The sequence below is a fragment of the Shewanella subflava genome (assembly GCF_025971955.1).
Lineage (GTDB): Bacteria > Pseudomonadota > Gammaproteobacteria > Enterobacterales > Shewanellaceae > Shewanella > Shewanella subflava.
Genome location: NZ_JAPDMX010000025.1, coordinates 103,428 through 160,951 on the forward strand (window position 1 = coordinate 103,428; position 57,524 = coordinate 160,951).

The window sequence follows — 57,524 nt, forward strand, 5'->3', positions numbered from 1 at the left end:
ATGCGGGAATGGTGAAATTGGTAGACACGCCAGATTTAGGTTCTGGTGCCGCAAGGTGTGAGAGTTCAAGTCTCTCTTCCCGTACCATCAAATACTTCTGTAAAGCAATTCCTCTCGAAATAAAAATTAATTGGGGTATCGCCAAGTGGTAAGGCACCGGGTTTTGATCTCGGCATTCCTAGGTTCGAATCCTAGTACCCCAGCCATATCATCTTTATTGCAACTCTCATATCTTGTTTAAAACTCATTTAAAATATTTATGATAATGCTGAGTACTTTACTGTACCCTGTTGTCATGCTTTATTCTCATTCAGTTTTTTGTTTTAGAACGTTTGACCGGCTTATTTAAGATCGGCGAGGGGGATAAGTATGTGCCGCAATGCAGTATTCAACGATAAAGCCCAAAGATATCGATAATAGCCACCTTGATGCTGCCCATGCAGTGTAATGAGTGTAAAACTAGACTGACATGCAAATAAAAATAAAACACATTACCACTGAAACGGTGAGCTGCTCCAGTTGCAAGGCATGTTGTTGCCGTTTAGAAGTGATGATTATTTCTGAAACCGGCGTCCCTAAGAAATACATCTCATTTGATAAGTGGGGCGGGGAAACCATGCTGCGTTTATCTGATGGTTGGTGCGCTGCATTAGATAGAGAAACCATGATGTGTACGATTTATGAAAATCGCCCCTGGATTTGCCGTGAATTTGAAATGGGCTCCTATGAGTGTGTCACCCAAAGAGCCGAAGTGAATTGAGGTTACTTAACCTCAGCTCGGGATAATAAACACTTACCAAACAGCCATTTGTCTTGCTAACTACGTTTCATAAACGTGAAATAGGCCAGTTATTGACGTATTAATGCGCCTTGTTTTCAAAACAAATGACAAGTTTGCTACAAAATAAGCTCAATCTGTTGAATCTGCACCTTCTGAAGAAGGTGGCTTTGATATCACTCCCTAAAAGGGCGCTTTCCTACCGTGCGTGACAAGACGCCGTAAATATATCCCTAGAGGCTCTACTAAATCATCCCTGGTTTAGAAGCTTGTACCGCATCATTAGCAAAGCACGTATTACTTGAGTTAATCAGCTATTGAACGTACTTCAGGCAGAGCCTAATTGATGATAGCCCCCTACTGAAGTAGGTGGTTTAGGGGCGAAAAATAAAAAATGCCGCTAATATTAGCGGCATTGTCATTTTAATGAAGGTTAATTTAAACCACGGCGCTTAAGTAGTGCATCTGTAGTCGGCGCTTGTCCTCTAAAAGATTGGTAAGCTTCCATTGGTGGCACGCTATTGCCAACTTCTCGGATCGTTTTACGATACTTCATGCCTATTTCACGATTTAGACCGCCCTGAGTTTGTACATAGGCAAAGGCATCAGCAGCTAAGATCTCACTCCACATATAAGCATAGTAACTGGCTGAATATCCCCCCGGGAATGAATGGGCAAAGAAGCTTGATTTATAACGAGGTGGTACCGCAGTTATGTCAACGCCATGTTTTTTCAGTGCAGCCGCTTCAAAGGTTGCCACATCTTGTAGCGGCGCATCTGCGGGCAATGAATGCCATTCTAAGTCCAATAGTGCTGCGGCCATATATTCCAAGGTATCGAACCCCTGGTTAAAGCTTCGTGAGTTAAGTAACTTTTGCAGAAGCGCGTCTGGGATCACTTCGCCAGTTTGGTAATGTTTAGCGTAATTGGCTAACACTTCAGGATGGGCGGCCCAGTCTTCTTCAAATGTAGATGGAAATTCAACAAAATCGCGTGATACAGAGGTTCCCGCTAAGCTTGGGTATTTAACTTTGGAGAACATTCCATGCGTGCCATGCCCCATTTCATGGAACATAGTGGTGACTTCATCGTAGCTGACAAATGTAGGCTCACCCTCAGGGGCTTTTTTAATGTTCATCACATTAACTACCACAGGCTTAGTGTCTAGTAATGTGGATTGACCAACGAATGAACTCATCCATGCGCCACCACGCTTCCCTTCACGCGCAAAGTAGTCTGCGTAGAAAATGGCCATTGAACTGCCATCAACATCAAACATTTCATAAGCTTTGACATCTTCATGATAAACAGGCAAATCTGGACGAGGCTTGAGAGTCACACCATAAAGTTTTTCAAGGGTGAAAAATACCCCGTCTTGTAATACACGTTCAAATTCGAAATACGGCTTAATTGAGCCAGAATCTAAATCAAATTTATCTTGGCGTACCTTTTCTGCGTAAAACTCCCAATCCCACGGTGCGAGCGTAAAGTTACCACCGGTTTTGGTTATCATCGCTTGAATATCGGCAGCTTCTTTCTCGGTATTTGCCACAACGGCTGGCACCATAGAGCCAAACATGCTGTAAACTGCTTCAGGCGTTTTTGCCATTTGTGGCGCTAATTGATAATCAGCCCAACTTTTAAAACCGAGTAATTCTGCACGCTCGGCGCGAAGTTGTGCTAAACGTGAGACTAAGGATGCGGTTTCATTTTCGCCACTTAAACCACGGTTAGCTGAAGCGAGCCAAATACGCTCGCGCAGTTGGCGGTTTTCAAGTTTGGCTAATATAGGTTGGCGGGTCGTATTGGTGATATTAATGACGTATTTGCCCGCATGACCTTGCGCCTCAGCATCCATTTTTGCTGCACGTATTTCACTGTCTGATAATCCAGCCAACTCATCAACAGAATCAACCACTACCGCATTTTGCTTGGTTAATGTAAGTAAGCGTTGACTAAACTCATTGGTTAAAGTTGATTGCTCTTCGTTTAATAAACGGATTTGCGCTTTTTGCTGGTCGGTTAGCTTGGCACCCGCCAGTACAAAACGTTGATGATACACTTCAATTAAACGCACCTCTTCGGCGGTTAAATTGAGCGAGTCGCGTTGCTGATAAAGACTATCAACACGCTTGAACAAAGCACTATTAAGATGAATATTGTCTGAATGAGCGGCCATAATAGGCGCCATTTCACCTTGGATTTTAAGCAATGTTGGATTGCTATTTGAGCCTGTTAGATTGTAGAAAATTTGCGAAGTGCGGGTGAGTAATTCTCCACTGGTCTCCATCGCAACAATTGTGTTGTTAAAGGTTGGCGCTTGGCTATTGTTGGCAATAGCGAGAATTTGCTGATAATGCTCTTGAATGCCCTGCGTCAATGCGGGTTGGAAATGGGCATCTTTAATGATGCTAAAGTCAGGCGCTTGATACTGTAAAGTACTAGGTGTTAATAATGGATTTTGCATCTGCACATTTGGTGCGAGTGGGGTTTGAGTTGTTGATGCGTTATTGCCGATTGAGCAACCTGTCGCCATTAACGATGCGGCTATTGATACTGCCAGTAATGCCTTGTGCATATAAGTAAACCTTCAATAAATTGTGTCTATTATTTTTGTGCTGACAAGGTATCAATCCTATCTTAAAAGCGTCTTAATCCAGTGGGGAAAAACGATATTGATGAAATGGGGCTATAAAAAATGCCGTTTGTAGTCTTACAAACGGCATTAATAAACGGGATCAATAAGTGTTTACTGTATCTTGTTTTTAGTGACGGAACATTGCAGAGATAGACTCTTCATTGCTGACACGACGAATAGCTTCAGCTAGTACAGCCGACATAGTGAGCTGTGATACTTTACCGACTTTAAGCATTTCAGGGCTTAACGGTACAGTATCCGTTACGATCACTTCATCAATCACTGAGTTGGCGATGTTTTGGGCGGCATTACCAGAAAATACTGGGTGAGTTGCATAAGCAAACACGCGGTTAGCGCCGTGTTCTTTTAGGGCTTCTGCCGCTTTACATAAGGTGCCACCAGTATCAATCATGTCGTCAACAATAATACAGTCACGGCCTTGAACATCACCGATGATATGCATGACTTGAGCAACGTTTGCTTGAGGACGGCGCTTATCGATGATGGCAAGATCTGAATCATCGAGTAATTTAGCAACAGCACGTGCGCGAACAACGCCACCGATGTCGGGTGACACTACAACTGGGTTGTCTAATTTCTTCGCTAACATATCTTCTAATAACACAGGGCTACCAAAAACGTTATCGACAGGCACATCAAAGAAACCTTGAATTTGCTCAGCGTGTAGATCGCAAGTTAATACACGGTCAACACCCACACTTGATAAGAAGTCGGCAACCACTTTAGCGGTAATAGGTACACGAGCACTGCGTACACGACGATCTTGACGAGCATAACCGAAGTAAGGAATTACTGCAGTAATACGGCCAGCAGAAGCACGACGAAGTGCATCAACCATCACGATTAATTCCATTAGGTTATCGTTAGTTGGTGCACAAGTAGATTGGATGATAAATACATCTGCACCACGTACGTTTTCGTTAATTTGAACACTGATTTCACCGTCGCTGAAACGGCCTACAACTGCGTCTCCAAGTTTGCAAAATAAACGGTCGGCAATCTTGGCGGCTAGATTTGGGGTAGCGTTACCAGCAAAGAGCTTGATGTCGGGCACTTTATGAACCTCAGGTGTTTGCTTAAAATTAGTGGCTAAATCAATTTTATGTGTTCGCACTCAAAATTGACTCAGAAGAATATTAATCGAGCTTACTTAATCTCGCTAATAGCGGAGAAGTATTGAGCCCTTTTGCTACAAAGCCTTTCATCTCAGGCGGTAATTGCGCTAAAACGTCAAATGCTTGTAGCGAATGTTCGAATTCCCCAAACACACATGCGCCTGTTCCGGTCATTCTCGACGGCGCATATTCTACCAGCCAGCTTAAGGCATTGGCAACTTGAGGGTGTTCTTTGGTAACTAAATTTTGACAATCATTTGTCCATTTATTGGACATTAATGTGTCCATGTGAAGTTTTGGAGTACAACGGGGTAAATCGGGATGTTGAAAAATACTGCGGGTACAAATATGTGTATCAGGCGTGATTACTAAGTACCAAAGTTCTGGTGGGGTAACGTTTTGAAGTTTTTCACCTACCCCCTCAGCAAAAGCCGCTAAACCATTAATAAACACTGGTACATCAGCACCTAGCGCTAATCCTAGTTCTGCCAGTTTTGCATTTGGCAGGCGTGTATTCCACAGCGCATTTAACGCGACTAATGTGGTTGCTGCATCCGATGAGCCGCCACCAAGACCGCCACCCATTGGCAGTAATTTATCCAACCAAATGTCTGCGCCGCCATAATATCCTGTGTAATTTTTTAACGATTTTGCAGCCTTAAGAATTAAGTTATCGCTGTCAGGGACAGAATCAGACATATTTGAATGCAGGCGAATTTCCGGTGTTTCAGTGATATGAAAATCAAGATAGTCACAATGATCGATAAATTGAAACAGAGTCTGCAGTTCGTGATAGCCATCTTCACGTTGACCAGTAATGTGTAAAAATAAATTTAATTTTGCAGGCGCGGGCCAGCTTTTGGATATTGGGAGAGTGGTTTTCAATTTTTTATCCTATTTATTTTATTCACATTTTAATTTTTACTTTGGCATTAATGCCTGCCACAAATTGGTTTGAATTTTAATCTGAACATCATTACGTTCTATCTTTAACTGTCTAGGTAGTAATGCGCCGCTTTGATGTTGCCAGTTAATAAAACTGACTTTCCAGTCGGATTGGGCATCAGGACTAGTAAATTGCTGAATTTGACCAGCAGAATTATAGCTGATGACTTTATCGTTGGCGCCAATTCTACCCGTGAGCCATAACGGAATATCACTAAAAGGGATAGTTATCCCACTGACTCCTTCTAACAATGCTTGGGCATTATTATCATGGTAGGTTTTACCATCAACCTCTAATGTAGCCAGACCTTGAACATTTTGTAATGTCAGTACATTAGTGCCCAATGGCGTAGTTAAACGAAGTTCGTTACCTTGAAGATGATGAAACCAATATAGGTTAGTGCTAAATTTATCGGTTGCAGACTTGAATGCAATTTTGCCTTGAAGCTCCCAATTATTGGCTTCTTGGGTATTTGCAACATCAATGGGTTGATATTCTTGAGTCGGTAATGTGCTACACGCACTTAACAGCAGCAAAGCCGTGACTATGGCAAAATAGTATAATTTGAAAAAACGTGGCAAAAGACGCTCGTATACAAAACTGAGGATGCCTCTATAATACTGCTCATTAGCAAAGTTGTAAAAATGCTTTTGCAATTCAAATTAAGATATTGTTACCAGAAAGAAAAAATTAGACATATATTCGGTTTTGTTAACCCTATTGTGTTTTTAATCGGGCTGATTAAGTAGAATAGCCTAATTAACGATACCGAGAAGAACTTAGAACGAGCAGATGAGCCTAGTAGCAATCGGGATAAACCATAAAACCGCCACGGTAGATTTGCGTGAAAAGGTCGCTTTTTCGCCAGACAGAATACACGATGCGATGAAAAGCTTGGCCAGCCGCACCACAACGGGTGAAGCTGTGATCGTGTCTACCTGTAACCGTACTGAACTTTATTGTAATAACGCCAGCGAAACTGACATTATCGAATGGCTGCAGGATTATCATGGTTTAAGCCATGAAGAATTAATGCCGTGCATTTATGCCTACAAAGAGCAAGTTGCAGTAAAACATTTGATGCGGGTATCTTCAGGCTTAGATTCTTTAGTTTTAGGTGAGCCGCAAATTCTAGGGCAGGTAAAACAAGCCTTTGCCAAAGCCAAAGAAGCGGGTACAACCGCAATCACCATCGACAGATTATTTCAAAATACCTTCTCAGTGGCAAAAAAAGTCCGTACAGAAACCGAAATTGGTGCAGCTGCGGTATCGGTAGCATTTGCTGCAGTGAGTATGGCCAAACATATTTTCTCTAGTTTAAGCCGCACAAAAGTATTGTTGATTGGCGCTGGTGAAACCATTGAGCTTGTGGCTAAACATTTACAAGATAATGAAGTGGCTTCCATTGTTGTCGCAAATCGAACCATCGAACGCGCACAAGCTATGTGTGAAGAGTTCAATGCAACAGCAATTACACTTCAACAAATTCCTGATTACCTTGCTAAGGCTGATATTGTGATATCCTCTACCGCCAGTCCATTGCCTATTTTAGGCAAAGGTATGGTCGAAAAGGCACTTAAACAACGTCGTCATCAACCTATGTTGCTGGTTGATATTGCCGTGCCAAGAGATATTGAAGCGGAAGTCGGTGAGTTAGACGACGCTTTCCTTTATACTGTGGACGATTTACATAGTATCATTGAACAGAACATGGCTTCCCGAAAGGAAGCGGCCGAGCAAGCTGAATTAATCACTGAAGAACAATCCCATATATTTATGGAATGGGTGCGTTCTTTAGAGTCTGTTGACAGTATTCGTGAGTATCGCAGCCAAAGTGTGGCAATTAAAGACGAGTTAGTTGAGCGTGCCTTGAACAAATTGGCTCAAGGTGGCGATGGCGAGCAAGTATTATTGGAATTAGCGAATAGATTAACCAATCGCCTGATCCACGCACCCACACAAGCGTTAACGGCAGCAAGCCGTCAAGGCGATTTGAATACGTTAGGACAATTAAGAATAGCGCTCGGACTCGATAAAAATTAAGGTTAGCGAGCTAAATGAAAGAATCCGTTATCCGCAAGCTTGAAGGCTTGCTTGAGCGAAATGAAGAAGTACTGGCTTTATTATCTGATGCTGGCGTGATTGCCGATCAAGAGCGTTTTCGCGCACTATCAAAAGAATACTCTCAACTTGAAGATGTCGTTAAAGGTTTCAAAGATTTTCAACAAGCCCAATTAGACCTAGAGTCTGCAAAGGAAATGCTTGAAGAAGATGACGCTGAAATGCGTGAAATGGCCCAAGAAGAAATCAAGCAAGCTAAAGTAGAATTAGCCCGCTTAGAAGATGAGTTACAAATTCTGTTACTGCCTAAAGATCCAAACGATGATACCAATGCGTTTATGGAAATTCGTGCTGGAGCAGGTGGTGACGAAGCGGCTATTTTTGCTGGCGACTTATATCGTATGTATAGCAAGTATGCTGAAGCAAATCGTTGGCAGATGGAAATCATGAGCGTCAACGAAGGCGAACACGGTGGCTTTAAAGAGATTATCGTTAAAGTCAGTGGTGAAAGCGTTTATGGCCGCTTGAAATATGAATCAGGTGGACACCGTGTACAGCGTGTTCCTGAAACCGAATCTCAGGGACGTGTGCACACCTCTGCATGCACCGTGGTGGTTATGCATGAAGTGCCTGAAGCTGAAGCGATTTCAATCAACCCAGCCGATTTAAAAGTCGATACGTTCCGTGCATCTGGTGCCGGTGGGCAGCACGTGAACAAAACTGACTCCGCCATTCGTATTACCCATATTCCATCGGGAATTATTGTTGAGTGTCAGGATCAACGTTCGCAACATAAAAACCGTGCGCAAGCGATGAGTGTTTTAGCGGCTCGAATTCAAGCCGTTGAAGATGAAAAACGTCGCAGTGAAGAAGAATCGACGCGTCGTAGCCTAGTGGCAAGTGGCGATCGTTCTGAACGTATTAGAACTTACAATTACCCACAAGGTCGAGTCAGTGATCATCGCATCAACCTAACGCTTTATCGCTTAGGTGAAGTAATGGAAGGTGATTTGAACGCATTGCTCGATCCGATTATGCAAGAGCATCAAGCGGATTTACTTGCAGCCTTGTCTGGCGACTAAGGACATCTTTTGCCGCAGTCATCTTATTCAACCATAGTCGAAGCCCAACAATGGGCTTTTTCTCAACTCGCCTCTACCTCTGAATCTGCCCACGTAGATGCAGAGGCATTGCTGGTGCATTGTCTCAATAAATCGCGTAGTTTTTTATATACTTGGCCTGAAAAAACATTGACGGTCGAGCAATTTAAAAACTTTCAGCAAATGGTCAAAAAACGTCAACAAGGCATGCCTGTCGCGCATATTATAGGCGAGCGTGAATTTTGGTCGTTACCTTTTATTGTGAATGAGTCGACACTCATTCCGCGCCCAGATACTGAAATTTTAGTTGAAACAGCACTTAATCTTGATGTGCGTTTTAATGCAAGAGTGCTGGATTTAGGCACTGGGACGGGGGCAATAGCATTATCCATTGCCCATGAAAGACCTAAATGGCGTATTACTGCGATTGATAAAGTACCTGAAGCGGTAGCGCTTGCCAAAGCCAATCGCGCCAATCTTAACCTTGAACAAGTTGAGATTTTACAATCAGATTGGTTTAGTGCGGTCAAAGATAGAGACTTTGATTTGATTGTCTCTAACCCGCCTTATATTGACGAGCAAGACGAGCATTTGCACATGGGCGATGTTCGCTTTGAACCGCAAAGTGCCTTGACTGCTGCGGATGAAGGCTTTGCCGATCTATATCATATTGCCGATAAAGCACGTGAGCATTTATTGCCTGGCGGTTTCTTGTTGCTTGAACATGGTTATCAGCAAGCGATGAAAGTGAGACAGAAATTGATTGATTTAGGTTACATAGACGTGGCGACAGTGCGCGACTTTGGCAGTAACGATCGCTGCACCATAGGAACATGGACTGATTAGCGATCGTACCCAATGCTATTGGAAAGCGGTTAGTTTATCGAGTAAACTAGCCGCTATTTTATTTATGCCCAACTGAGAACAACAATAATGGAAACATTTTACAGTTTATATCCAGCGGTAAAACATACTCATTTAATGTTTATTGCTTTGAGCGTCGCATTTTTTATTTTGCGCTTTGTACTGCATATTCGCCAATCACCGCTGATGGACAGAAAATTTCTTAAAGTGGCACCACATGTAATTGATACTTTCTTATTAGTGTCAGGCTTTACCCTTTGCTTTATGATCAAGCAGTATCCTTTTGTGGATCCATGGATGACCGAAAAAATCATCTGTGTTGTGGCATACATTGTATTAGGGATCATGGCACTTAAATCTAACCGAAATAAACTGTTCAAGTTTTTTGCCTTTATTGGTGCAATCGGTTGGTTAGTGTTAGCGGCCAAGCTGGCTCATTTTAAACAAGTCGTATTAATGGGTTAATTGATTTTTAATGGCAAAACTTCAACTTGATGATGCAGTTTCTATACCTGAAACTGCATTTGAGCTTTCTGAACATTTAGGTTTTTCTCGCGCTCAACCTGCCTTATGGGCATGGTATGAAATGGCTGGCTCCGTATTGAGCCATTATGTTGTTGATCAAAACACGCGCTTACAAAGACTATTTAATTGGTTTTATAATGATTTAGGTTTTCAAGCACGGGAAGATTACTTTAGCGTGGAAGCCGCTGATCTGTGTTTTTGTGTGTTGAAAAGGCAGGGTAACAGTACAACGCTTGCAACTTTATTGGTGCTTTTGGCAAAGCAGCTAGATTTACCTTTAGATGCGGTGTTACTGCCTGGGCAAACGGTATTACGTAGTTTGTTAAATGATAAAATTCGCTATTTTGATCCATTAACGGGCAAAGAGTTAACTCGACATCAGTTACACTCTTTAGTGCGTGGTGAGCTTGGTAATGCTGCTAAATTAAAACCAAGTCATATTAAACCCGCCACACTTAAGCGCTTAATTAGTCGCATGCTCCATGAATTAAAAGCGGGTTGTATTGTGAGTCAAAAGTTTGAGCAAGCGATGGAGTGCTGTAATTTATTGTTGCAATGGCATCCTGACGACGTGCATCTTAATCGTGAGCGTGCTTTTATTGCTCAGCAATTAGGGTGCATAAAAGTGGCGATGTCTGATTTGCAGCACTTCATTGATAATAGCCCCCATGATCCTGTCATTGAGTTGGTTAAAATGCAGTTGAAGGAACTTAGCCAGCACTCCCAAATTTATCATTAACAAATCAGGCTCTTTTGAGCCTGATTTGTTATGATACGCCCGTTCAATATACAAATGAGTAAATCCTCTGTATTTGAATAAAATAAACAATAAAAATAACAAATAATTTAAGCGAAAATCGCTTTTACACTGCATTTGCAAGGGAGAAAATTGCATGACAACGTCTGCACTGGTCACGAATGACGCTACCGCATTGGGTTTACTCGCAGCCATTTTAGGTTTTGTATTTTACACCAGCTCTTCACCACATCCTTTTTGGCAAAAATTCTATAAGTTTATACCTGCACTGTTATTGTGCTACTTCTTGCCCTCGCTATTGAACACGTTTGGGGTTGTTGATGGTCATGCATCGCAATTGTATTTTGTGGCTTCACGGTATCTTCTGCCTGCATGTTTAGTTTTGTTGATTCTCAGTGTTGATTTAAAGGCTATTTTGGGCTTAGGGCCAAAAGCGGTAATCATGTTTTTCACTGGCACAGTCGGTATTGTTATTGGTGGGCCAATAGCTTTATTACTGGTTTCATTTATCGACCCATCGCTGATTGGCAACAATGGTCCAGATGCGGTTTGGCGAGGGATGACAACACTTGCGGGTAGCTGGATTGGAGGCGGGGCTAACCAAGCCGCCATGAAAGAGATTTATGATGTTGGAGGGGAAATATTTTCTGTCATGGTCACCGTTGATGTGATTGTCGCCAATATTTGGATGGCAGTGTTATTATTTATGGCATCTAAAGCCAAAGAGATTGATGCTAAAACGGGGGCTGATACCCGAGCCATTGAAGTACTTAAAGCTAAAGTTGAAAAGTATCATGCAGAAAATGCTCGCATTCCTAGTCAGCGTGATTTAATGATGATTGTTGCTGTTGGTTTTAGTATTACCGGTTTCGCCCATTTGGCTGCTGACTTTTTAGGGCCATTTTTTGAAACCCATTATCCTTGGACAGCCGATTACAGTTTGACGTCAAAGTTTTTTTGGTTAGTCGTGATTGTGACGACGATTGGTTTAGCGATGTCGTTCACTCCCGTTAGACACTTAGAAGCCGCTGGAGCATCTAAAGTGGCGACCGCATTTTTATATGTCCTAGTCGCGACGATTGGTTTACATATGGATGTAACCAAAATAATGGATACCCCCATTTACTTTTTAGTGGGTATTGTGTGGATGCTGGTTCACGCAGGATTTATGCTATTAGTGGCGAAATTAATTAAAGCGCCGTTATTTTATATGGCGGTAGGCAGTCAAGCTAACGTGGGTGGGGCAGCTTCTGCACCCGTCGTGGCTGCAGCGTTCCATCCAGCTCTTGCTCCGGTTGGCGTGTTGCTGGCTGTATTAGGTTATGCATTAGGTACTTACATGGCTTGGCTATGTGGTCAGTTTTTACAAATTATTGGCGCGTAAATCGCTAAGAGGGTCAAATGAATCAGAAAATCATTGAATTAGCAAATGGCATTGAAGTTGCCAACGATAAACCCTTCGTATTGTTTGGTGGCATGAATGTGCTTGAGTCGCGTGATTTAGCGATGTCGATAGCAGAACACTATGTTGAAGTCACTCAAAAGTTGGGTATTCCCTATGTGTTTAAAGCCTCTTTTGATAAAGCCAACCGTTCATCGGTTCATTCATACCGCGGTCCAGGTATGGAAGAAGGCTTAAAAATCTTTGAAGAAATTAAGCGTACCTTTAATGTTCCTATTATTACTGACGTGCATGAAGTGTATCAATGTCAGCCTGTTGCCGAAGTGGTTGATGTTATCCAATTGCCTGCTTTTTTAGCCCGTCAAACTGACTTAGTCGTGGCAATGGCCAAAACGGGTGCCATTATTAATGTGAAAAAACCGCAATTTTTAGCCCCACATGAAATGCGTCATATCGTTAACAAGTTTAACGAAGCAGGTAATGATAATATTTTATTGTGTGAGCGTGGCAGCTGCTTTGGTTACAACAACCTAGTCGTTGATATGCTGGGTATGGACGAAATGAAACAGTCTGGTTATCCAGTCATTTTTGATGCAACACATGCGCTGCAGCGCCCTGGGGGACGAACTGATTCCGCGGGTGGACGAAGGGCTCAAGCTACCGAGCTTGCTAGAAGTGGCATGGCGTTAGGTATTGCGGGGTTATTTATTGAGGCACATCCTGATCCTGACAACGCTAAATGCGATGGCCCATGTGCTTTACCTTTACATCAGCTAGAAAATTATCTCACCCAAATGAAAGCGGTTGATGATTTAGTTAAATCGTTTGATTATATTGATACCAGTAAGTAATTTTTAAAGCCCTGAACCTTCAGGGCTTTTTTATAGATAAATGGTAAAGGGTTAATAGATAATGTGGATAGCGTTTACGGTACTTGCTGCTTTTATGCAGGCTTGGCGCAATGCGTTTCAAAGCCAATTAAGCCAAGAGGTGAATATTGCTGGCGTCACGTTAGCGCGCTTTATTTGGGCGGGTCCTATCGCACTTGTTTACCTATTGAGTTTGTACCAGTGGCAGCCCGCAGAGATCCCCCATTTTAGTATTGCTTTTACTCAATTTGTTGTTGGCGCATCTTTGATGCAAATTTTGGCTACAGGCTTAATGGTTAAGCTGTTTAAAATGCAAAATTTTGCAGTCGGTGCTGGGCTGGCAAAAAGTGAGGCATTGGTTGCAGCCATTTTGGGGATGTTATTCTTTGGTACTCAACTCAGTGCGCTAGGTTGGCTGGGAGTGGTTATCGGTGGCATTGCCATTATGCTATTAAGTGCTAAGCAAGGCTTTAAACAGTTATCTATAAAAACGGTATTACTAGGTTTAGCCTGTGGTAGCGCTTTTGCGTTGACGTCGCTGTGGGTGCGAGAAGCTAGCTTACAACTGGATGCACCTTTCCCCCATGGTGCAGCTTGGGTGCTGCTGGCAGTGATAGGTTTGCAAACGATTTTATTGGTCAGTTATTTAATGGTTTATGATAAATCGACCTTATCAGATTTATTCAAAAGACCTAAATTAACATTACTGATCAGCATCACCAGCTGTATTGGTTCAATAGGTTGGTTTACAGCAATGTCCTTACAGGCTGTACCCTATGTCAAAACGCTTGGGCAAATAGAGGTGTTTTTCATGATGCTGATTGCCAGTTTTTGGCTGAAGCAAAAAGTGAAAGTAAACGATATGCTTGGGTTATTATTAATTGCCGTTGCGGCAATTTTGGTTATGTGGAATTAGCTTAATGACTGATTTGCGCCTCAAGGCTTTTGATACGCTCAAGATTGATATTATTGGCCTTCACGGCAATCTGATGGTGCCTACCTCGAGCAACAATGTAACCGCTAATATAGTCAATTTCAGTTTGGCGCTGATGATAAATGTCCTGGTACATTGATGACAGGTTATTACTGGTCAAAGCTATCACTTTATAGACAAGCTCATGGCATGCCAACATCTCTAGTTCAACGTTATCAGCTGCAGCGACGTTAATACACTCTGCAATAATCTGTTTAATTTCCGCTTTATATTCATCGTTTGCTAACTGACCATTTCTGCATTGGTAAAATGCTGTCAGCGGGTTAATGGCGCAATTGATGACGAGTTTTTGCCATAAAGCACTAAGAATCTGATCATGCCAACTGGCATTAGGGATCGCCTTTAATAGTATATTTTTAAGCGGTTGTTTAAGTGTTATCCCTGAATAATGACCTATGATTGTTTGCCCTATACCCGTATGAGCAATGTGCCATTTTGCCGAGCGAAGCGCTCCTTGGGAAGTTGTCGCAAGGCTTAAGCCCATTTGTGGATAAGCTAATAGTTTTTGCGCTAAATGAATATGTGGTCCCATACCATTATGCAGCAGAATGATATGGCAGTTTGGCGCCAAATTTGGCAGTAATTCATTGATAAGAGCTTCAACTTGGTAGGCTTTAACGCACACTATGATCACATCAAGCTTAGCGATTTCAGGGCTGTGTACACCTAGCACATCGACCACTTCGTGTTGTTGCTGTTGATTGATATCCGTAAAGCGCAAAGTTTGCGGCACAGACTCAGGTTCACGGCTAATTAGCTGAACCAAAAGGCGTTGAGAAAGCCTAGGCTTACTTGTTGATATTTGTTGAAATATTAATTGCCCAATAGCGCCAGCACCAATAATGCCAATTCTATAGATTGTCATTATTGACACCGATTATTCAGCTTGACTAGGCTTAGCTTTGAGCTTTTTATATTGCACAAAGCTGAAGTTAAGTAAGTAAAACAACACGATGCCAGCTAAATCAGCGATAACGTCACCAATAGATGCACTGCGGTAAGGTAATCTTGATTGAACAAGTTCAATTAAAATCGCATAGCCAGCTAATACCCCAAACAAATAATACCATTTGGGTTTAAATGCATAATGCGCAAGGAACGCTAAGCCGAAGAAGCTACCTAAGTGGCCAACTTTATCCATATGCTGGAAGGTTTGCGGATAGTTAGGTTTTGAGAATACCAAGTAGCTGGTTACCACAACCGCTACCAATAGCGCTAACTTAAAAAAATTCCGATAATTGATCACAAGTGTTACATCTGCCTTGGGGCTTAGTAAAAATTTGCCCCATCATAAGAAAACTCGTGCTTAAAGTCATCTATATTCCGTGTCTATCTCGCCTAAAAGCCCCTTATTGCGTTAAAATGAATTAAATTCTCTTAGTTTTAGTAAAGGTTTCTTATGCCATCAATGGATATCGTGTCTGAAGTTAAAAAAGAAGAAGTACGCAACGCAGTCGATAATACTAAACGTGAATTAGACACCCGCTTTGATTTTCGTGGTAAAAATGCCAATGTTGAGCTTAAAGATTTAGTGGTGACATTATCTGCTGAAGATGACTTTCAGTGTAATCAACTCGTTGATATGTTACGCATGCAATTAAGTAAACGTGATGTTGATCCTGCCTCAATGGAGGTGGATGAAAAAGCGGTTCACAGTGGTAAAACTTTTTCGTTAAAAGTGAAGTTTAAAGAAGGCATTGAAGCATTAACGGCTAAAAAATTGGTTAAGCTGATTAAAGATAGCAAACTGAAAGTACAGGCGGCTATTCAGGGGGACAGTATTCGAGTCACAGGTAAGAAGCGTGACGACCTGCAAGCGGTTATGCGCATTGCCCGTGAATCTGAATTAGACCAACCTTTTCAGTTTAAAAATTTTAAAGACTAACAGGCACCATATTAAACAAAAAACGACATCCTATGTGTCGGTTTTTCATTTACTGTCTAGGGCGTTTAAGCCTAGCCGTTTCAATCATCGCTATCCCTGTTCGCTGTCTTGTTCACTGTTAATTTTAGCTTGAATGCGTTTGTTTTCTTTGATGGTTGCTTTATTCAGTAAACTAATTAATAACAATACCGGAAAGCCGATTAAACTGGCGGCGATAAAGAAGTTTACGTAACCAAACGCATTCACGTACTCCCCTGAAAAACCAGCGATAAATTTAGGGAATAAAATCATAATCGATGACAACAAGGCATATTGCGTTGCGCTATAACCGCTACTGGTTAATTTTGATAAGTAAGCAATAAAGGCTGCGGTTGCAATGCCAGCACTAAAGTTGTCGACCGAAATCGCGAAAGTTAAAAATGACACGTCGTAGCCAATATGGGCTTGCCAGGCAAATAATAAATTGGTCAAGGCGACTAACAATGCGCCTAAAAATAGAATTCGCATCGTGCCGTATTTCATTACTAAAATTCCCCCAGCACCGGCACCAAGCAAGGTCATGATTAATCCGTACACTTTGCTTAAAAAAGCGATTTCTTCTTTGCTAAAACCCATATCCACATAAAAGACATTGGCCATCACGCCCATGACAATGTCGGAAATACGATAGCAAGAGATCAGCAATAATATCAGAATAGCCGTTTTGCCATAACGTTTAAAAAAGTCACTGAATGGCAATACACTGGCGCAATATATCCATGCGAAAGCTTTAGCAACTTTATCTGGATAACGCTCAGCGAAGCGCATTTGTAATTGGCGCTCTTCTTCATCGGCCTCTTTGGTATCAACAAGCGGTTCTTTAGCAAACAATGCCGTAATAAGGCCTACGCTCATTAACAGCGCCATAATGAAATACGCCGTTTGCCAAGACGCAAGATTATATTCTAGATTATCTGGCGATACCCAAGCTGCAATGGTCAGCGCGCCTGCTGTGGCGACGATCATGGCGCTGCGATAACCGACTTGGTATGCCGCGGCTAGCGCTGCTTGCATTTTCTCAGGGGCTGAATCAATCCTAAATGCATCAATGACAATATCTTGGGTTGCAGAAGCAAACGCCAATAGTAAGGCGCAAAGCGCAAGACGTTCGAGATCTTCTAGCGGATCACTTGTCGACATCCCGATGATAGAACCAATTAAGCACAGCTGGGCGAAGATCATCCAACCGCGACGTCTACCAAAAAAAGCTGTGAATATGGGTAAAGACATGCGGTCAACTAACGGTGACCAAGCCCATTTAAAGGCGTATGTTAGCGCTATCCAGCTAAAGTAACCTATGGCAGCACGATCAACTCCCGCTTCTCGTAACCAAAAGCTTAGGGTTGAAAAAACGAGCATTAACGGCAAGCCCGCTGAAAACCCAAGCAATAATAAAATAAGTACCCGTTTATGGTAATAAACGGCAACGAGATCACGACAACGACTTAATATATCCGACATGAATTCAAGACTAAGGAGGCAATGTGGCTAGCTTACGGGGTGTGATTGAATGGTTCAAGCCATTGGTTATCAATTTAACCTCAGCTTAGGATAAAAATGCAGATTAAACTATTTTTCTCATCCTTATCCGCGTTGAATTGACTTGCAATAGCCCCCGGAAGGGGGGCAAAGTGAGGCGTAACCAAAGCCGAGATCCACTATTGAGGTTTAGCTCCGCCTGTTATCAGGGCAAATTTAAAAGATAACGGTAACCGTTTGAATCTAAGGTTTAAATCTTGTTAATTCAACTTTTAACCCGATTAGAGGTTCATTTTGCTTAAGTCAATGGCGTTGAGTGGCGAGTGAGTATCAACCGTTGTTGTATTTTGTGTGTCACAGGGCGAGGGGGCGAACACCGACGCAACTTTGTGGCAAGGTTCCACCTATGTTGATGTAATCGCAGCATTCATCCACTTGGCTGCGCAGTAATTGATTGCCGCGCAGTGCCCAATCAGGCCACTTATCGAAGCAATGTAATAGATACCAAAATACGGTTTCGGTGTCAGTTTGTGGACACTCCATCGTTGGGGTCATTTCTGTTAAATGTTGCCACTCTTCAAGCACATCCCACATATAAAGTTGTATTTCTTGGTATTCTAGTTGGTTGTCCAAAAAAGCTTTGCCGTAAAAAGCCAGTTGGGGGGCTTTAGTTTCAATAAAATCATTAGCTGTCATATAAACGTCCTTGAAATGAATGCGTGAAGAAAAAACAGAACAGTGTGTAAGCTACTTTTTAGAGTATAGACGTAAAAGCGTAAGGCGATAGTAAAGAGTTGAAAAATTAATGTTTGTTAAAATTAATAAATTAACAAATTGATTGAATGACTTACGAATAAATAGTGGGTTAACACTGTCCATACAACAAAAATAAGATTCAAAAAACCAAGGGTTTTGCCGATAGCGCATTTTAAAGGATAAAATGCGCTATCGTTTTACCTACAGCGCATTTATTTGGGGGGCGATCTCTTGCTATTGAGGTGATGATTTATCGAGCTAACAATGTCGCTTTGTTTAAAATAACCTGATTAACGGGCACATCAGGCCAATTTAACGTTTTATTGTGCTCCGTTGGCACTAAAGATATGGCCTCTAAAACATCCATACCTTCTACAACTTCACCAAATACCGCATATCCCCAGCGACGTTTTGAGGGATCCAGCTTTTTGTTATCACCCACATTGAAATAAAATTGACGAGTAGCTGAATGTGGGTCGTTATCTCGTGCCATCGCAATTGTGCCTATGCCATTTGATAAACCATTTCCAGATTCATTCACTACAGCATCGCTGGAAGGCAACTCTTCTAACCCCGGCGTTAATCCACCACCTTGTACAACAAATTCAGCAATGACGCGGTGAAAAAGGGTGTTGTTATATTCACCTTTGACCACATAAGTTAGAAAGTTATCTACCGTTTTTGGGGCTCTGGTACGGTCTAGCTCTACAACAATTTTACCCATAGAGGTGTCCAATGCCACTTTGGGATAAAGCGTATCAGGTTGAATATCTACGGCGGCGTGAGCATGACTGATGCTGATTAGCACCAGTGCAAAAGCTGCGATAATGGCATTAAATCTAGCAAACATGGATGTCCCTTTTGTTAGTTATTTATGTCAGCGTTTAGCGATTAAATGTAAAACGATTAATTGTTCAAGAATTGATGCAGCTCATCGTCATTGAGGATTTCTGTGGTTAATTTATCTATTAACTTATTAATGTCTAATTCGAGTGTTGCGAAGTCAGGACTAAATGCGCCTTTTAGGTAGCCATTACCACTAAAGCTTTTGGTAAACTCTTGACGTGAATTTGTCGCTTTCACATTGATAACTAGACGTGTTTTAGCCTCATAATTCATTGTGTTATCAGTGACATCCGTCAGCAAATATTCCAGCTGGAATTGCACTTGCTTACTTGCAGCAGGATCTATTACATAACCAGCTTTGCGCATACCTGCACGAAACAGGGCATCAAGTTGTACTCGAACAGGCTCACTGGCGCTGACTAATCTTGGTGGTTTTGGTGCTTGATCAAATTGAACAATAAAGTTTTTAGATCGAGTATCAACCATTTCAAAACTGATAGCGGTGTCATTATTGGTGTGTAAACTCACGGCTCCCAGTGTGGGATTTAATGCAATGTGAGTGGGCTCGTTGCTAGCACAAGCGCTTAATAACAGAATGCTCAGTACAGTTGGAATTATTTTTTTCATAGTGACGTTTATAAATCATTGTGTTAACAAAATACAGATAGCTAAAGGATACCAGAAATCTTTCTTTTTAACAGAGTCGGTATTGTCATTAGATTGGCGATTCATGTTGATTGACAATCCGTATTGTTCAGGTCAAGTTAACAGTAATAACGATGTTAACTCTATGGATGTATTATGCAGCTTGTGCAACCGCAACTGGCTCCGGTAAATTTAATTGGTCCTGATGGTCAACCTATTTTTGGTTTATTTGATGGCAGTGTTGAAAACCTCAATCTAAAGGCATTTAAGTACCATAACGAAATGGACAGAACCGCATCGTTTATGGCCAAACATTTTGATTTTAAACAGTTTCAATTTGTCAGTATTGTTACTCAACGATATATTTTAGGTTTAGCCATTGCGGATATTCGATATGCTGCATCAAGCTTTTGTTATCTTTATGACATTAAATCGAATCGTTTAGTGCAGTCTGAGTGGTTAAGGCCATTTGGTGTAGGTTGCCGTTTAAGTGCATCCCCGCAAAAGGGGACTGCTAGGGTAGGTAGTAAACAGCATCATTTCGAGTTTGATATTAAAGAGGGGCATTGGCACGTCAATATTATTCTAACCAATATTCAAGCTAAGCTAACCTTGACTGCGCCGCCATTGAGTTTACCCCTGAGTTTATCAACCCCAACGGGCTATAACGGCTGGACCTATACTCAAAAACATAATGCACTGGCTGTCACAGGGGAACTGACCATTTTTAGTGAGCCGCAACCATTACAACATGCTTTGGCAAGTTATGATTTTTCAGCAGGTTATATGCGGGCTAAAACGGCCTGGCGCTGGGCTTCGATTAATGCTTTGACGCCGCAAGGCACCATAGGTTTAAATTTGGCTGCAGGGGTAAATGAAACGGGAAATACTGAGAATGTGATGTGGGTAAATGGCCAGCGACACTTTTTAGGTGCCGCTAACTTTCTGTTTAACCGTCATACCAGTGATGATTTTTGGCAAATAACCACAAATGATGGGCAAGTCGATTTAACGTTTAGGGCACTCAATTGTCGCAAAGAGAAACTAAATCTTGGTTTTATCAAAAATAACTTTCGCCAATATATAGGCTATTACAGTGGGGTGTTGGTTGATAATGAAGGTAAAAAGTATCAACTCCACAATCAACTTGGGTTAGCTGAAGATCATTTTGCGAAATGGTAATGATGTTTTGCTTTATGGAAGAAGAACGGAAAACGAAATGAATTTTGATTGGCTGATATCCCATCCGGAACTATTACTGCTAGTGCTCGCACCGCTATTTTTTGTGTGTATTTTACTTGAATGGCTTGCTAGAAAACGTTTGCCTGCGAGTGCTCAGTATCGTGGCGTTGAAGTTATGTGTAATTTAGCACTTGCGACTATGCATCAACTTGCCGATTTGCTCAGTGGATTATTGATTGCCAAAGTGTATTTGTGGCTGTTTGGCTGGCGCTTATTTGATATTCAAATGACACTGGTGAGTTTCATCGTTTTGCTGGTTGCTCAAGATTTTTGTTATTACTGGTTTCACCGTGCCAGTCATCGTATTCGTTGGATGTGGGCTGCACATGTTGTACATCATAGCTCAGAAAATATGAATTTTAGTACTGCGTTTAGGCAAAGCCTAATGTATCCATTAGCGGGGATGTGGCTATTTTGGCTACCACTTGTTGTCATAGGCTTTGACCCAAACTGGGTTGTGTTCGCGGTGTTGCTTAATTTAGGTTTGCAATTTTTTGTGCATACTCAGGCTGTAAAAACACTTGGTTTCATTGAGTATATTTTTAATACGCCATCCCATCATAGGGTGCACCATGGGCGTAATCCGCAATATATAGATAAAAATTACGCCGGTGTATTAATTATTTGGGATAAGATATTTGGCACGTTTGAGCCAGAAGTTGCCACGGTTGAATATGGCATCACTAAGCCAGTAAACAGTGTTAATCCGATTACGGTAACATTTGCAGAATGGCGAGATTTATTGAAAGACCTTGGCGCGCCTAACTTAACAGCCTGGCAAAAAGTTAAACTGTTGTTTTCACCACCACAAACCGCGCATTCACCCAATCATGACCCCGTTGATAGAGAGCAATAGCGATAAAAAATCTTCACCAGTGCAGGGGAGCCGCTTATTGCTTAATCGCCTGTAAAATAACGAACTTACCGTTTGATGCTATCGTGGTGCAATTTTTAAAAATACGTTTTATTTTTACGTGATAGGCTAAATGGCGATTACCCACTATGTGTAATACGCCGCCTGACGCGAGTTTACGATAGGCATCTAAGAACATCTGCCAGGCAATATGATCCGTTATCGCTTCTCCTTGATGAAAAGGAGGATTACATAACACCAGGTCAGGTGTCTCATCACCAAGATTTGTTAAGCAATCATCCCAATGAAATTCTGCTTTGGCTTGAAGCTGATTCGCTTGATAGTTAATCCGACTTGATTCGACTGCCATTTCAGAGTCATCTACAAAATGAATTGTTGCATTAGGGTGTTGCTGTGCAGCACGTAAACCTAAGATGCCATTACCACAGCCTAAATCAATAATATTACGGTATTCACCTTGAGGCATATTATCGAGCATAAATCGTGCGCCAATATCGAGCTTGTTAGCCGCAAACACGTTAGTGAGGTTATTAATTGTTAAGTTTAACTCTTTGACATCCCAGCTAATATTTTTAGGCAGTTCGCGCTCAAATCCATCACTAATACAGCTAATAATACGTGTTTTCTTCCAAGTTAAACTCGCTGACGCATGGCCTAAATTTTTGGTGATCAACTCAATGATTGCTTTGTTAATTGATTTGGCTTTAGCGCTAATTAACACCTGTACTCCCTTTGGTAATACATGGGACAGGCGCTGTAATTGATGAGCGAAGTAGCTTAAATTTTTAGGTAACTTCATTAACACCAGCTGAATATTGTCGGGCAGTAACTCTCGGCTATTAAAGTTGCTGATATGATCCATGCTGAGTTGATTAACCAGTAAGTTTTGTTGTGCCCCTAATAAACTGGTTTTAGCATCCGTTTCAACCATTAATGGCCAATTGGGGTTAATAGTGGTTAATGCACACTGAAGGGCGCCGAAGCTGTCATTAATAATCGCAGTATTGACAGGCTCAAGTTGATGTTCAAGTAGATATTTGACTAGGTGTTCATCACCAGCATCCCATGCCTGTAGATTAGATTCTTGCTGTTTAGGGTAGCGCAATAGTGTAAGTTCGATACCTTGGCAGGAGAATTGGCTAGCGGTCATGTTTTTACCCAGATTTTTGTTGCACTAAAGCTGCTAATTATCTCAGCTCAGGCCTAAGAATGAAATCAATTAATGTGATATGCACACGGTTAAATATTATATTGAGGGGGATTTTGACAGGCAAATGCAGTATGTCGTTTTATGCTCATTTCCCCAAGCTACAGAACAACATATTGCTTACATTAAAAGATTAATCACAGGCTACATGATAAAAGCTAGCGAATAGATCGTGAAACTAAGCATTATGAGATTTAATCGACACGCTCAAATGGCATAAATATCGCGCAGCAAAGTAGTAAAACAGGCCTTAACAAGGTTAATCATTAATAGGCTAGGGCGTTTTATGTTTGTTGATAAATTATGCAATGGGCTATTTGCCAGTTAATGTAGGTTATGCGTATGATAAACAGATAAATACAGCTAAAAAAAAGGAATGTTATGAAGGGCGCTGGTGGAACATCGGGGGGAATTGGAGCGTTTTTGACTGGCTTGGTTATGATGTGTGGCGGTTTTTATATGCTGTTAAACGCCATCAAAGTAACTAGCTCATTTGGTTTTAGCCAAAGTCTGTATTACGTTGGCGGCATGAGTCTAACCAGTGGGATGATAATGATCCCTTTTATGTTTGGTGTAGGGCTGATGTTTTATAATGCGAAAAATGTGTTGGGTTGGATCCTGACTTTTGGGTCTTTAGTTGCACTTGTATTTGGGGTTATTAGCTCAATTAATTTTCGTTTTACCCATATGAGTGCATTCGATTTGATTGTTATTTTAATCTTGAGTGTGGGTGGCTTAGGGATATTTTTGCGATCTTTGAAAGCCTTCGACAAAAACATCCCTGATACATAACCATAGTAATATGTTGTTAATCAAAATAAATGGCTTAATAATTTTTTACTAACATCCAGTTGTGACCACATTAATAATTGGCCGCTGATTGATTGAGGTGGCTTGACGATAACGCAAGTAACACGCAGCGGTGCCTGCATCTTCAGTGATAAAGCCATGCCAATAGATCCAAGCACCAGGAAATATACTCGCGCGTTTATTCCAGTCTCCATCCACATCCGGAACATTCATCAATAAATCAATACCGGCAGCGGTGCCATCTGGATAACCGAAAGCTAAATTAACATCAATACCATCAATGTTAAGGGTGCTGCTTGATAGTTTTTCCACTCCTGCAATAGCCGCTTTCGAATAAGTGAGGCTGGCCGCTGTTTGCATAGCGCTTTCCATTCCATCCATTGTGGATATGATGGCATCACGACGTAAATCAATAAATTTACTCGACGCAACGATAGCTAATATCGCTAATATGATAATAACCACAACTAACTCTATTAATGTAAAGCCCTGTGAGTGTGATAAAAATTTATTTTTCGAATTATTCATATTCATTCAATTAAAGACATTAAGTTAACTATCGCCTAGATATTGAAATCCATTGTAACAGCAATTGTTAATATTTTGCTTCATTTTTGGTTTGATAATACATCTACAATAATGGGTTTTGTTGTTACTATCTGGTTAACTTAGTTTTTAGCGGATTATTACATTGACTCTTACTACCTTGAAGGCCCCGTCGGTTGACGCTTCTTCACACACTTCATCTTATCGTGTTCTCCCTTGGATTATGAGTTTCCTGCGTCCTTATAAAGTGAAAGTTTTTGCGGCAATTGTATTTTTATTTATCGGTTCGCTTGCCTGGTTGTCGCTGGGGCAAGGGGTAAAGTTGATGGTTGATGAGGGATTTATTGCTAACAATAGCGACAGATTAAATGAAATCATTTTGTTGATTGTTGCCATTACAATTGTCAGTGCCTCTGCAGTGTTTTGTCGATTCTATTTGATGACCTGGTTGGGAGAGCGCGTTAGCGCTGATATTCGATTAAAAGTGTATTCACACTTACTGACTTTATCACCGTCTTTTTTTGCCTCTCAACGTACGGGAGAAGTCATTTCTCGTTTTACCGCTGATACAACATTGCTGCAAAGTGTCGTTGGCTCAAGTTTATCGATGGCCTTACGGTCGTCTGTTACTGTGTTGGGGGGCATTATTATGATGGGATTTACCTCGGTAAAACTCACCGGATTAGTTTTGCTGGCCGTGCCACTAGTATTAGGCCCCGTGGCATTTTTTGGCAACAAAGTGAGGCGCTTTTCACGCGAGAGTCAAGACAAGCTTGGTGATCTTGGTGCCTATATAGATGAAACCCTACACGAAATACATACAGTACAAGCCTATACCCATGAAGCTGAAGATAACGCCGCGTTTGCAACTCGCGTTGAAGCCGTGATGAGTGTAGCAAGAGGGCGTATAAAATACCGTGCTTTGCTTATTTCTACGGTAATGTTTTTAAGTATTTCGGCGATTGCATTTGTGACATGGGTTGGCGCTCAAGATGTCATGTTAGGCAAGATCTCCGCCGGAGAGCTTTCCGCCTTTATGTTTTACGCTGTTATGGTAGCGGGTGCTGTGGCAACGATCAGTGAAGTATTTAGTGAAATTCAACGGGCATCGGGTGCAACGGAACGGTTAATTGAGTTGAGCCAAGTGCCAACCGATATTATCGAGTTAGCACAACCGCAGCCGTTAATCGGCAACACACAAGGTGCGTTATCATTATCTGAGTTAGTGTTTGCTTATCCATCAGAGCCTAATACCGAGGTGATTAATCAGTTAAATGTAGACATTAAAGCCGGCGAACGAGTGGCTTTAGTTGGCCCCAGTGGTGCAGGAAAGAGCACGCTATTCGAGTTGTTATTACGTTTTTATCAACCTAAATCGGGGACAATATCATTAGATGGAATGGATATTGCCAATTTGTCTTTATCACAGCTGCGCCAGCAGTATGCTTTAGTTCCGCAAGAGTCGGTTATTTTTGCCGCAAGTGTGTTTGAAAATGTCCGTTATGGACGAATTGATGCGACGGCTGAAGAAGTTAAGCAGGCCTGTATAGCGGCAAAAGCTGACGAGTTTATTATTGATTTTCCACAGGGCTATGAAACCTATTTAGGTGAGCGAGGCGTGCGTTTATCTGGGGGGCAAAAGCAACGTATTGCGATTGCCAGAGCAATTTTAGCCAATAGGCCAGTTTTACTATTAGATGAAGCGACGAGTGCACTTGATGCGGTAAGTGAAATTAAGGTGAAACAAGCCTTAGAGACATTGATGCAGGGGCGGACAACATTGATTATTGCTCATCGGTTAGCCACTGTGATTAATGTTGATCGTATTTTAGTGTTAGATAAAGGCCAGTTAGTTGCATCCGGAACTCACAATCAACTTATGCAATCGAGTGAGCTTTACCGCGAGTTCGCTAATTTGCAATTATTGTCTGAACAGCCTGAAACCTAATTTACCATCACTTCAGATTATTGAACCCATAAAAAGATGCCAAAGCATCTTTTTATGGGGGCGGGGTGTTTACATCCTATTGTTGGCGAGTATTTAACCCGAAATTAGATAAACCGAGCGGCTATTTGCGGAGCTCTCTTCGCAAAATTTTCCCAACCGTGCTTTTGGGTAACTGTGGAGTGAACTCTAAAATGCGCGGTACTTTATAAGCGGTAAGTTGAGTGCGGCAATAGGCGTTAATGGCTGATTTTGCGGCATCATGATCTTGGTCGGGATCTTTGAGGACAACAACAGCTTTTACGGCTTCACCGGAATGATCATCAGCAACACCTACCACGGCACATTCCATAACCAGTTCATGTCCTGAAAGCACATCCTCTACCTCATTGGGATAAACATTAAAGCCAGAAACAATGATCATGTCTTTTTTACGATCGACAATCGAGTGGTAACCATCTTCAGTGGCAATGGCAATATCACCGGTTTTGAAATAGCCCTCTTTTGTCATCACCTTGGCCGTTTCTTCAGGCTTATTCCAGTAACCTGACATAACTTGAGGCCCGCTAACGGCAAGTTCACCTGCTATGCCTGTTTCAACCTCATTGTCATTCATATCCAGAATTTTAACTTTGGTGCTGAGTACAGGCTTACCAATGGTGCCAAGACGCTGGTGACCTGGTGCATTTAAGCTGACAACGGGTGAGGTTTCAGATAAACCATAACCTTCAGAAATCATGCAGCCTGTAGTTTGTTGCCATAAATTGGCTGCCGCGCTTGTAAGAGCGGTGCCACCAGAGATAGTAATGGTCATTTTGCTAAAATCGAGTGCTTTAAATTCAGGCTGGTGGCATAAACCGATGAAGAGGGTGTTCAGTCCCGCGAATCCGGTAAACGGATAAGACTTCATGGTTTTAATTAATCCACCAATATCACGTGGATTAGGAATGAGCACCGAGCAACCGCCCGATTCAAAATACAGTACAAGATTCACCATAAAGGCATAAATATGGTAAATCGGTAATGGCGCGACAAAGATATCATTACCTTCGCTCATTGCACTGGCGATTCTGGATTTAACTTGGCCAGAGTTTGCCAACAGATTGCGGTGCGTGAGCATGGCGCCTTTTGATAAACCCGTTGTACCACCAGTGTACTGCAAGGCGATTAAATCCCCATGACTTGGTTTTACTGGAATATAGGTATGTTGTTTTCCCCGCTTCAATACTGTATTGAACTCAACATTGTTGATTGCGGTTTTCGGTTGTACTTGCCCTGATATGAGATCTAAAGCATGGGTTGAAATAACATGTTCAATCGGAGTTGATTTCACCACTTTCGCTAATGACGGTAATAAATCCGATAAAACGACTAAGGCTTTGGCTCCCGAGTCATTAAATTGATGGATTAATTCACGCTCGGTATACAGAGGATTTGTATTCACTATCACGAAACCTGCACGAATAACACCATAAGCCGCAATAACAAATTGGGTGATGTTGGGTAACTGAATGGCGACACGATCACCAGGTTGGAGATTAGTGCAGTGTTGAAGATAAGCGGCAAAATCTCGCGATAGTGTTTCTATTTCATCAAAGGTGGTGTTTTTACCTAGGCAAGCATAAGCCGTCTTACTGCCGTATTTGGCGCAACTTTTTTCTATTAAATCAACAATTGAGGAATATTTATCAAGGTCAAGTGCTGAATCTGCATCGTAAGCCATAAAGATCACCTTTTAGTATTGTAATTATCTTGGGTGTAAACAAATCAAACGAGTGTTTAGATTAGTGTGCTTTTAGGCTTCAGGTCAATGAAAAACTGCTGTTGTGTGTGATGGTATCTCGCTCAGTATATGATTGAATTTAAGAGTTTTTACTCTATTATTTTATTGAGGTGTTGCAGTTAAGTTTACATTTGAATTTAAGCAAAGTTGATCGAATGATGACCAAATTAAAATCCTGTACTGTTACAACTATATAGTTGATTTATGGAACATATTTAAATGCAGGTTAACTATCATTGCATGTAAATTTTTTAGTACATTATGTTTGTGAAGAAATTCACTTAAAAAAGTTGAATTATTTGTTTTTTATTTAACGTATTGATTTTGATGTTTTTGTTTTGAATTTCTTATGGTTTTTGGGTTGTTTTCCATTAATTTTGTCTGTTATTCAGCAATAAGTATTAGCATTTGTTTTGATATTGTTATAAAAATGTAATTGGAATGATGATTTTTATCTTTGGGAGAGACAGTTTCTGACACAGGATGTGTTTGGAATAGTCATCAAGCATTAAACAAAATAATAATGACTGAGAACATATAATGACAATTAATCATAAAAGTAAATTCGGTAAGAGCTCATTGAGTTTAGCCGTTTCTATCGCGCTGTCTGGTACTTTGTTAAGCTCACCAGTCTTTGCTGCTGAAGAAGAAACCGTTAGCGAAAATGTAGAAAAAATTGCAGTAATTGGCTCTCGATCTGCACCCCGTTCAGTGGGTGAATCGCCCGTACCTATCGATATTATTAGCAGTGATGATTTAAAGAAAAACGGTTCAACTGACATGATTGATATGTTGGTCACATCAGTACCTTCTTTTAACTCTCGTGCTCAACCTATTAGTGATGCAGCAACATTAGTGCGTCCAGTTAACTTACGTGGCTTACCTTCAGACAGTACTTTATTACTTGTTAATGGTAAGCGCCGTCATCGTGCTTCTGTTATTGCTTTCCAAGGAGGCGGTATTAACGATGGTGCACAGGGGCCTGATATTTCAGTCATCCCTAGCGCAGCCTTAAAGCAAGTTGAGGTTTTACGTGATGGTGCCGCTGCACAATATGGTTCTGATGCTATTGCTGGCGTAATGAACTTTGTTTTAAAAGACAGTGCTGAAGGCGGCTCTATTTCAGTCAGCCAGGGCGAATACTATGAAGGCGACGGCGCGACGACAACGATTGATGGCAATATCGGTTTACCGTTAACGGATGCCGGCTTTATTAATTTAAGTGCGCAATACAAAACCGCAGATTCGACAAGTCGCAGTGTGCAACGTCCAGATGCAGCGGCAATTGCAGCTGGTGGTAATGAATTCATTCAAAACCCTGCGCAAATTTGGGGTAATCCAGAATTGAAAGACGATTACACTGTCTTTATCAACTCTGGATTCGATATTAACGATAAGCACAGCATATATGCATTTGGTAACGTATCATCGCGTGAAGCTGTGGGTGGTTTCTATTACCGTAATCCTCATAACCGTGGCAATGTATACTCGGTTGATGGCGGTGAAACATTACTTGTTGGTGCCGTCAATGGCGACCAATCAACTTGTGCTGTGGTTCCTGCAAATGTGCCGAATGTGTTAGACACTGATGCCTATAAAGCAATGGTTGCTGATCCTAACTGTTTCTCTATGAACCAAATTCGCCCAGGTGGCTACACCCCACAATTTGCGGGCACGATTGACGATATGTCTTTCTTTGCTGGTGTAAAAGGTGAAATTGCTGAATGGGATTATGATCTTAGTGCGGGTACAGGATCAAATAAAGCCACCTTTAGTTTACGTAATTCTTTAAACCCTTCTTTGGGGCTAGATACACCAACAGACTTTGAAACGGGTGCTTATGAGCAAGTGGAAACCACTGTAAACTTGGATTTCTCACGCTTGTTTGATGTGTTTAATGGTCTTAACTTTGCCAGTGGTTTTGAATACCGTGAAGAATCGTTCGAAATTACCCAAGGTGAAGAAGCCTCTTGGATAGCAGGTCCTTATGCAGATCAAGGGTTCAACATTGGCTCGCACGGCTTTAAAGGTTTTGGGCCAGAATCTGCAGGTAAAAATGATCGTGATAACATCGCGCTTTATACCGATGTTGAAACTTATTTAGGTGAAAAATGGTTGCTCGGTGCAGCGCTTCGTTACGAAGACTTCTCAACCTTTGGCGATACACTGAACTATAAAATCACCGCGCAGTATTCAGCTACCGATGATTTAGCGTTTCGTGCATCACATAGTACAGGTTTCCGTGCGCCCACTGTTGGTCAAGAAAACGTCGTTAACACTCAAACCTCGATTGTGAATGGCGATTTAATTCAGACCTTTATTGCTCCTCCTACCGATCCACTAGCAGCATTTTATGGTGGTAAAGTATTAGAACCTGAAGAGTCAATTAACTATGCTTTAGGTGCGGTTTATCAAAGTGGTGATTTCTTCTTAACTGTTGATTATTATAATATTGAAGTGACAGGCCGTCTTGCTCAATCAAGTCAGATTGAAGTAGAGGCCAAAGATTACGATGCGCTTCGCGCAGCAGGTGTTGAGTTCCCAGAACTCATTTCTGCCGTCACTTATTATACCAATGACTTTGATACAACTACTCAAGGTATCGATATTGTTGGATCTTATGATACAGAACTACTCGCAGGCGATACTAAGTTTAGCCTAGCTTATGGCTGGACGGATACTAGCGTTGATAAGTTTAATGAAGAAACCACAGATCCAGGTAAAGTGCGCCGTTTAGAAGATGGTATTCCTGCACATCGTGGTTCTTTAACTTGGGGGCAAAACTGGGATGAGTTAAGCATGAACTTACGTGCTAACTATTTTGGTGAATATTACGCTACCCATGCAGATGACACTTCTGATTGGGGTTCTGAAATGGCTGATTCAGCTGTTACCTTCGACCTTGAAGTGAGCTATACCGTTATGGATAGTTTAACTTTCTCGATTGGTGCGAATAACATATTCGACCAAGAAGCTCAGAAGCTAAAAGATGGCACATTAGGTGAGTTAGGTGCTGTTTACTATGAAAGTGGTCCATTTGATTACAATGGTGGCTACTACTACGGTAAGGTAAACTACCGCTTCTAGAAATCGCTTAATGTTGTATAAAAAGACTGCTCAGGCAGTCTTTTTATTTTCAACCCTAAACTACCTACTTCAGTAGGTGGTTATCATCAATCAGGCTTTGCCTGAAGGATGTTCAATAGCTGATTAACTTAAGTGATACGTGAGCTTTGCTAGTGGCGTGATACAAGCTTCTAAATCAGGGATAATTTAGTAGAGCCTATAGGGATATATTTACTGCGTCTTGTCACGCACGGTAGAAAAGCTCCCTTTTAGGGAGTGATATCAAAGTCACCTTCTTCAGAAGGCGGATCTTTTAATGGATGCTTTGAGAATACCAAAATATATACAGGGCTGTTGATCTTTCAAGGTTACTTACGGATTGAATCAGATAATATTATTTATTCATCATATCAATAGCTTGATAGACGTTGGGGATTGAAAGCACTCTGGGCAGTTCAATACCTTGGGGGTAAGCTGGACCATAGACTTTATTGTATGGCGTGCCTGCAGCGCCCTGAATACCCATATATTGTTCAATGACACTATCAGATTCTGACCAGTTTCCTTGCATGAGTATAATATTATCTGCCATTAGCGTATTCACAACTTGCTCACGATGCAGTACGTTAGCTTTATTGGCTTGGCAAGGAACACACCAGTCCGCGGTGATATCAACAAAAACCGTGTATCCTTGTGCTACATAAGGCGCTATTTTCTCTGGCGTCAGTGGCTGCCAATGGAGTTTTTGATATGCATTATAATCTTCCCCTCTGTGGACAAAAGCAATGATACTGGCAAGGCAGATTGCTAAGCCACCAAGCACCACAATTACCGCCATTGGGATCGCTTTGCCTTTATATTTTGCAAACAATAAACCCGCTATAGCCAGCATTAATAAAATGAGTAACAAAGACGCGATGATAGACATAATGATACTTAATGATTAAATAGGATGATTAGCATATCAAGATTTACTTAATTTGGTGTTAATCTGATTTTTTATTTTAACTTCAACTCTGATAAACACATTATGAGCCTAATGAAAAAACCATCATTCATCTAATAATTAACCTCAGCTTGGGATGATGAACGTTCTCCAAACTGCTCTTTGTTTTGCTAACTGCGTTGCATTAAGGTGCAATAGGCCAGCATGTTAATGCGCCTTGTTTTCAAAACAAATGACAAGTTTGCTACAAAATAAGTTCAATCTGTTGAATTGTGCGTATTTAGCCTACCTCTTAATTCGAGTTGAGGTAAATTAAGCTCAACTCGGGTGTAAGAATATGAATGCCGGCTAAGTGAGTCGGTGTATTGTTGGTTTTATGACACAAATAACCGTGGTTATTAAGGGCTGTTTGCTGTTTAACTACTGTTGATTAATCTGGCGTGAGTCTGTTCTACCCACACCATTTAAAGATAGCAAAGGAGAGGTATGAGTTTTACTACATGGCTAGGTTTATTAGCTATTTGTTGTTTGGGAGCAATGTCACCGGGGCCAAGTTTAGCGATGGTGGTCAGACACACCCTTGGGGGAAGTCGTTTACATGGCATTGTTTGCGCTTGGGCACATTCTATTGGTATAGGTGTTTATGCCCTGATTACATTACTAGGTTTAGCGGTGGTATTGAAAGCTTCACCATTATTATTTAATGGCATCGCAATGTTAGGCGCTTTATATCTTGCTTGGATAGGCATTCAAGCTTTACGCTCAAAAGGGGGGATGCAGCAAAAGCTTCAAGCTGGCACTAAAACCAGTTTATGGGTAGCAGCTCGAGATGGCCTAGCTATTTCAATTTTTAATCCCAAAATATTATTATTCTTTTTGGCGCTATTTAGTCAGTTTGTTTTGGCTGCCGAAAATATAACTGGGCAAACTTTAATTGTATTAACCCCTTTAATTGTCGATGGGCTTTGGTATACGTTAATTGCTATTGTGTTATCCCATTCAGCAATATTACCCAAACTGCGTGAAAAAGCATTGTGGATAGACAGGTTATCAGGTGTCGTGTTAATCGCATTGGCGATAAGAGTTATGCTAACAATTTTTTAGCGTCAGGTTACGATTAGTCGAAAAATGCCATCGATAAGATGGCATTTTTGTATCAAAGATCACAATGATTCTAGTTTTTGAATACTTGGACACTGTCATCTTTTGCTGGTTCTGGCTCTGGGTTGCTGATAGGTGGATGCTTAATGTGGTCTTCAAGGTTTTCATTGAGCATTTCTTTAAACTCATTTGAAAACCAGGCTAACGCATTGTCTTTTTCTGCTGCTAAATCAGATGATTTTATCGCTGCTTCAAATGCATTATAGCGTGCAGCAGCATAACGTAATGCAGTGCCCACTTTGCCAATATCATTTTCTGTTTGACTAAGTTGATTTGCTAATGCAATAAATTGATCTGCTAGTTTATAAATTGTCGTAGCGCTTTGAGCTTCTTGAGGTGCAGATTGTTCAGACATAATACTCACTTTAGATGATCAGTAAAAAGCCAAGTGTATCGAATTTAGCGTTAAAATTCAGTTAAAACTTAGCTATTAGGATCAGAATCTGTGATGACCTGCCCATTACGTGAGTCGTAATAAATTGAAAGTGTACTCAGCTGATTATAAAAATATCGACATTGATCTGGATTAATATAGGTTGCTCTGTAATCCGATGTGTCAGGGTTGGAATTAATCGAGATACTTGGCGCGTCTTGAAGGATTGTTTGCCACACTGAGATGCAGTCTGCGCTATTATTCAAACGAGGTGAACTTTCAAAAGGTGGATAATTTTGTGCTGGATATCCCCAAAGGTTCATATCAAGTTGGCCATTGACGCCAGCATTTTCATAAATCTGTAAATTGTCAGCTGGACCTGAATTTCCCATCGCAGCCCATTTTACATGCGCAAGCCCGATACCTGAGGAGAATGCCCCCCCGGTGCCTTTTACATTGGATACGTGTGCGTCCTGTTGTAAATTGATAAATTTTGGCAAAGCGACCACAGCAAGAATTCCCAAGATGATAATAACAACGACTAATTCTATTAGTGTAAAACCTTGCTGTTTTTGTTTTAGGCGAAAATAAAGCATAAATTTTATAATTACCAGTAATCAATTTATAATCATTTCATTCTAGAATAGCCGATAATAATTAGCAATTTATCGATACTTTATAGTGGAGAAATGGGGTTGGAAAGTTGGCAGGCATTTATTCATGAGCAACAGCAGCAGTCATATTTTGTTGAGTTAAAAAATTTTTTAACCCGTGAATATGCGTTGGGAAAAACAATTTATCCCCCTAAAGGGGAAATTTATCGTGCTTTTGAGTTAACCCCTTTAGAAAATGTAAAAGTGGTGATCATCGGGCAAGATCCTTATCACGGAGAGGGCCAAGCACATGGATTGGCATTTTCTGTTAAAACAGGGGTAAACATACCGCCGTCGTTGAAAAATATTTATAAAGAGTTAAATCAAGATATTGAGGGTTTTGTGCTTCCTTCTCATGGCAACTTAACGAGGTGGGCTGAGCAAGGGGTATTAATGCTGAATACGGTGCTTACGGTTGAGCAGTCTTTAGCTCATTCACATGCTAAATCGGGATGGGAAACCTTCACTGATCATGTTTTACAATTGTTAAACCGCTCAGAAAAACCCATTGTCTTTGTATTATGGGGCAGCCATGCAATCAAGAAGGGGCGTTTAATCAATGCTAAACATCATGACGTATTGTCAGGGCCTCATCCTTCGCCTTTGTCAGCATATCGTGGTTTTTTTGGTTGCAGTCATTTTTCTAAAATTAATCAATGGTTGATTAAAAATGGATCTACGCCGATTGATTGGCAGCTATAAATAACCTTTGCATAAGATAAACACGCCCTAAGTAATTTAGGTTTTAGGTTCATAAAAAAAGCAGCCAGATTAACGACTGCTTTGATAATGATATAATTATCGGCTAGTTTTTACGGTTAACTGATAAATTTGCTAGTGCAATCAATGCATTTTTGTAGTCAGTGTCGGGCAAGATTGAAAGTGAATCGATGGCTTTTTGTGCTTCTTGCTCAGCTTTTTGTTGGGTGTATTCAAGTGCTCCGCAAGCATGCAATGCCGTAACAATTTCATCTATTGCTTGAGTACCATCGGCGTTTTCAATTGCTGTTTTAATGAGTCGCTTTGCCTGCTCGTCCCCATGTTCCATTGCATAAATTAACGGTAGGGTTGGCTTTCCTTCAGCTAAATCATCACCAATGTTTTTACCAAGCTCATCAGTTTCGGCCGTGTAATCGAGTAAATCATCTGTCAGTTGGAATGCGGTTCCCAAAAATTTACCATAATTACCCAGTGCTTGCTGCCATTCAGGGGCAACACCGGCTAGCACACCGGCTAAAAGGGTTGCGGCTTCAAATAGTTTTGCCGTTTTGCAATAAATGACCCGCATATAGGTTTCTTCAGTGGTATCGGGGTCATTACAGTTCATTAATTGCAACACTTCGCCCTCAGCAAGTACGTTTGTCGTATCTGCTAGCACTTTAAGCACCTGCATGCTTTCAAGCTCAGTCATCATCTGAAAAGAGCGTGTGTAAAGGAAGTCGCCTACCAGTACGCTAGCGCTATTACCAAATAATGCATTAGCGGTTTCACGGCCTCGGCGAAGTGTAGACTCATCTACAACATCATCATGGAGTAACGATGCGGTGTGAATAAATTCAATAATGGCTGCTAATTTAACGTGGTGTTGCCCTTGGTAGTCAATTGCACGTGCAGCAAGGATTGATAACAAGGGTCTTAGACGTTTACCGCCACCATTGATGATGTAAAACCCTAATTGATTAATTAAGGCAACATCAGATTCGAGTTGCTTGTAAATAAGTTGATTCACGGCTTTCATGTCCGTGTCAGTCAACTGTCGAATGGCGGTTAAATCCATAATACTCTCTGGTTTATTGTTGGAAGACGTTGTCCGTCTTTCTATATTGGGTCGCATTTGGGTTAATATCTTACAGGAGAAAGCAGCTGTTTTTCAAAGTTGTTATGACTAAAAATGAATATTTAACGCACTTTATCCACATAATGCTATTTTTATCTCTGGCGTCAGCAGCAAGTTAATTAATTAAAGTGCCTTAAGGTAAATCAGTCAGTGCTTTTTTATATGGATTTAGGTAAAATTACTTCAAAATACAGCAAAGATAATCCAAGAAGATTTAATTACGGCTTTGTGTACTATTGCGAGCTAATTTATGTGGCGATGTTACTTAATGTTTAAGTAATGTTCAGCTTATATAGATGAATATTGTGCAGTAGTTAAGGCTTTTTCATTTGATGATGAATTAATCCTTGCCAGTTTAAAAATCTTCGCGTAGAATCCGCGCCCATTGTCATTAAAAGTTTTTTAGCACCTAGTCTCGTAAGATCGAGTTAGTGTGCTAGTCATTTGGAGTAAAATAGCTATGTATGCTGTTTTTCAAAGTGGCGGAAAGCAACACCGTGTTGCTGAAGGTCATACAGTTCGTTTAGAAAAAATTGAAGTTGCTACTGGTGAAACTATTGAGTTTGACCAAGTACTATTGGTTGCTGACGGTGAGAACGTTCACATCGGTGCTCCACTAGTTGCTGGTGGTAAAGTTGTTGCTCAAGTGGTTAGCCACGGTCGCGGTGAAAAGATTACTATTCAAAAGTTTAATCGCCGTAAGCATCACGAAAAGAAAACCGGCCACCGTCAGTGGTTCACTGAAGTTAAAATCACTGCGATCAGCGCATAATTTAGGAGTCTAACTCATGGCACATAAAAAAGCTGGCGGTTCTACTCGTAACGGCCGCGATTCAGAAAGTAAACGTCTTGGTGTTAAGCGCTTTGGCGGTGAATCAGTTCTAGCTGGTAACATTATCGTTCGTCAACGTGGTACTAAGTTCCACGCTGGTGTAAACGTAGGTATTGGTCGTGACCATACTCTGTTTGCATTGACAGACGGTAAAGTAAAGTTTGAAGTTAAAGGTCCTAATAACCGTAAGTTTATTAGCATCGAAGCTTAATTCTTTAACTAAGCTAGAATCTAAAGCCCTGCCTCTGGTAGGGCTTTTGTGTTTTTGTTATCAGTTTCTCTTTAAAAACCGATACAAGATTTACTTTTTATAATGACGTTACCCTGTTTGAACGAACAGTGAATATCATGTTTGAAGTATTATTTGTTGCAGCAAGCGCAAGATGTATTGACATACACAACGCTTTTCTGCCCCCTGATATTTAATGTATTTAGGGTTATAATTAGCGCCATTGTTCGAAGATGAAACGGCTGGGTCGTGGTAGTTTTTGAAGGTTGGAGTGTTAGGAGTCAGTATGAAGTTTGTTGATGAAGCCAATATCCGTGTAGAAGCCGGTGACGGTGGTAGCGGTTGTGTCAGTTTTCGCCGTGAAAAATATGTCCCTGATGGCGGTCCAGATGGTGGTGATGGTGGTGATGGTGGTAGCGTCTTTTTAGAGGCTAACGAAAACCTCAATACCCTAATTGATTACCGATTTACCCGATTCCATATGGCAGAGCGTGGATCAAATGGTCGTGGACGTGATTGTACTGGTCATGCGGGTAAAGACCTAGTGCTTCAAGTTCCAGTAGGAACTCGAGCAATTGACATTGAAACTGAAGAAAGCTTAGGGGACCTGACTACCCATGGGCAAAAGTTACTGGTTGCTAAAGGTGGATTCCACGGGTTAGGTAACACGCGCTTCAAAAGTAGTACTAATCGTGCTCCTCGCCAAAAAACACTGGGTACACCGGGTGAAGTTCGCGAGATTAAACTAGAGCTCTTACTGTTAGCCGATGTAGGTTTGTTAGGGTTACCAAACGCGGGTAAATCAACTTTTATTCGCTCAGTCTCCCGTGCAACACCAAAAGTGGCGGATTATCCATTTACAACTTTGGTGCCAAATTTAGGTGTGGTTAACCCGCGTCCAGGACAAAGTTTTGTTATCGCCGATATTCCAGGTTTGATTGAAGGTGCCGCTGATGGTGCTGGTTTAGGTATTCGCTTTTTAAAGCATTTAGAGCGCTGCCGAGCTTTGTTGCACATTGTTGATATTGACCCTATTGATGGGAGTGACCCGGTTGAGTCAGCTAAAGCAATTGTGGCTGAGCTAGAAAAATATTCGCCAAAATTAGCAGCAAAACCACGTTGGCTAGTCTTTAATAAAATTGATTTATTATTTGAAGATGAAGTCGCGGAAAAAGTACAACGTATTGTTAAAGAACTTGCCTGGGAAGGCGAGGTATTCACTATGTCAGCTTACAGTCGCCAAGGTACTGAAGAGTTAAGTATTAAACTTCTAGATTACATACAAGCTCTCCCTGTCGATGAAGACGAGCAAGATGGCGAGAAAGAAGTGGAATTTAAATGGGATAATTACCATCAGGGTAAAGACGATAACATCAATGAAGATTATGATGATAGCGACGACCTCGATGATGATGACTTTGATGAAGATGACTACGATGTTGAAGTTATTTACCAACGTTAAATTTCAAGGATTATCGTGTACGCTGACAACCAAAATGATATTACCCGTTTAGTTGTTCGTAGTGCCCAATTGTTGCTTGCCTATGGCGCCGATTCTGATTTGGTTGAAGAATTGAGTCAGCGCTTAGGTAAGGCTTTGGGGCTTGCAAGTGTTGAGCTGTCCATTTCCTCTAATGCACTTGTTCTGACCAGTCTTGTTCATGGCCGTTGTATTACCACCACCCGTCGTATCCGTGCGCACGGGATTAATATGATGGTGGTATGTGAATTACAGCGGTTATGCCTGTTAACCGAAAAAGGGGTTTACGGCGCGAATGAAGTCCGCCGTCGCCTTGCTAGAATTAAACCTAAAACTTATCCTGCTAAAATCGTTATCCCAATCATCGGCATCTCTTGTGCGAGTTTTTGTCATTTATTTGGTGGCGACTTAATGGCATGCATCCTGACATTTGTAGCATCTTCAATAGGAATGGCTGTCAGATTGTATTTTTCTAAGCGTCATTACAATTTACTTGTTAATTTCGCCATTACGGCATTTGTTACCAATGTTGTTGCTCAACTCGGATATATATTTCCACTCACCGACACGCCTCAAGTTACTCTGGCTGCAAGTGTATTAATGCTTGTTCCTGGTTTTCCATTGATTAATGCAATCTCTGATATGGTAAAAGGACATATTAATGTGGGTATTTCCCGCTGGGGTAATGCTAGTTTACTCACGTTGGCATCTGTGATCGGTATTACTATTGCGATGCAATTAGGGGGGATTTTCTAATGTTGTCCCTATTTTTAGATTTACTGCATGATGCATTTTTTTCAGCTATTCCGGCATTAGGTTTTGCCATTTTATTTAATGTCCCCCAACGTTACCTCGGCTATTGTGCCTTGGCTGGTGCACTAGGGCACAGCGCTAGAACTTTACTTATGCATGTCAACATGCCAATTGAGTGGGCTACGTTTGCTGCTGCAGCCTTGGTCGGTGTGATTACCATTCAATTTGCCAAACGTCATTTGGCTCCACCATTAATGTATGCTGTAGCAGCTATTATTCCTATGGTGCCTGGCACCTATGCTTTTAATACTGTTATCGCGCTTATTCAGTTAACAGCTCAGAGCCAAGTCAGTCCAGAATTAAGTGCCCAAGTGATTGTAAATGGATTAAAAACCGTATTTATATTAGGGGCTTTAGCTGTTGGACTTGCATTGCCGAGTTTGCTTTATTACCGAAATAGACCCATTATTTAATCATAGGATTTTGCATGCGTATCGCAATGATTGCCGCTATGGCTAACAACCGAGTTATTGGTAAAGACAATCAAATGCCTTGGCATTTACCTGAAGACTTAAAGCACTTTAAAGCAATGACACTCGCTAAGCCTGTGGTCATGGGACGTAAAACCTTTGAGTCAATAGGACGACCTTTACCTGGAAGGCATAATATTGTTATTACCCGCCAGCGTGATTATGCAGCCTATGGTGTAACTTGCGTTGCTAATTTTGAGCAAGCCATCTTAGCAGCAGGAGAATGTGAAGAGCTTGTCGTTATTGGTGGCGGTCAACTTTATGCTGAGTTGCTCCCTAAAGCAGATGTATTATATTTAACCCACATTGACCTTGATGTAGATGGGGATACTTATTTTCCGGATTGGGATGATGGTAGTTGGCAACGGCAACAATCTGTTACTGCAACAAATGACAAAGGATTGCAATATAGCTTTAACACTTTTGTTAAAAACTGTAAACTTAGTCACGTGTTACCCTAAGAACAACGAAGCATATCCACGAAGATGGATTGCTCAAGATACTATAATAATATAAAAGGAGTGTCAGATGCGTTTAATGCCTGCGGCTGTTGCCGTTGCTGTCCTGATTGCTGCATCTTCTGTGTCAGCCCCTGCCGTCGCAAACACTGATCAGTTAGTGGCTAATATATGTGATTATGTTAAGTCTGATGATAAAAATCGTTTACGTAAAAAATTGAAAGAAGCGCGTGTAAAATTACGTAACATCTATTCTGGATTAAGTTGTGATGGCAGCAGTTTATTACGTACTGCCTACAATTCAAATGCTAATGATGTAGGTGAGTTTATTGCTAAGCGTTTACCTGGCTCAGATCTTTCAGTTGCTGAATCCGATGGCAAAACCATTCTTGATTGGGCAAATGCTAATGGTCATAGTGGTAGCCCAATCACTGCAGCGATTAATGATCGCGTTGGTGGTGGTGCAGGTGACGAAGATTAACTCTAAATTGCTAGAATAAGTTGATCTTAAACATTAAAAAATACCGACTTTGATAGTCGGTATTTTTTTGAAAAATTTTGATTTAAAGAGTTTCAAAACACCAACTGTTCGACCCTATTTTCAGTGATTACCGCATACAGCAGCTTATAAACAGATTAGCAAAAACCAAACATAATCAACTCTCTAAAAGGGAGCTTTCCTACCGTGCGCTAACAAGACGCCGTAAATATATCCCTATAGGCTCTACTAAATCATCCCTGATTTAGAAGTTTGTACCACACTATAAGTAAAGCTCACGTATCACTTGAGTTAATAAGTGATGTTCAAATGAACTTATTAGCCGTGTATCGCATGCGATAAGCGAGCCTAGATGGAAGCAACCTCGGCGTGCTTATAAATCGTTAAACATTGCCTGACTCCTCAATACCATTAAACGTACTTCAGGCAGAGCCTAATTGATGATAACCCCCTATTGAAGTAGTTGGTTTATGGCTGAAAATAAAAAAAGGCCAATATGGCCTTTTTCATTTTGGGATAGGTTGTTAGATTACACTTTAAACTCACCCACAGAGGCTTGTAGCTCTTCAGCAAGCACTGCAACCTGATGGCTCGACTGCGCTGTTTGCTCTGCGCCTGTAGCTGTTTCTTCAGAGATAAGTGCAATGTGCTCAAGTTTTTCTGAAACTTGTTGGCTAACAAGGTTTTGTTCTTGCGCCGCATGGGCAATATGCGTGCCTGAGTCATAAGCCTTGTGAACAGACTTAATGATAGATTCAAGGGCCAAGTTTGCTTGTTCGTTTTTGTCGACACACGAGTTAGCTTGAGAACGACCTAGCTCCATTACCGAAACGGCTTGTTGTGCCCCCTGTTGTAATACTTCAATCATAAGTTGAATTTCACGGGTTGAATCTTGGGTGCGTGAAGCAAGGCTTCTCACTTCATCCGCAACCACCGCAAAACCACGGCCTTGCTCGCCAGCACGAGCCGCTTCAATTGCAGCATTTAACGCCAATAAGTTTGTTTGCTCAGCAATGCCTCGGATAACATCTAAAATTGAGCCTATAGACGCGCTATCTGTATGTAGCTTGTTAATGACGGTACCTGCTTTGGTGACTTCATCTGCAAGCGCCAGAATGGTCAGTTTACTCTCATCTGCAAGGGCACGCATATGTTGGGTTTCTTGATCCGCTTGTTTGATTTGCTCTAGAGCTTGATCTGCGCTCATCGAAACCTGCTGTGCGCTTGAACTTAATTCAGTGGTAGCAGTTGCGATTTGATCAACTTGGCTTTTTTGTTCTTGAATACCTATTGTGGTTTGCGAAGTAATTGCGGAGGTTTCTTCTGCAGCGGCAGCCAGTTGGTTTGAACGGTCTAAAATACCGGCGATTAAATTGCGTAAACTGTCGACTAAACGATTGCAGTTTTTAGATAACTCTGCAAATTCATCGTGGCCTGAATCATCAAGTTTATGGGTTAAATCTCCTGAAGCAAGCACGTTTAGCGCTTGGTTAACTTGCTCCAATGAGCGCGTTAATGGTCGTACAACAGCAATGCTGACGAAGATTGCAACAAAAATGGCGATTAGTACGACAACCATGGTTTTTATTGCTGCAGAATCGATAACTTCGATTGCCTGAGTACTGATATCATCAGTAAAGCCTTCAATAGCAGAAGCTAATTCTGTCATTTTTGAGTTAGCGATTTTTGCTTTATTTTGGGTTTCCGCCAGTGCTTTAGTTGATATTTCATCGTGTTGTAATTGCTGACTTTTTAACGCAATGATTGAGTTTGAACCCGATAAAAGGTTAAACACTTTATCTGTTTCTTTAGTTAAATCAGATAAAAGGTCGTTATCGATAACATCTTTACCTTGCATATTAATGTGACTTAATTTGCCTTTTGCCTCACCGACCATGTAGTCAAGCTCTTTAATAATCAGGTCGTATTTACTTTGTTCGGAAGCGCCAACTAAATCGTAGACGGTGGTAATTAAGTTAATGAAAGTATTATCAACCACACTGGCTGAGGCGGCTAAACTTCTCTCGATTTCATCTTCGCTGGTTTCTAAATCAATAATATCTAAAAGAATGGATGAACCATCATCGGCTGCATTTTCTAAATCACTTCTCATTTTAAGTAGTGTTTCTTGCTTTGATAATGCCAGTGCTCTTTCGGAAAGCATTTTATCTGCGATAGTTTCATAGCTTAAGTAAGCTGATTTTAATTGGTTTAACGGTTGCGCAAGTTGTGCTTGACCAGAAATCAAACTGGTTAACTTACTAAACTCTGTTTGAAATTTTTTATTTTCGTTGGCAATATTTTTTTCAAGAGCAGGAATTTTTGAAGAGTGATTACTGTAATAGCCTTGTAATGATTCTATTTGCTGGCTACTTAAGTTTTCGCTTAATAAATTAGTAGACTCTAGAGCTGGCAGGCTGACTTGCTGTAATATTTTAGTCCCATCTTTAATACTGTTATTACCTAAGAGGGTGACGCCCCCAAGAATTATCAGCAATAACGTTACGGCAGAAAACCCACCAATAACCCTAGTGGCCACGTTAATTTTCATATGTTACTCCAACCTATTATTATTTTATCCCTGTGCTGGGGGCTCGGGTACTCAGGTATTTCTAAATCCGATAATTAAGTATCGGCTTATTTGCCTTTTAGTTTAACGCTAATTCAACTTTTTTTGGGTAATTTTTTCATTTGTTTCAAGGTGCCACAAGGTTAAATGTTCTCCCCAACAGCACCCAGTATCTAATGCATGTAGATAAGTATGCGGTGTTTTACCCATTAATGCAGCCCAATGCCCAAAAACAATTTGATAGGGAGCTTTAAGGTTTGATTCAAAAGTAAACCAGGGAGATAAATCCGAATCGTTTATTTGGGATGGGGGCAATTTACACTCAAAGTCTAGACTTGCATCTGGATACAAAAATCGCATTCTTGTTAAGGCATTAATGCAATATATTGTCCTATTTGTGCCTGTAAGATTTTTATCCCAAGTGTTGGGTTGGTTTTGATACATTTTACTAATAACAGTATCAAGATAATCTGCTTTTGCTAATTGCTCACTCACATTTTCAATTTCTTGTTTTAACGTATTGAGATCCCATTGAGGGGGAACGCCGGCATGGCTCATGATTAAATTGTGCTCGGGCAAAAAGCGAGCCAGAGGCTGTTGTCTTAACCAATCAATCAGTTTAGAGCAGTCTGGTGCATTCAATAAAGCCTGTAAATGGTCATTAGGGTTTGCTCGTTTCACATTACCCTGCACAGCCATTAAGTGAAGATCATGGTTACCAAGTACGACTTTACCACTATCGTTGAGTGATTCGAAAAAACGCAGGGTTTCTAGTGAACTCGGACCTCTTGCAACTAAATCGCCTACAGCCCACAGTGTATCTTTTGAAGCGTTAAAACTGACTTTAACTAATAAGCGTTGCAGCTCTTCATAGCAGCCCTGAATATCGCCGACAAAATAATTGGCCATAAGCTATTGTAATATTCCTGGTACTGATAGTCTGAAGGTAGGGATAGGAGCGGAAAACTTCTTGCCGTCATTGTATGTCATGCCATAGGCGCCTTCCATAAACCCTATCGGGGTATCTAAAACGGTGCCACTGGAATATTGATATGCAGTATTAGGTGCAATAGTGGGCGTTTCACCCACGACGCCAGGGCCTTTTACTTCACTTTTATTACCATCAGCATCGGTGATGATCCAATGGCGGTCTTTCAAGGTGACATCTTGATCGCCGGTATTAATAATGGTGATAGTGTAAGTAAACAGGAATTTTTGTTCTTCGATATCAGATTGCTGTTCGAGGTACTCTGTTTCAACTTTAATTTTGATTGGAGATTCTGTTTGACTCATAAGAGGATCCTAAACAAAAGGGCAGATTCAACGAATATGCCCTTTAAGGTAGAGATTAATTAGCGGTGCTTTTATCAATGAACAAGTTAGCCATCGCCACATATTGTTCGACACTGATTTGTTCTGGCCTTAAGGTCGAATCGATCCCTAAAGCAGCAAAGTCATCGTCATCTAACATCCCTTTTAAATTATTACGCAACGTCTTGCGGCGCATATTAAAGGCGGTGGTGCACAGATGGCGCATGACAGTGACATCTTTACATGGCCAAGGTTTTTGTTCGTATGGCAGTAAGCGCACAACTGCGGAATCTACCTTGGGCGGTGGCGTGAAGCATCCTGGTGGCACTTCGAGTACTGGCACCACTTGGCAGTAATATTGTGCCATAACGGTTAAACGGCCATACGCTTTGCACCCAGGACTTGCTGATAATCGAAGCACCACTTCTTTTTGTAGCATAAAGTGCATGGTTTCAATTTGTTCAGCAAATTCAAATAAGTGAAACATCAATGGCGTTGAAATATTGTAAGGTAAATTACCAAACACTTTCATTTTTTTGCCATCTTGTGCTAACTGGGTAAAGTCAAACTGTAGCGCATCACCTTGATGTATAGTGAGTTTGTCTTTTAAAATCGGATGGGCTTTTAAACGCTCAACCAAATCACGGTCTAATTCTACAACCGTGAGATTATCGATTATATCAGCAACAGGTTCGGTTAATGCGCCAAGACCTGGACCAATTTCAACCATAACATGGTCATTGTCTGGTGAAATAGCACCAACAATACTGCTAATGACGCCTTCATCAGTAAGGAAGTTTTGTCCAAATCGTTTTCTGGCCGTATGGCCTAAGTGTACTTTATTGCTCATTACGTTTATTTACTTACTCTTGTCGATCATTTCGATGGCTTTATGCAATGCACAGAATAAACTGCCACTGTCTGCTTTTCCGGTACCTGCAAGATCGAGTGCGGTACCATGATCAACAGAAGTTCTAATATAGGGTAAACCTAAGGTGATATTAACCGATTTACCAAAACCGATAGATTTTAGTACAGGTAAACCTTGGTCGTGATACATGGCGAGCACAACATCAGCTTGCTCTAAATATTTAGGTTGGAATAAGGTGTCAGCCGGAAGTGGTCCAATAATATCAATACCTTGCTCCCTTAATTCGTTTAAGGCAGGGATCATGACATCAATTTCTTCACGTCCTAAATGACCATCTTCACCCGCATGGGGATTTAAACCGCATACAAATATTTTGGGCGAACCTAAACCAAACTTGCTGACTAATTCGCGATGTAAGATTTTGATAATGTGATGCAATCTGTCTCGAGTGATGGCTTTTGAGACATAGGCAAGAGGTATGTGTGTGGTCATCAATGCCACTTGCAATCCTGGGGTTGCCAACATCATGACGACGTCAGGGCAGTTAGCCTGTAACGCAAAGTATTCCGTATGACCACTAAAAGGAATACCTGCTTGATTAATAATGCCTTTATGAACAGGGCCTGTGACAACAGCATCAAATTCCTTTGACATGTTTTTTTCACCGGCTACGCGCAGTGTTTCGACCACATAAGCACTGTTGGCTTCATTGAGTACACCGCACTCTACCGGCTCCGCCAAGGCAAAGGGCAGGATGGTTAGTGTTCCAGCCTGTTGGGCTTGTGCAGGTTTAACGGCATCATATAGACGCAGTTCGAGAGGCAAATTGAGTAATTTAGCTCTGTCTATCAATAATTGCGGATCGGCACAAACAACTAACTCAGCAGGCCATTCCTGCTGAGCTAGCTCAATCACTATGTCAGGGCCGATACTCGCCGGTTCGCCCGGCGTGATCGCGATACGTTTGATCATGATTATATTAGCCTCGTAAATTTTCAGGCTCGAATATTTCGATGTATGCATCACTGCGCATTTCATCTAACCAGTTTTGTAATTCTTCATTAAATTTACGGCGAAAAATTAATTGGTGTGCTCGATTGCTATTGAACTTGTCTGTAGCATCCGTTTTACGGCGATCTTCTAATTGAACAATATGCCAGCCATGGGTTGTACGAAATGGTTCACTGATTTGACCTGGTGCTAGGCTGGCTAGGGTTTGTGAAAACTCTGGAACATATAAGCTTGGTTCTGCCCAACCTAATTCCCCACCTTTGCTTGCTGAGCCAGGATCTTCTGAATACTGACGAGCTAATTTATCAAAGTCAGCATTGCCACTGCGAATGTCCTTTAAGAAACTTGCTAACATGGCTTGGGCACGGTCATCGGATAAAATAGGCGATGGCTTTAATAAAATATGACGCGATTTTACTTCGTCAATTTCTTGTGTTTGTAAGCCGCGAGTATCCATCACTTTAATGATGTGAAAACCAGACCCCGATTTTATTGGGCCAAATATTTGGCCTTTTTTAGCGCCTGCAATAACTTCAGCGAACAGGGTTGGCATTTCATTAATGTTCATAAAATCCCAAATACCGCCTTCTAGTGCTTTTGGGCCAGATGATGATGCAATAGCCGTGCTACGGAAATCTTCACCGTCATTTAAGCGTTTAAGAACGATATCAGCACGCTTACTTGATGATTCAAGTTGTTCACTTGTCGGGTCATTAGGGATTTCAATCAAGATATGACCAATTTGGAATTCGACATCCTTCAATCCCTGTTCTTGAATCAGTTTCACCAGACTACTTACTTCTTGAGGTGATACTTGAATACGACGCTGAACCTGAATACGTTGAATTTCCCCTAAGGTGATTTCTTCACGTAATTGCTCGCGGTATTGATTAAAACTCACGCCATCCTTTTCAAGTTCTTGCTGCATTTCAGCTACGGTTGCTTTTTGTTCTCTTGCAATATTTTCAATGGTTTGATCTAATTGTAAATCACCAATTGAAAGGCCAATTCTTTCAGCTGTTTGCAATTGCAAGCGAGTCAAAATAAGGCGTTCTATGACCTGGGTTCGAAGTGCTTCTGCCGAAGGTAAAGTCTGGTTAGACTTTTTGGCGTTGGCGGTAACATTAGCGATCATATTGCTAATTTCGCTTTCTAAAATAATGCCATCATTCAATTGAACCGCAACGTGATCTAATGGTTGTGGGGCGGAGTAAGCCGTTTGGCTCATCGCGAGTGCGCATAATGCAAAAAAAAGTTTCTTACTGTGTTTCATCCAAAAAATCCTTGGCACTTTAATTCTGTCAAATCGGGTGTTGAGCCCAAATCTATCGTTATTGTTTCGCTAAGAGAAAGTCAAATCACTTAACGTTGGACTACGCTTTTTAATCTTGGTTCAGCAATTTACCATAAGCTAGCATAAAAGCCGCTTAATTCCTTAAGTAAAGTGGTTTTCGGTAGTTAAATAAACCTTCATTCAACATATCATCAACCCCTAGTGGTCCTGAACCACCGAGCCCTTTGATAACAAAGTTTAAGTAAACACCTTTTTCAAACTCTTCACGCCTATCAATGCTTTGTGACAAATCATCGTCATAATTGGTTTTGATGCGGTAATGATAACTTAAGCGAACTGCCCAGCAACAAGATTCATACTGGAAGCCTGTATAGGTTTCAATTCTGCGTGTTTCATTTAAATCATAATACCAGTTACCCACAAAATATAAGTCGTCACGTATTGGCCATGAGGTTCTGATACCCGCTTGAGAAATATTGACTCTATCGTTAGTGTTGGTATTCAGTAAATCAGGAACGTATCGATAACTAAATTGAAGTAACTTATCTTTGCTGGGTCTAAAGTCCAAGGTAACTTCATTTTTTTTGTTTTTATTGTTTTCGGTATCGTGCTGCAATGAGCCGCTAATAAACCAATCTTTATAAAGGTGAGCATCCAACTCGGCTGCTAAAACCGACGTTGATTCAGACTCTTGAATTAACTGGTTATCAATTAACACTTTTGAGTCTTCAAAGTAGAGGGTTTGTCCCAGACTAAATTTAAATTTTTCTAAATTAAATTCATCCAAAAATCGAGTGGTGAACCCGAGAGTTAATTGATTCGCATCTGCAATTCTATCTAATCCGGAAAAACGTCGGTCACGGAATAGTCCGAAGTAGTCTTCTTGCAGTTGTGCTGTGTCGTAAACACCTATGTCAGATTGGTCTTCATAACCGACATATAGGTATTGAAATTGTGGCTCTAATGTTTGCTTAAATGCACTATCAAAAAATGTTGTTGGCCGCTCGAAGTTAATTTGGCCGTGCAGACGTACTTGTGGAATGGTTCTGCTAACAGATTCAGCCAATTGGGTGTCTTTTTCATCGGGTGCTTGCCAGTATTGGGTTTGCAGTAGCTTAATTTCACTGGTTAAGCTTCCTGCAGGGCCTTGGATCGGTAACGTTAGGCTTGGAACCATATGAAGACGCGTGGCTGTGGTGTATTCATTTTCTTGATGGCGGAAATTGGTTAGTTCAGAGTTAAATCTGAAATCAATCGCATTCCAGAAATTAATTTCACGATAATTGAAATTCAGCTGTGGCATAACCTGATAAGGAAGTTCATCTTCGCCAAGCACTTTAATATCTTGAACGCGCATATTGAAATCCCAGTTTTGTTCAAAATAACTGGCTTCTCCAATACGTGATAATTGGTTGTCTGTTGAGCGGTTTACATCTGAATTTAAATCGTTGAAATAATTGTTATCAGAGACATCGGTGTAATTTGCTCTGACGCGCCAATTTTCATCTAAAGCGCCTTGATGACTCCAATGGAACAAATAGCGCTCAGGGTTATTAAATAACTTGCGGTCGTTACCTAGGTATTCAACATTGAGTTGACCATTTTGTTGCTCACCTGCTAAATAACGAAATTCAGTCTTGGTAAATAATCCACGCGATGACATCACATCTGGGGTGAAAGTTAAATCATATTCTGGCGCAATATTCCAATAATAAGGCGTACTGAATTGCACACCATTTGTTGTACTGGTGCTAAAACTTGGGAATAAAAATCCCGTTTTACGTTTATCAGATACTGGAATTGTCATATAAGGAATGTACATCACGGGCACATCTGCAATACGTAATTTGGCGTTCCAAATTTCGCCCCATTCCTCTTCACTGTCGATTTTGATCATGTCAGCTTCAAGCAACCAAGATTCATCCCCAGGTGGGCATGTTGAAAAGTTGGTGCCGGAAAGGATCAGGTTATTCTCTGAGGTGATTTGTAATTTTTTAGCATCACCATGAGCTTGTTGCCCATGCAGCCAATATTCAGCACCTTCTAATGTGGCACTGCTACTGCTCATTTGAGCCTCTAAATTGGCTGCGGTAATCGTAAACTGATCATCTTTAAATATCAGATTGCCACTGGCACTTAACTGTTGTTTTTTCTGATCTAAAATTGCTTCATCTGCAGCGATGTGTCTTGAACCTTGGCTAAAACTCACATCGCCATTGAAATGGGCTTTATCATCAAAAGCCGCTGAAGAGTTATCTGAAATAATGACAATGTCAGTGTCTTGGATACCTGAAAGCTTTTCACGATCATCAAATGAACGTGAAACAGGAGGCTCAACCACACAAAGTGGAAGCGATTCTGCTTCGGGAGCAGGTGTTTGGGCAAACACTGTTTGAGGCAAAAGGCATAAGGCCAGAAAATATCGGATTTGCATTATAGTCAAATAATTATGAATTCTTGTTCTGGAAAGTTTGGAGAGATAAAGAAATGCAGCTAGTTAAGTATATGCAAAACAATCCATTCTTTAGCTGTTTCCAAGTGTTATGCTGGCTATAATAAAGCAATTTTTGACGAAGAGCCATTGAGATGAGTGAAACAGATTTAAGATTCAGTTTATTAGTGTCCTGGTTAAAGCAATATTTTGCTCAAGAAGTGAACATCTCATTGATTTGTGGTGATGCCAGCTTTAGACGTTATTTTAGATTAACGGTTAATAACGTCGATTATATTGTTGCAGATTCTCCCATTGCTTTAGTACCTGTCGCGCCTTTTATTGCGGTTGCACAGGCTTACCAACAAGCTGGACTATTGGTGCCGCAAATTATTCATGTTTGTCATGAGCATGGGTTTGTTTTGCAAACGGATGTTGGACAAGCCCAACTCCTGTCTGTCATTACGCCAGACAATGTCACGGAGTATTATCAGCAAGCACTCGACTTACTCGTTCCTATTAGCCAAGTCACCACTATTACCCATGTCACCGGTCAACAATCACCTTTACCCGAATATGACTCAGCCTTTGTTGAGCGAGAGTTGGCTATTTTTACTCAGTGGCTCATTGGCGAACACCTTCAATATGCAATGACAGCAACAGAAACCTGCATGCTAACAAGCTGTTTTCAAGTTTTGGTCGATAATGTCACTCAGCAGCCTAAAGTGGGGATGCACCGTGACTTCCACAGCCGAAATTTACTGATTAATCAAGATAATTCTCAACAATGTCGTCTTGCCGTCATCGATTTTCAAGACGCGGTAATAGGGCCGGTGACTTATGATGCGGTATCACTGTTACGTGACTGTTATGTTAGATGGCCTGACAACATCATTAATCCATTAATCGAATATCATTATGCATTGGCTATTAAGCATCAATTAATGACGTCCGATATCAGTTTTGCACAGTATTTACAGTGGTTTGATTTGATGGGGTTACAGCGTCATATTAAAGCCGCTGGGATTTTCGCAAGACTAAAACTGCGCGATGGTAAAGCAGGTTATTTGGCTGATATTCCACTTACACTCCAATATGTCATTGATATTGCAAAACGATACCCAAACTTAATGCCTTTAGGGGAGTGGGTGGAAAGGGTTGTTTTACCATTGGTGCAAGATAAGCGTCGTGTTGATAAGGAGTTAAGCCAATGAAAGCGATGATTTTAGCAGCAGGAAGAGGTGAACGCTTAAGACCGTTAACGGATACGCTTCCAAAACCTTTAGTTGCGGTAAACGGTAAGCCACTGATTGAATATCATTTGGAGAAGCTTGCCGCTATCGGGATTAAACAGGTGGTGATCAACCACGCTTGGCTGGGACATTTGTTGCCTGAAACATTAGGCAATGGCGAACGCTGGGGATTATCGATTGAATATAGTGCAGAAACAGAGGCATTAGAAACCGCAGGCGGAATAAAACACGCGCTTGCGTTATTAGGTACAGCACCTTTTTTATTGTTAAATGGTGATATTTTTATTGATGAATTACCCGATGTCACCCATGCGTTGGGTGTCGTGGAACAGCTGCAAGCCGATGCTTATATCTGGTTTGTCGATAACCCAGCTCATCACCCTCAAGGTGATTTTAGCTTAGTGACTAACCCACAGCAGATTGGTTTTGAAAACCTATCGCTTGTTGCGTTAGAGGGGGAACCTCGTTTTACTTACAGTGGAATGGGGGTTTATCACCCTAAAATGTTCGCAGGGCTCGCCGAGGGCTCGCAACCATTAGGGCCATTATTAAGACAATCTATCGCGCAAGAGCAAATATATGGCCACTGTTTAACACAATATTGGTGTGATGTTGGCACTGTAGCAAGATTAGCGGCGTTGAATGACCGCTTAATCTCACTTACTTAAAATACATTTATTTTTTTATATAACGGACAAGTCGATGCGAATTTGGGGAAAGGTTTTCGGATTTATTATTGGTTTTATGTTTGGCAAAGTGTTCGGTGGCCTATTGGGGCTGTGGCTAGGGCACCTTTATGATAAACGTCAACGGTTATCAAGCTTGATCCAAGCGGCGGGAGAGCGTCAAGCTGTGTTCTTTAATACCACGTTTGCGGTCATGGGGCATGTTGCTAAAGCATCGGGCCACGTCACTGAAGCGGATATTCGTGTTGCCACATTGCTGATGGATAAAATGCAGCTGACAGGCCGTGCACGCCAAGAGGCTCAAGAAGCATTTCGTTCAGGACGCCAAAGCGGATTTGATTTATTTAAGCAACTTGCCGATTTTAAAAGAGTCACTCAAAGCCGACATGAATTGTTGCAGATGTTTTTAGAAATTCAAATTCAAACGGCGCTGTCCGATGGTGAGCTTCAGGAAAAAGAGCAACAAGTACTCGCTGTGATAGCTGAACAGTTAGGCATGTCAGGGGTATTAAACGATTTGTTATCCCGTTGGCAAGCGGAGTTTCAGCATCATCAAGCTCGTCATGGCAGTAAAATGTCAATCAAAGATGCGTATTTAGTGTTGGGAACTGATGACTCTGTAAGCGATCTGCAAATTAAGCGGGCATATCGTAAATTAATGAATGAACACCATCCAGATAAGTTAGTCGCTAAAGGCCTACCCGAAGAAATGATGATGCTTGCTAAAGACAAAGCACAAGATATTCAAGCTGCATATGAGGCGATAAAAACCTCAAGAGGCATGCGCTAAGACATGCGTATTACTTTTTGGGCGTGAATACAGGATCCACTCAATGATAAACAAAATAAAACTCGCACTCATCGCAGGATGCTTAACTTTCAGTATTTCTAGTCATGCAGAAGTATTCATCGCTCCTTTTGGTGGCTATAGTTTTGGCGGCAATGGCCTAGACGTATTAGCTAATGATGAAACCACCAATGATTTAGAGATGAGCGAAGGGGGAAGTGGGGGATTAATGCTGGGGATCACGACAACAGATCCTGGGAATATGTACCTATTGTTTAGCCGCCATCAAACTGATTTACGCCAAGGATCATTATCTTCTGAGGTATTGACCGACTTAGAGGTTAACTATTTTCATTTGGGCGGGACATTATATTTCCCTAATGGTCATTTTAAACCTTATATCACCGCCAGTGCAGGTGTAACCCAACTTCGTCCAAATAAACAATACTCAAGTGAAACTAATTTTTCTATGGGGTTCGGTGGTGGCGTGGCATACGAGTTAACTGACAACGTGAGTTTATTTGCTGATATTCGCGGGTATGCGACATTTGTAAACTCGACTGGTGGCTTGTTTTGTAATGAAACTCGCTGCATTTGGCAAATTGAAGGTGATTTAATGTGGCAAGGCCAAACCAACATTGGTATCGAGGTTGCCTTTTAAGTCAGTTTTAAAGCGTTAGGATAAATCATGAATATAGTCATTTTAGACGGGTATACGTTAAATCCTGGTGACTTAAGCTGGGACGGTTTTCGTGATGTAGCAGAGCAGTGTCAAGTTTACGATCATACATCGGCGGCGGATATCGTCAGCCGATGCCAAAATTGCGATATGGTATTAACTAATAAAACTGCCTTATCCGCGGATGTGTTAAAACAGCTACCACTGGTGAAATATATTGGGGTGCTTGCGACCGGCACCAATGTTGTCGACGTCGCTTTTGCTAAACAGCAAGGCATTGTGGTGACAAACGTGCCTGCTTATGGACCTGATGCTGTCGCGCAAATGGTGTTCGCTCATATTTTGCATCACAGTCAACATGTCGCGATACATGATCACGCCGTTAAACAAGGTGATTGGACTCGTCAGCGAGATTTTTGCTTCACCTTACAGCCATTAATGTCGTTAAAAGGCAAAACAATAGGTCTAGTTGGGTATGGGGATATCGCTCAGCAAGTGGCATCGATTGCCCTCGCATTTGGCATGAAAGTATTGATTCATACGCCGAAGAGTAAACTACATTTACCAAAGGGCGTCATCTGGTGTGAGTTGAATGATTTGTTATCTCAAGCGATGTTTTTATCATTACATTGCCCGTTAACTACAGCAACGTACCAAATGATCAACACCACAACCTTGACACTGCTACCGTTCAATGCCGTGGTGATAAACACTGCCAGGGGCGATCTGATTGACGAGCAAGCTTTAGCGGATTGGCTTAATCAACATCAAGGTTATGCTTGTGTGGATGTATTATCAACGGAGCCGCCCCAAGCGAATAATCCATTATTATCAGCAAATAATATTAGCATTACCCCGCATATTGCTTGGGCAACTAAGGAAGCCAGACAAAACTTGATGAACATCGCGGTGAACAATTGTGCTCAGTTCATCAATGGTACACCAATTAATTTGGTTTAAGGATAGCACCGGAATTAGCATGAGTATTTATAAAGAACTGTATGATGTATTCGACAAAGAACGCAATTTAAAGAAAACTTCAGATGCCAATTTGCGCCAATTGCAATTTGAAATTGAAGCCAATATTCATTACATGGCCAGCGCCTTTAAACAACATTTTCCCAGCGATGTGATTGTTGCGGGATTGGAAAATAGCGTGTTCAAACAACTTATGCAGCAATCTTACACAATCAAAGCTAAACCATTAAAAAGTTCGACAATTAATGGCTATAAAGAATTTGAAAAATATCTGCACTGGCATACTGATAAATTAATTGAACGAGCCTATTTAAGAGTACACCTTTTACAGAAGCTTATTACAGCAGGGCAAAATGATCAGCAGCTTAAACTGAAGTCGTTATTTCGATTTTTCATGCTGGTTCATTACCATCTTGCCGATAAAGCCTTGCCTCGTCGTTAATCACTTGCAACCCAAATGACATGTTCGCCATATTATGAAATATGGCGAACATGCTTTGATATTTTTATCGTCGGTACTAACGCGAATGCTACAGAATTACGGTAATTTCTGCTGCCACCTTCTTGGCTTTGGCTACTGCATTGTCGATATTGCTATCTTTAGCTAAAGCCACGCCTAATCGTCTGCGACCATCGATATCCGGCTTACCAAATAATCTGAGCTGAGTATCAGGCAGAGTCAGTGCTTTACCCATTCCTTGAAAACGAATGTTGTCTGATTTACCTTCTCCAAGGATCACCGCAGATGCAGAGGGCCCATACTGAGTGATTTTTCCAATCGGTAATCCTAAAATGGCACGCACATGTAAAGCAAATTCGGATAAGTCTTGGCTGATAAGCGTGACAAGTCCAGTGTCGTGGGGGCGAGGTGAGACTTCAGAGAAATATACTTCATCGCCTTTAATAAACAACTCAACACCAAATAACCCAAATCCGCCTAATGCTTTAACGGCTTTCATCGCGACTATTTGTGCTTTTTCAAGCACATGGTCAGGCATGCTCTGTGGCTGCCAAGACTCGCGATAATCGCCATCTTCTTGTCTGTGACCAATGGGTTCGCAAAAATGAATGCCATCAATGGCATTAATGGTCAGTAAGGTAATCTCATAGTCAAACTGGATAAAGGCTTCAACAATAACGCGTCCTTGGCCTGCTCTTCCACCTTGTTGAGCATAATCCCATGAAGGTCGAATATCGGCAGCTGACTTAATAACGCTTTGACCTTTACCTGAAGAACTCATGACAGGCTTGATTACGCAGGGGAATCCTATCTCGTTTATTGCGAGGGTCAGTTCATTTAAACTGTCGCAGAAAAAATAGGCTGAGGTGGGCAAACCTAAGGTTTCTGCGGCAAGCCGACGGATCCCTTCTCTATCCATGGTAAGTTTTGCCGCTTGTGCGCAAGGCACGACATTCAGTCCTTTCGACTCAAGGGATACTAAGGTATCGGTTGCAATAGCTTCAATTTCTGGGATCACTATATCCGGTTTTTCTGACTCAATTAATGCCGATAATGCTGCGCCATCTAACATGTTAATCACATGAAAACGATGGGCTACTTGCATGGCGGGGGCGTTGGGGTATCTATCAACCCCAATGACTTCAATACCAAAACGTTGAAGCTCAATAGCCACCTCTTTACCGAGCTCACCACACCCAAGCAACATGGCTTTCACCGCATCAGCACGGTTTGGTGTGCCTAAAATTTCTAACGAAGATTGACTCATAATAAACCTTGTTCAGTGTTCTAGTATTAGAACAGTTTACCTATTCAATACGCATATTTGCCATTTTTGAATATATTTTTGTGATATTGATTCGATAGATTCACCTGTTCTGCTTGTTCTGGCAATAAAACAAGCGTTGTAAATTGTAAGTGGCTGTGTAAAATTTGTGGCTGGAACGTTAAATGAGGCTTGGAGGCTAGAATGTTTTTAGATTACTTCGCTTTAGGGATATTGTTTTTTGTCGTTATTTTTATCTTTTATGGCATTATCGCTATTCATGATATTCCTTATGAAATAGCTAAAAAGCGTAATCATCCACAGCAAGATGCACTCCATATTGCCGGATGGGTCAGTTTGTTCACGTTACATGCCATCTGGCCATTTTTGTGGATATGGGCCACCTTGTATCGAGAAGACCGAGGTTGGGGGTTTAGCGATAGTCGTAAAAGAGAGTTGATTCTAGAGGGCGAGGTTAAGGAGCTTATCCAACAGGTTACTGAACTGTCGCAACGATTAGCCTTAGTGGAACATACCCATACTACTGAGTTTAGCGCAGAAGAAGCGGCAACATCGAATAGTAAGGAACATAAATAATGGATTTATTACTCATTCTTACTTACGGTGCAGTTTGTATCGCGATTTTTAAAATATTCAAAATCCCTTTGACTAAATGGACTGTTCCCACCGCAATTTTAGGGGGCATAGTATTAATCGGTACTCTGTTGTTACTGATGAACTATAACCATCCTTACACTAAATTTGCCCGTGAATACTTTGTCTCTATTCCAATCACCCCCGCGGTAAAAGGGATTGTCACTGAGGTCAATGTTGTCCCAAACATGCCGGTAAAAAAAGGCGATATTCTGTTCAGAATTGATCCCACACCGTATGCTGCGACTGTGATGCAAAAACAAGCGGCATTAAAAGAGGCTGAGCAACAAGTACCACAATTGAAAGCCGCATTTGAAGCTGCACATGCAAAG

57 protein-coding genes and 2 tRNA genes (1 of these 59 only partly in view) are annotated in these 57,524 nt (G+C 41.3%); 34 read left to right on the forward strand and 25 right to left on the reverse strand.

Annotated features, from left to right (window positions below):
• Positions 1-2: 2 nt before the first annotated feature.
• The 3 genes from OHT75_RS10815 to OHT75_RS10825 all read left to right on the forward strand — a co-directional run bounded on the left by OHT75_RS10815 (position 3) and on the right by OHT75_RS10825 (position 760).
• Positions 3-87 (forward strand) — tRNA-Leu (locus tag OHT75_RS10815).
• Between the two features lie 44 nt (positions 88-131).
• Positions 132-206, forward strand: a tRNA-Gln gene (locus tag OHT75_RS10820).
• A 263-nt stretch (positions 207-469) separates the two neighbouring features.
• Positions 470-760 (forward strand): YkgJ family cysteine cluster protein, encoded by a 291-nt coding sequence (locus OHT75_RS10825; protein ID WP_264726487.1) that lies wholly within the window; start codon positions 470-472, stop codon positions 758-760.
• A 451-nt stretch (positions 761-1,211) separates the two neighbouring features.
• On the opposite strand, the gene OHT75_RS10830 is transcribed toward OHT75_RS10825, so the two are convergent.
• The 4 genes from OHT75_RS10830 to lolB form a co-directional block, all read right to left on the reverse strand.
• Positions 1,212-3,356 carry a M3 family metallopeptidase gene (locus tag OHT75_RS10830; RefSeq protein WP_264726489.1) on the reverse strand — a complete coding sequence of 715 codons (2,145 nt, stop codon included), beginning with the start codon at positions 3,354-3,356 and terminating at the stop codon, positions 1,212-1,214.
• A 187-nt stretch (positions 3,357-3,543) separates the two neighbouring features.
• Entirely contained in the window at positions 3,544-4,491 is a 948-nt protein-coding gene (locus OHT75_RS10835) for a ribose-phosphate pyrophosphokinase (protein ID WP_261297401.1), read from the reverse strand.
• 82 nt (positions 4,492-4,573) lie between these two features.
• Positions 4,574-5,437: a 4-(cytidine 5'-diphospho)-2-C-methyl-D-erythritol kinase gene (ispE, locus tag OHT75_RS10840; RefSeq protein WP_264726491.1), complete on the reverse strand. Its 864-nt coding sequence runs from the start codon at positions 5,435-5,437 to the stop codon at positions 4,574-4,576.
• Between the two features lie 36 nt (positions 5,438-5,473).
• Positions 5,474-6,079 carry a lipoprotein insertase outer membrane protein LolB gene (lolB, locus tag OHT75_RS10845; RefSeq protein WP_264726492.1) on the reverse strand — a complete coding sequence of 202 codons (606 nt, stop codon included), beginning with the start codon at positions 6,077-6,079 and terminating at the stop codon, positions 5,474-5,476.
• Between the two features lie 211 nt (positions 6,080-6,290).
• Here lolB and hemA point away from each other — a divergent pair, with 211 nt between their 5' ends.
• The 8 genes from hemA to OHT75_RS10885 all read left to right on the forward strand — a co-directional run bounded on the left by hemA (position 6,291) and on the right by OHT75_RS10885 (position 13,992).
• On the forward strand, positions 6,291-7,541 hold the full coding sequence (hemA, locus tag OHT75_RS10850) for a glutamyl-tRNA reductase (RefSeq protein WP_264726493.1): 1,251 nt from the start codon (positions 6,291-6,293) through the stop codon (positions 7,539-7,541).
• Between the two features lie 14 nt (positions 7,542-7,555).
• Positions 7,556-8,641 carry a peptide chain release factor 1 gene (gene prfA, locus OHT75_RS10855; protein WP_264726495.1) on the forward strand — a complete coding sequence of 362 codons (1,086 nt, stop codon included), beginning with the start codon at positions 7,556-7,558 and terminating at the stop codon, positions 8,639-8,641.
• A gap of 9 nt (positions 8,642-8,650) precedes the next feature.
• Positions 8,651-9,505: a peptide chain release factor N(5)-glutamine methyltransferase gene (gene prmC, locus OHT75_RS10860; RefSeq protein ID WP_264726497.1), complete on the forward strand. Its 855-nt coding sequence runs from the start codon at positions 8,651-8,653 to the stop codon at positions 9,503-9,505.
• Between the two features lie 87 nt (positions 9,506-9,592).
• Positions 9,593-9,988: a SirB2 family protein gene (locus OHT75_RS10865; protein ID WP_188840497.1), complete on the forward strand. Its 396-nt coding sequence runs from the start codon at positions 9,593-9,595 to the stop codon at positions 9,986-9,988.
• Positions 9,989-9,998: 10 nt separating this feature from the next.
• On the forward strand, positions 9,999-10,787 hold the full coding sequence (locus tag OHT75_RS10870; protein ID WP_264726499.1) for a transglutaminase family protein: 789 nt from the start codon (positions 9,999-10,001) through the stop codon (positions 10,785-10,787).
• Positions 10,788-10,941: 154 nt separating this feature from the next.
• Positions 10,942-12,189, forward strand: coding sequence for a DUF819 family protein (locus OHT75_RS10875; protein WP_264726500.1), 1,248 nt, complete (start codon positions 10,942-10,944; stop codon positions 12,187-12,189).
• Positions 12,190-12,206: 17 nt separating this feature from the next.
• Positions 12,207-13,058, forward strand: a complete 852-nt coding sequence (kdsA, locus tag OHT75_RS10880; RefSeq protein WP_264726502.1) for a 3-deoxy-8-phosphooctulonate synthase — start codon at positions 12,207-12,209, stop codon at positions 13,056-13,058.
• Positions 13,059-13,119: 61 nt separating this feature from the next.
• Entirely contained in the window at positions 13,120-13,992 is an 873-nt protein-coding gene (locus OHT75_RS10885) for a DMT family transporter (protein WP_264726504.1), read from the forward strand.
• Between the two features lies 1 nt (position 13,993).
• On the opposite strand, the gene OHT75_RS10890 is transcribed toward OHT75_RS10885, so the two are convergent.
• The gene (locus OHT75_RS10890) at positions 13,994-14,935 is read right to left on the reverse strand and encodes a ketopantoate reductase family protein (RefSeq protein WP_264726506.1); all 942 of its coding nucleotides are present in this window, start codon (positions 14,933-14,935) and stop codon (positions 13,994-13,996) included.
• A gap of 12 nt (positions 14,936-14,947) precedes the next feature.
• On the reverse strand, positions 14,948-15,316 hold the full coding sequence (locus OHT75_RS10895; protein ID WP_264726508.1) for a VanZ family protein: 369 nt from the start codon (positions 15,314-15,316) through the stop codon (positions 14,948-14,950).
• Between the two features lie 153 nt (positions 15,317-15,469).
• On the opposite strand from OHT75_RS10895, the gene OHT75_RS10900 reads away from it, so the two are divergent.
• On the forward strand, positions 15,470-15,955 hold the full coding sequence (locus OHT75_RS10900) for a YajQ family cyclic di-GMP-binding protein (RefSeq protein ID WP_264726510.1): 486 nt from the start codon (positions 15,470-15,472) through the stop codon (positions 15,953-15,955).
• A gap of 90 nt (positions 15,956-16,045) precedes the next feature.
• Here the strand turns inward: OHT75_RS10900 and OHT75_RS10905 are convergent, their stop codons facing one another.
• From OHT75_RS10905 to OHT75_RS10920, 4 genes are all read right to left on the reverse strand, one after another.
• Complete coding sequence (locus OHT75_RS10905; RefSeq protein WP_264726512.1) at positions 16,046-17,455, reverse strand: AmpG family muropeptide MFS transporter; 1,410 nt, start codon at positions 17,453-17,455, stop codon at positions 16,046-16,048.
• A 372-nt stretch (positions 17,456-17,827) separates the two neighbouring features.
• The gene (locus tag OHT75_RS10910; protein ID WP_264726513.1) at positions 17,828-18,169 is read right to left on the reverse strand and encodes a hypothetical protein; all 342 of its coding nucleotides are present in this window, start codon (positions 18,167-18,169) and stop codon (positions 17,828-17,830) included.
• Positions 18,170-18,479: 310 nt separating this feature from the next.
• Positions 18,480-19,079, reverse strand: a complete 600-nt coding sequence (locus OHT75_RS10915) for a peptidylprolyl isomerase (RefSeq protein WP_264726515.1) — start codon at positions 19,077-19,079, stop codon at positions 18,480-18,482.
• A 56-nt stretch (positions 19,080-19,135) separates the two neighbouring features.
• Positions 19,136-19,702 (reverse strand): YajG family lipoprotein, encoded by a 567-nt coding sequence (locus OHT75_RS10920; protein WP_188840506.1) that lies wholly within the window; start codon positions 19,700-19,702, stop codon positions 19,136-19,138.
• 174 nt (positions 19,703-19,876) lie between these two features.
• Between OHT75_RS10920 and OHT75_RS10925 the strand changes: the two genes are divergently transcribed.
• Both OHT75_RS10925 and OHT75_RS10930 read left to right on the forward strand, forming a co-directional pair.
• A complete protein-coding gene (locus OHT75_RS10925; protein WP_264726519.1) occupies positions 19,877-20,902 on the forward strand; it encodes a DUF2804 domain-containing protein in 1,026 nt (341 codons plus the stop codon).
• Between the two features lie 37 nt (positions 20,903-20,939).
• Positions 20,940-21,818: a sterol desaturase family protein gene (locus OHT75_RS10930; RefSeq protein ID WP_264726521.1), complete on the forward strand. Its 879-nt coding sequence runs from the start codon at positions 20,940-20,942 to the stop codon at positions 21,816-21,818.
• A 34-nt stretch (positions 21,819-21,852) separates the two neighbouring features.
• Here the strand turns inward: OHT75_RS10930 and OHT75_RS10935 are convergent, their stop codons facing one another.
• Complete coding sequence (locus OHT75_RS10935) at positions 21,853-22,986, reverse strand: methyltransferase (RefSeq protein ID WP_264726523.1); 1,134 nt, start codon at positions 22,984-22,986, stop codon at positions 21,853-21,855.
• Between the two features lie 438 nt (positions 22,987-23,424).
• Here OHT75_RS10935 and OHT75_RS10940 point away from each other — a divergent pair, with 438 nt between their 5' ends.
• Complete coding sequence (locus OHT75_RS10940; protein ID WP_264726526.1) at positions 23,425-23,835, forward strand: hypothetical protein; 411 nt, start codon at positions 23,425-23,427, stop codon at positions 23,833-23,835.
• Between the two features lie 48 nt (positions 23,836-23,883).
• On the opposite strand, the gene OHT75_RS17980 is transcribed toward OHT75_RS10940, so the two are convergent.
• Positions 23,884-24,381: a prepilin-type N-terminal cleavage/methylation domain-containing protein gene (locus OHT75_RS17980; RefSeq protein WP_319803632.1), complete on the reverse strand. Its 498-nt coding sequence runs from the start codon at positions 24,379-24,381 to the stop codon at positions 23,884-23,886.
• Between the two features lie 241 nt (positions 24,382-24,622).
• Between OHT75_RS17980 and OHT75_RS10950 the strand changes: the two genes are divergently transcribed.
• A complete protein-coding gene (locus tag OHT75_RS10950; RefSeq protein WP_406682014.1) occupies positions 24,623-26,347 on the forward strand; it encodes an ABC transporter transmembrane domain-containing protein in 1,725 nt (574 codons plus the stop codon).
• A gap of 121 nt (positions 26,348-26,468) precedes the next feature.
• Here OHT75_RS10950 and OHT75_RS10955 read toward each other — a convergent pair whose 3' ends face one another.
• Positions 26,469-28,067, reverse strand: coding sequence for an AMP-binding protein (locus OHT75_RS10955; protein ID WP_264726528.1), 1,599 nt, complete (start codon positions 28,065-28,067; stop codon positions 26,469-26,471).
• A 600-nt stretch (positions 28,068-28,667) separates the two neighbouring features.
• Between OHT75_RS10955 and OHT75_RS10960 the strand changes: the two genes are divergently transcribed.
• Positions 28,668-31,214 carry a TonB-dependent receptor plug domain-containing protein gene (locus tag OHT75_RS10960; RefSeq protein ID WP_264726529.1) on the forward strand — a complete coding sequence of 849 codons (2,547 nt, stop codon included), beginning with the start codon at positions 28,668-28,670 and terminating at the stop codon, positions 31,212-31,214.
• Between the two features lie 373 nt (positions 31,215-31,587).
• Here OHT75_RS10960 and OHT75_RS10965 read toward each other — a convergent pair whose 3' ends face one another.
• Positions 31,588-32,121, reverse strand: coding sequence for a thioredoxin family protein (locus OHT75_RS10965; protein WP_264726531.1), 534 nt, complete (start codon positions 32,119-32,121; stop codon positions 31,588-31,590).
• A 504-nt stretch (positions 32,122-32,625) separates the two neighbouring features.
• Between OHT75_RS10965 and OHT75_RS10970 the strand changes: the two genes are divergently transcribed.
• Positions 32,626-33,243 (forward strand): LysE family translocator, encoded by a 618-nt coding sequence (locus OHT75_RS10970; RefSeq protein WP_264726532.1) that lies wholly within the window; start codon positions 32,626-32,628, stop codon positions 33,241-33,243.
• A 70-nt stretch (positions 33,244-33,313) separates the two neighbouring features.
• Here OHT75_RS10970 and OHT75_RS10975 read toward each other — a convergent pair whose 3' ends face one another.
• Both OHT75_RS10975 and OHT75_RS10980 read right to left on the reverse strand, forming a co-directional pair.
• A complete protein-coding gene (locus tag OHT75_RS10975) occupies positions 33,314-33,655 on the reverse strand; it encodes a DUF3144 domain-containing protein (protein ID WP_264726533.1) in 342 nt (113 codons plus the stop codon).
• A gap of 68 nt (positions 33,656-33,723) precedes the next feature.
• Positions 33,724-34,269 carry a type II secretion system protein gene (locus OHT75_RS10980; RefSeq protein ID WP_264726535.1) on the reverse strand — a complete coding sequence of 182 codons (546 nt, stop codon included), beginning with the start codon at positions 34,267-34,269 and terminating at the stop codon, positions 33,724-33,726.
• A gap of 93 nt (positions 34,270-34,362) precedes the next feature.
• Between OHT75_RS10980 and ung the strand changes: the two genes are divergently transcribed.
• Positions 34,363-35,028 carry a uracil-DNA glycosylase gene (gene ung, locus OHT75_RS10985; RefSeq protein ID WP_264726537.1) on the forward strand — a complete coding sequence of 222 codons (666 nt, stop codon included), beginning with the start codon at positions 34,363-34,365 and terminating at the stop codon, positions 35,026-35,028.
• A gap of 103 nt (positions 35,029-35,131) precedes the next feature.
• Here the strand turns inward: ung and ispB are convergent, their stop codons facing one another.
• Complete coding sequence (gene ispB, locus OHT75_RS10990) at positions 35,132-36,103, reverse strand: octaprenyl diphosphate synthase (protein ID WP_264726540.1); 972 nt, start codon at positions 36,101-36,103, stop codon at positions 35,132-35,134.
• A 520-nt stretch (positions 36,104-36,623) separates the two neighbouring features.
• Here ispB and rplU point away from each other — a divergent pair.
• The 7 genes from rplU to OHT75_RS11025 all read left to right on the forward strand — a co-directional run bounded on the left by rplU (position 36,624) and on the right by OHT75_RS11025 (position 40,926).
• Complete coding sequence (gene rplU / locus OHT75_RS10995) at positions 36,624-36,935, forward strand: 50S ribosomal protein L21 (RefSeq protein WP_188840520.1); 312 nt, start codon at positions 36,624-36,626, stop codon at positions 36,933-36,935.
• 16 nt (positions 36,936-36,951) lie between these two features.
• Positions 36,952-37,206 (forward strand): 50S ribosomal protein L27, encoded by a 255-nt coding sequence (gene rpmA / locus OHT75_RS11000; protein WP_007650346.1) that lies wholly within the window; start codon positions 36,952-36,954, stop codon positions 37,204-37,206.
• A gap of 304 nt (positions 37,207-37,510) precedes the next feature.
• Positions 37,511-38,686: an Obg family GTPase CgtA gene (cgtA, locus tag OHT75_RS11005; RefSeq protein WP_264726542.1), complete on the forward strand. Its 1,176-nt coding sequence runs from the start codon at positions 37,511-37,513 to the stop codon at positions 38,684-38,686.
• A gap of 15 nt (positions 38,687-38,701) precedes the next feature.
• On the forward strand, positions 38,702-39,460 hold the full coding sequence (locus OHT75_RS11010; protein ID WP_264726544.1) for a threonine/serine exporter family protein: 759 nt from the start codon (positions 38,702-38,704) through the stop codon (positions 39,458-39,460).
• The gene (locus OHT75_RS11015) at positions 39,460-39,930 is read left to right on the forward strand and encodes a threonine/serine exporter family protein (protein ID WP_264726545.1); all 471 of its coding nucleotides are present in this window, start codon (positions 39,460-39,462) and stop codon (positions 39,928-39,930) included. Before OHT75_RS11010 ends, OHT75_RS11015 begins: the two co-directional genes overlap by 1 nt.
• 14 nt (positions 39,931-39,944) lie before the next feature.
• On the forward strand, positions 39,945-40,448 hold the full coding sequence (gene folA / locus OHT75_RS11020; RefSeq protein ID WP_264726547.1) for a type 3 dihydrofolate reductase: 504 nt from the start codon (positions 39,945-39,947) through the stop codon (positions 40,446-40,448).
• Between the two features lie 67 nt (positions 40,449-40,515).
• Positions 40,516-40,926, forward strand: coding sequence for a DUF3718 domain-containing protein (locus OHT75_RS11025; protein ID WP_264726549.1), 411 nt, complete (start codon positions 40,516-40,518; stop codon positions 40,924-40,926).
• A gap of 547 nt (positions 40,927-41,473) precedes the next feature.
• Here the strand turns inward: OHT75_RS11025 and OHT75_RS11030 are convergent.
• From OHT75_RS11030 to lptD, 7 genes are all read right to left on the reverse strand, one after another.
• Entirely contained in the window at positions 41,474-43,495 is a 2,022-nt protein-coding gene (locus tag OHT75_RS11030) for a HAMP domain-containing methyl-accepting chemotaxis protein (protein ID WP_264726551.1), read from the reverse strand.
• A 108-nt stretch (positions 43,496-43,603) separates the two neighbouring features.
• Complete coding sequence (locus OHT75_RS11035; protein WP_264726553.1) at positions 43,604-44,422, reverse strand: symmetrical bis(5'-nucleosyl)-tetraphosphatase; 819 nt, start codon at positions 44,420-44,422, stop codon at positions 43,604-43,606.
• 3 nt (positions 44,423-44,425) lie between these two features.
• Positions 44,426-44,806 carry a Co2+/Mg2+ efflux protein ApaG gene (gene apaG / locus OHT75_RS11040; RefSeq protein ID WP_264726554.1) on the reverse strand — a complete coding sequence of 127 codons (381 nt, stop codon included), beginning with the start codon at positions 44,804-44,806 and terminating at the stop codon, positions 44,426-44,428.
• Positions 44,807-44,861: 55 nt separating this feature from the next.
• Complete coding sequence (rsmA, locus tag OHT75_RS11045; protein WP_264726556.1) at positions 44,862-45,674, reverse strand: 16S rRNA (adenine(1518)-N(6)/adenine(1519)-N(6))-dimethyltransferase RsmA; 813 nt, start codon at positions 45,672-45,674, stop codon at positions 44,862-44,864.
• A 9-nt stretch (positions 45,675-45,683) separates the two neighbouring features.
• Positions 45,684-46,670: a 4-hydroxythreonine-4-phosphate dehydrogenase PdxA gene (gene pdxA / locus OHT75_RS11050; protein ID WP_264726611.1), complete on the reverse strand. Its 987-nt coding sequence runs from the start codon at positions 46,668-46,670 to the stop codon at positions 45,684-45,686.
• 4 nt (positions 46,671-46,674) lie between these two features.
• Positions 46,675-47,979, reverse strand: a complete 1,305-nt coding sequence (surA, locus tag OHT75_RS11055; RefSeq protein WP_264726558.1) for a peptidylprolyl isomerase SurA — start codon at positions 47,977-47,979, stop codon at positions 46,675-46,677.
• Positions 47,980-48,133: 154 nt separating this feature from the next.
• Positions 48,134-50,434 (reverse strand): LPS assembly protein LptD, encoded by a 2,301-nt coding sequence (gene lptD / locus OHT75_RS11060; protein ID WP_264726560.1) that lies wholly within the window; start codon positions 50,432-50,434, stop codon positions 48,134-48,136.
• A 152-nt stretch (positions 50,435-50,586) separates the two neighbouring features.
• Between lptD and OHT75_RS11065 the strand changes: the two genes are divergently transcribed.
• The 6 genes from OHT75_RS11065 to OHT75_RS11090 are packed head-to-tail and all read left to right on the forward strand — an operon-like array spanning position 50,587 to position 55,256.
• Positions 50,587-51,645, forward strand: a complete 1,059-nt coding sequence (locus OHT75_RS11065; protein WP_264726562.1) for an aminoglycoside phosphotransferase family protein — start codon at positions 50,587-50,589, stop codon at positions 51,643-51,645.
• Entirely contained in the window at positions 51,642-52,352 is a 711-nt protein-coding gene (gene murU, locus OHT75_RS11070) for an N-acetylmuramate alpha-1-phosphate uridylyltransferase MurU (RefSeq protein WP_264726564.1), read from the forward strand. Before OHT75_RS11065 ends, murU begins: the two co-directional genes overlap by 4 nt.
• A 34-nt stretch (positions 52,353-52,386) precedes the next feature.
• Positions 52,387-53,160 carry a co-chaperone DjlA gene (gene djlA / locus OHT75_RS11075; RefSeq protein WP_264726566.1) on the forward strand — a complete coding sequence of 258 codons (774 nt, stop codon included), beginning with the start codon at positions 52,387-52,389 and terminating at the stop codon, positions 53,158-53,160.
• A 43-nt stretch (positions 53,161-53,203) separates the two neighbouring features.
• Positions 53,204-53,818, forward strand: coding sequence for a porin family protein (locus tag OHT75_RS11080; protein ID WP_264726568.1), 615 nt, complete (start codon positions 53,204-53,206; stop codon positions 53,816-53,818).
• A gap of 27 nt (positions 53,819-53,845) precedes the next feature.
• The gene (locus OHT75_RS11085) at positions 53,846-54,796 is read left to right on the forward strand and encodes a D-2-hydroxyacid dehydrogenase (RefSeq protein WP_264726570.1); all 951 of its coding nucleotides are present in this window, start codon (positions 53,846-53,848) and stop codon (positions 54,794-54,796) included.
• A 19-nt stretch (positions 54,797-54,815) separates the two neighbouring features.
• Positions 54,816-55,256 (forward strand): hypothetical protein, encoded by a 441-nt coding sequence (locus OHT75_RS11090; protein ID WP_264726571.1) that lies wholly within the window; start codon positions 54,816-54,818, stop codon positions 55,254-55,256.
• Positions 55,257-55,344: 88 nt separating this feature from the next.
• Here the strand turns inward: OHT75_RS11090 and purT are convergent, their stop codons facing one another.
• Entirely contained in the window at positions 55,345-56,520 is a 1,176-nt protein-coding gene (gene purT / locus OHT75_RS11095) for a formate-dependent phosphoribosylglycinamide formyltransferase (protein ID WP_264726613.1), read from the reverse strand.
• Positions 56,521-56,742: 222 nt separating this feature from the next.
• On the opposite strand from purT, the gene OHT75_RS11100 reads away from it, so the two are divergent.
• A complete protein-coding gene (locus OHT75_RS11100; protein ID WP_264726573.1) occupies positions 56,743-57,135 on the forward strand; it encodes a DUF3302 domain-containing protein in 393 nt (130 codons plus the stop codon).
• Positions 57,135-57,524, forward strand: partial view of an HlyD family secretion protein gene (locus tag OHT75_RS11105; RefSeq protein WP_264726574.1) — the 5' portion only. It continues 756 nt past the right edge of the window; the window shows 390 of its 1,146 coding nt (coding positions 1-390); the start codon lies at positions 57,135-57,137; its stop codon lies beyond the right edge, outside the window. The genes OHT75_RS11100 and OHT75_RS11105 overlap by 1 nt, the downstream gene beginning before the upstream one ends.

Excerpts from the sequence above, each read along its gene's own strand:
- murU (WP_264726564.1), top strand. The coding sequence starts at position 51,642 with ATGAAAGCGATGATTTTAGCAGCAGGAAGAGGTGAACGCTTAAGACCG.
- folA (WP_264726547.1), top strand. The coding sequence starts at position 39,945 with ATGCGTATCGCAATGATTGCCGCTATGGCTAACAACCGAGTTATTGGT.
- OHT75_RS10875 (WP_264726500.1), top strand. The coding sequence starts at position 10,942 with ATGACAACGTCTGCACTGGTCACGAATGACGCTACCGCATTGGGTTTA.
- OHT75_RS11090 (WP_264726571.1), top strand. The coding sequence starts at position 54,816 with ATGAGTATTTATAAAGAACTGTATGATGTATTCGACAAAGAACGCAAT.
- OHT75_RS10965 (WP_264726531.1), bottom strand. The coding sequence starts at position 32,121 with ATGTCTATCATCGCGTCTTTGTTACTCATTTTATTAATGCTGGCTATA.
- OHT75_RS11085 (WP_264726570.1), top strand. The coding sequence starts at position 53,846 with ATGAATATAGTCATTTTAGACGGGTATACGTTAAATCCTGGTGACTTA.
- OHT75_RS10910 (WP_264726513.1), bottom strand. The coding sequence starts at position 18,169 with ATGACAGCTAATGATTTTATTGAAACTAAAGCCCCCCAACTGGCTTTT.
- OHT75_RS10865 (WP_188840497.1), top strand. The coding sequence starts at position 9,593 with ATGGAAACATTTTACAGTTTATATCCAGCGGTAAAACATACTCATTTA.
- surA (WP_264726558.1), bottom strand. The coding sequence starts at position 47,979 with ATGAAACACAGTAAGAAACTTTTTTTTGCATTATGCGCACTCGCGATG.
- OHT75_RS10975 (WP_264726533.1), bottom strand. The coding sequence starts at position 33,655 with ATGTCTGAACAATCTGCACCTCAAGAAGCTCAAAGCGCTACGACAATT.
- OHT75_RS10900 (WP_264726510.1), top strand. The coding sequence starts at position 15,470 with ATGCCATCAATGGATATCGTGTCTGAAGTTAAAAAAGAAGAAGTACGC.
- ispB (WP_264726540.1), bottom strand. The coding sequence starts at position 36,103 with ATGGATTTAACCGCCATTCGACAGTTGACTGACACGGACATGAAAGCC.
- OHT75_RS10825 (WP_264726487.1), top strand. The coding sequence starts at position 470 with ATGCAAATAAAAATAAAACACATTACCACTGAAACGGTGAGCTGCTCC.
- OHT75_RS10930 (WP_264726521.1), top strand. The coding sequence starts at position 20,940 with ATGAATTTTGATTGGCTGATATCCCATCCGGAACTATTACTGCTAGTG.
- OHT75_RS10950 (WP_406682014.1), top strand. The coding sequence starts at position 24,623 with ATGAGTTTCCTGCGTCCTTATAAAGTGAAAGTTTTTGCGGCAATTGTA.
- hemA (WP_264726493.1), top strand. The coding sequence starts at position 6,291 with ATGAGCCTAGTAGCAATCGGGATAAACCATAAAACCGCCACGGTAGAT.
- OHT75_RS11015 (WP_264726545.1), top strand. The coding sequence starts at position 39,460 with ATGTTGTCCCTATTTTTAGATTTACTGCATGATGCATTTTTTTCAGCT.
- OHT75_RS10905 (WP_264726512.1), bottom strand. The coding sequence starts at position 17,455 with ATGTCGGATATATTAAGTCGTTGTCGTGATCTCGTTGCCGTTTATTAC.
- apaG (WP_264726554.1), bottom strand. The coding sequence starts at position 44,806 with ATGAGTCAAACAGAATCTCCAATCAAAATTAAAGTTGAAACAGAGTAC.
- OHT75_RS17980 (WP_319803632.1), bottom strand. The coding sequence starts at position 24,381 with ATGAATAATTCGAAAAATAAATTTTTATCACACTCACAGGGCTTTACA.
- OHT75_RS11035 (WP_264726553.1), bottom strand. The coding sequence starts at position 44,422 with ATGGCCAATTATTTTGTCGGCGATATTCAGGGCTGCTATGAAGAGCTG.
- rpmA (WP_007650346.1), top strand. The coding sequence starts at position 36,952 with ATGGCACATAAAAAAGCTGGCGGTTCTACTCGTAACGGCCGCGATTCA.
- prfA (WP_264726495.1), top strand. The coding sequence starts at position 7,556 with ATGAAAGAATCCGTTATCCGCAAGCTTGAAGGCTTGCTTGAGCGAAAT.
- OHT75_RS10870 (WP_264726499.1), top strand. The coding sequence starts at position 9,999 with ATGGCAAAACTTCAACTTGATGATGCAGTTTCTATACCTGAAACTGCA.
- rsmA (WP_264726556.1), bottom strand. The coding sequence starts at position 45,674 with ATGAGCAATAAAGTACACTTAGGCCATACGGCCAGAAAACGATTTGGA.
- OHT75_RS10830 (WP_264726489.1), bottom strand. The coding sequence starts at position 3,356 with ATGCACAAGGCATTACTGGCAGTATCAATAGCCGCATCGTTAATGGCG.
- cgtA (WP_264726542.1), top strand. The coding sequence starts at position 37,511 with ATGAAGTTTGTTGATGAAGCCAATATCCGTGTAGAAGCCGGTGACGGT.
- OHT75_RS10955 (WP_264726528.1), bottom strand. The coding sequence starts at position 28,067 with ATGGCTTACGATGCAGATTCAGCACTTGACCTTGATAAATATTCCTCA.
- OHT75_RS11030 (WP_264726551.1), bottom strand. The coding sequence starts at position 43,495 with ATGAAAATTAACGTGGCCACTAGGGTTATTGGTGGGTTTTCTGCCGTA.
- OHT75_RS10980 (WP_264726535.1), bottom strand. The coding sequence starts at position 34,269 with ATGCTTTATTTTCGCCTAAAACAAAAACAGCAAGGTTTTACACTAATA.
- OHT75_RS11065 (WP_264726562.1), top strand. The coding sequence starts at position 50,587 with ATGAGTGAAACAGATTTAAGATTCAGTTTATTAGTGTCCTGGTTAAAG.
- OHT75_RS10925 (WP_264726519.1), top strand. The coding sequence starts at position 19,877 with ATGCAGCTTGTGCAACCGCAACTGGCTCCGGTAAATTTAATTGGTCCT.
- rplU (WP_188840520.1), top strand. The coding sequence starts at position 36,624 with ATGTATGCTGTTTTTCAAAGTGGCGGAAAGCAACACCGTGTTGCTGAA.
- OHT75_RS11025 (WP_264726549.1), top strand. The coding sequence starts at position 40,516 with ATGCGTTTAATGCCTGCGGCTGTTGCCGTTGCTGTCCTGATTGCTGCA.
- OHT75_RS10970 (WP_264726532.1), top strand. The coding sequence starts at position 32,626 with ATGAGTTTTACTACATGGCTAGGTTTATTAGCTATTTGTTGTTTGGGA.
- kdsA (WP_264726502.1), top strand. The coding sequence starts at position 12,207 with ATGAATCAGAAAATCATTGAATTAGCAAATGGCATTGAAGTTGCCAAC.
- djlA (WP_264726566.1), top strand. The coding sequence starts at position 52,387 with ATGCGAATTTGGGGAAAGGTTTTCGGATTTATTATTGGTTTTATGTTT.
- ung (WP_264726537.1), top strand. The coding sequence starts at position 34,363 with ATGGGGTTGGAAAGTTGGCAGGCATTTATTCATGAGCAACAGCAGCAG.
- lptD (WP_264726560.1), bottom strand. The coding sequence starts at position 50,434 with ATGCAAATCCGATATTTTCTGGCCTTATGCCTTTTGCCTCAAACAGTG.
- OHT75_RS11080 (WP_264726568.1), top strand. The coding sequence starts at position 53,204 with ATGATAAACAAAATAAAACTCGCACTCATCGCAGGATGCTTAACTTTC.
- OHT75_RS10915 (WP_264726515.1), bottom strand. The coding sequence starts at position 19,079 with ATGTTTGCTAGATTTAATGCCATTATCGCAGCTTTTGCACTGGTGCTA.
- OHT75_RS10940 (WP_264726526.1), top strand. The coding sequence starts at position 23,425 with ATGAAGGGCGCTGGTGGAACATCGGGGGGAATTGGAGCGTTTTTGACT.
- OHT75_RS10960 (WP_264726529.1), top strand. The coding sequence starts at position 28,668 with ATGACAATTAATCATAAAAGTAAATTCGGTAAGAGCTCATTGAGTTTA.
- OHT75_RS10935 (WP_264726523.1), bottom strand. The coding sequence starts at position 22,986 with ATGACCGCTAGCCAATTCTCCTGCCAAGGTATCGAACTTACACTATTG.
- OHT75_RS10920 (WP_188840506.1), bottom strand. The coding sequence starts at position 19,702 with ATGAAAAAAATAATTCCAACTGTACTGAGCATTCTGTTATTAAGCGCT.
- OHT75_RS10885 (WP_264726504.1), top strand. The coding sequence starts at position 13,120 with ATGTGGATAGCGTTTACGGTACTTGCTGCTTTTATGCAGGCTTGGCGC.
- OHT75_RS11100 (WP_264726573.1), top strand. The coding sequence starts at position 56,743 with ATGTTTTTAGATTACTTCGCTTTAGGGATATTGTTTTTTGTCGTTATT.
- OHT75_RS10890 (WP_264726506.1), bottom strand. The coding sequence starts at position 14,935 with ATGACAATCTATAGAATTGGCATTATTGGTGCTGGCGCTATTGGGCAA.